General features: G+C 47.1%; 40 protein-coding genes, 1 other RNA gene and 8 pseudogenes (1 of these 49 running past the window's edge). 17 read left to right on the plus strand and 32 right to left on the minus strand.

All coding sequences use genetic code 11. From position 1 onward, the window contains the following. The first annotated feature begins 220 nt into the window (after positions 1 to 220). Positions 221 to 1,429 carry an IS256 family transposase gene (locus AYY17_RS15675; protein WP_032028744.1) on the plus strand — a complete coding sequence of 403 codons (1,209 nt, stop codon included), beginning with the start codon at positions 221 to 223 and terminating at the stop codon, positions 1,427 to 1,429. Positions 1,430 to 1,531: 102 nt separating this feature from the next. Here AYY17_RS15675 and AYY17_RS15680 read toward each other — a convergent pair whose 3' ends face one another. From AYY17_RS15680 to AYY17_RS15690, 3 genes and pseudogenes are all read right to left on the minus strand, one after another. Beyond that, entirely contained in the window at positions 1,532 to 2,728 is a 1,197-nt protein-coding gene (locus AYY17_RS15680) for a glycosyltransferase (protein WP_059387039.1), read from the minus strand. A gap of 107 nt (positions 2,729 to 2,835) precedes the next feature. Next, positions 2,836 to 5,877 (minus strand): autotransporter outer membrane beta-barrel domain-containing protein, encoded by a 3,042-nt coding sequence (locus AYY17_RS15685; protein WP_082981427.1) that lies wholly within the window; start codon positions 5,875 to 5,877, stop codon positions 2,836 to 2,838. Between the two features lie 133 nt (positions 5,878 to 6,010). Then, positions 6,011 to 6,238, minus strand: a pseudogene (locus AYY17_RS15690) (transposase domain-containing protein); the annotation flags it as partial. 211 nt (positions 6,239 to 6,449) lie between these two features. Here AYY17_RS15690 and AYY17_RS15695 point away from each other — a divergent pair. Both AYY17_RS15695 and AYY17_RS15700 read left to right on the plus strand, forming a co-directional pair. Then, on the plus strand, positions 6,450 to 7,154 hold the full coding sequence (locus AYY17_RS15695) for an IS6-like element IS26 family transposase (protein ID WP_036982846.1): 705 nt from the start codon (positions 6,450 to 6,452) through the stop codon (positions 7,152 to 7,154). Positions 7,155 to 7,206: 52 nt separating this feature from the next. After that, positions 7,207 to 8,157: pseudogene (locus AYY17_RS15700) on the plus strand (IS110-like element IS4321 family transposase); the annotation flags it as partial. Positions 8,158 to 8,906: 749 nt separating this feature from the next. Here AYY17_RS15700 and AYY17_RS15705 read toward each other — a convergent pair. From AYY17_RS15705 to AYY17_RS15715, 3 genes are all read right to left on the minus strand, one after another. Further along, entirely contained in the window at positions 8,907 to 9,887 is a 981-nt protein-coding gene (locus AYY17_RS15705) for an IS5-like element ISEc68 family transposase (RefSeq protein WP_000082736.1), read from the minus strand. A gap of 40 nt (positions 9,888 to 9,927) precedes the next feature. Continuing rightward, positions 9,928 to 10,269, minus strand: a complete 342-nt coding sequence (locus AYY17_RS15710; RefSeq protein WP_067425143.1) for a hypothetical protein — start codon at positions 10,267 to 10,269, stop codon at positions 9,928 to 9,930. A 76-nt stretch (positions 10,270 to 10,345) separates the two neighbouring features. Further along, the gene (locus tag AYY17_RS15715) at positions 10,346 to 10,927 is read right to left on the minus strand and encodes a recombinase family protein (protein ID WP_001196200.1); all 582 of its coding nucleotides are present in this window, start codon (positions 10,925 to 10,927) and stop codon (positions 10,346 to 10,348) included. 159 nt (positions 10,928 to 11,086) lie between these two features. On the opposite strand from AYY17_RS15715, the gene AYY17_RS15720 reads away from it, so the two are divergent. Beyond that, positions 11,087 to 14,095: a Tn3 family transposase gene (locus AYY17_RS15720; RefSeq protein ID WP_016240410.1), complete on the plus strand. Its 3,009-nt coding sequence runs from the start codon at positions 11,087 to 11,089 to the stop codon at positions 14,093 to 14,095. 9 nt (positions 14,096 to 14,104) lie between these two features. Here AYY17_RS15720 and AYY17_RS21635 read toward each other — a convergent pair whose 3' ends face one another. The 8 genes from AYY17_RS21635 to apt form a co-directional block, all read right to left on the minus strand. Next, positions 14,105 to 14,242 (minus strand): hypothetical protein, encoded by a 138-nt coding sequence (locus tag AYY17_RS21635; RefSeq protein ID WP_156656729.1) that lies wholly within the window; start codon positions 14,240 to 14,242, stop codon positions 14,105 to 14,107. A gap of 159 nt (positions 14,243 to 14,401) precedes the next feature. Beyond that, the gene (hemH, locus tag AYY17_RS15725) at positions 14,402 to 15,355 is read right to left on the minus strand and encodes a ferrochelatase (protein WP_067425146.1); all 954 of its coding nucleotides are present in this window, start codon (positions 15,353 to 15,355) and stop codon (positions 14,402 to 14,404) included. A gap of 339 nt (positions 15,356 to 15,694) precedes the next feature. After that, entirely contained in the window at positions 15,695 to 16,339 is a 645-nt protein-coding gene (gene adk, locus AYY17_RS15730) for an adenylate kinase (RefSeq protein WP_067398985.1), read from the minus strand. A 211-nt stretch (positions 16,340 to 16,550) separates the two neighbouring features. Next, on the minus strand, positions 16,551 to 18,428 hold the full coding sequence (gene htpG, locus AYY17_RS15735; RefSeq protein WP_067425150.1) for a molecular chaperone HtpG: 1,878 nt from the start codon (positions 18,426 to 18,428) through the stop codon (positions 16,551 to 16,553). Between the two features lie 162 nt (positions 18,429 to 18,590). Beyond that, positions 18,591 to 19,208 carry a recombination mediator RecR gene (recR, locus tag AYY17_RS15740; protein WP_067398989.1) on the minus strand — a complete coding sequence of 206 codons (618 nt, stop codon included), beginning with the start codon at positions 19,206 to 19,208 and terminating at the stop codon, positions 18,591 to 18,593. After that, a complete protein-coding gene (locus tag AYY17_RS15745; protein ID WP_067369754.1) occupies positions 19,208 to 19,537 on the minus strand; it encodes a YbaB/EbfC family nucleoid-associated protein in 330 nt (109 codons plus the stop codon). Before AYY17_RS15745 ends, recR begins: the two co-directional genes overlap by 1 nt. Positions 19,538 to 19,581: 44 nt before the next feature. After that, positions 19,582 to 21,525: a DNA polymerase III subunit gamma/tau gene (dnaX, locus tag AYY17_RS15750; RefSeq protein ID WP_067425153.1), complete on the minus strand. Its 1,944-nt coding sequence runs from the start codon at positions 21,523 to 21,525 to the stop codon at positions 19,582 to 19,584. Positions 21,526 to 21,618: 93 nt separating this feature from the next. After that, the gene (gene apt / locus AYY17_RS15755; RefSeq protein WP_067398994.1) at positions 21,619 to 22,170 is read right to left on the minus strand and encodes an adenine phosphoribosyltransferase; all 552 of its coding nucleotides are present in this window, start codon (positions 22,168 to 22,170) and stop codon (positions 21,619 to 21,621) included. A gap of 164 nt (positions 22,171 to 22,334) precedes the next feature. Between apt and priC the strand changes: the two are divergent. Together priC and rsmS are read left to right on the plus strand one after the other, a co-directional pair. After that, positions 22,335 to 22,879, plus strand: a pseudogene (gene priC, locus AYY17_RS15760) (primosomal replication protein PriC). 21 nt (positions 22,880 to 22,900) lie between these two features. After that, positions 22,901 to 23,065: a pleiotropic regulatory protein RsmS gene (rsmS, locus tag AYY17_RS15765; protein ID WP_067425156.1), complete on the plus strand. Its 165-nt coding sequence runs from the start codon at positions 22,901 to 22,903 to the stop codon at positions 23,063 to 23,065. Here the strand turns inward: rsmS and mscK are convergent. The 3 genes from mscK to acrR form a co-directional block, all read right to left on the minus strand. Further along, entirely contained in the window at positions 23,053 to 26,463 is a 3,411-nt protein-coding gene (gene mscK, locus AYY17_RS15770) for a mechanosensitive channel MscK (RefSeq protein ID WP_067425159.1), read from the minus strand. The genes rsmS and mscK overlap by 13 nt on opposite strands. A 125-nt stretch (positions 26,464 to 26,588) precedes the next feature. Continuing rightward, positions 26,589 to 26,942 carry a DsrE/DsrF/TusD sulfur relay family protein gene (locus AYY17_RS15775; RefSeq protein ID WP_067399002.1) on the minus strand — a complete coding sequence of 118 codons (354 nt, stop codon included), beginning with the start codon at positions 26,940 to 26,942 and terminating at the stop codon, positions 26,589 to 26,591. A gap of 39 nt (positions 26,943 to 26,981) precedes the next feature. Further along, complete coding sequence (acrR, locus tag AYY17_RS15780; RefSeq protein ID WP_067425163.1) at positions 26,982 to 27,629, minus strand: multidrug efflux transporter transcriptional repressor AcrR; 648 nt, start codon at positions 27,627 to 27,629, stop codon at positions 26,982 to 26,984. Positions 27,630 to 27,756: 127 nt separating this feature from the next. Between acrR and AYY17_RS15785 the strand changes: the two genes are divergently transcribed. The 4 genes and pseudogenes from AYY17_RS15785 to AYY17_RS21350 all read left to right on the plus strand — a co-directional run bounded on the left by AYY17_RS15785 (position 27,757) and on the right by AYY17_RS21350 (position 33,326). Then, positions 27,757 to 28,983 carry an efflux RND transporter periplasmic adaptor subunit gene (locus AYY17_RS15785; protein WP_156656730.1) on the plus strand — a complete coding sequence of 409 codons (1,227 nt, stop codon included), beginning with the start codon at positions 27,757 to 27,759 and terminating at the stop codon, positions 28,981 to 28,983. A gap of 37 nt (positions 28,984 to 29,020) precedes the next feature. After that, positions 29,021 to 32,139: pseudogene (locus tag AYY17_RS15790) on the plus strand (efflux RND transporter permease subunit). Positions 32,140 to 32,697: 558 nt separating this feature from the next. Further along, complete coding sequence (tomB, locus tag AYY17_RS15795; protein WP_067369782.1) at positions 32,698 to 33,057, plus strand: Hha toxicity modulator TomB; 360 nt, start codon at positions 32,698 to 32,700, stop codon at positions 33,055 to 33,057. Positions 33,058 to 33,121: 64 nt separating this feature from the next. After that, positions 33,122 to 33,326: pseudogene (locus AYY17_RS21350) on the plus strand (HHA domain-containing protein). Between the two features lie 588 nt (positions 33,327 to 33,914). Here AYY17_RS21350 and ffs read toward each other — a convergent pair. Continuing rightward, an RNA gene (gene ffs / locus AYY17_RS15800) (signal recognition particle sRNA small type) lies at positions 33,915 to 34,011 on the minus strand. Positions 34,012 to 34,248: 237 nt separating this feature from the next. Here ffs and tesB point away from each other — a divergent pair. Beyond that, positions 34,249 to 35,109, plus strand: coding sequence for an acyl-CoA thioesterase II (gene tesB / locus AYY17_RS15805; protein ID WP_067425166.1), 861 nt, complete (start codon positions 34,249 to 34,251; stop codon positions 35,107 to 35,109). Positions 35,110 to 35,177: 68 nt separating this feature from the next. On the opposite strand, the gene amtB is transcribed toward tesB, so the two are convergent. The 5 genes and pseudogenes from amtB to AYY17_RS15830 all read right to left on the minus strand — a co-directional run bounded on the left by amtB (position 35,178) and on the right by AYY17_RS15830 (position 41,054). Then, positions 35,178 to 36,464 (minus strand): ammonium transporter AmtB, encoded by a 1,287-nt coding sequence (amtB, locus tag AYY17_RS15810; RefSeq protein ID WP_067425669.1) that lies wholly within the window; start codon positions 36,462 to 36,464, stop codon positions 35,178 to 35,180. 26 nt (positions 36,465 to 36,490) lie between these two features. Continuing rightward, positions 36,491 to 36,829 carry a P-II family nitrogen regulator gene (locus tag AYY17_RS15815; protein ID WP_067425169.1) on the minus strand — a complete coding sequence of 113 codons (339 nt, stop codon included), beginning with the start codon at positions 36,827 to 36,829 and terminating at the stop codon, positions 36,491 to 36,493. Between the two features lie 194 nt (positions 36,830 to 37,023). Next, positions 37,024 to 38,814 (minus strand): SmdB family multidrug efflux ABC transporter permease/ATP-binding protein, encoded by a 1,791-nt coding sequence (locus AYY17_RS15820; protein WP_067425172.1) that lies wholly within the window; start codon positions 38,812 to 38,814, stop codon positions 37,024 to 37,026. Then, positions 38,807 to 40,547 (minus strand): annotated as a pseudogene (locus AYY17_RS15825) (SmdA family multidrug ABC transporter permease/ATP-binding protein). Before AYY17_RS15825 ends, AYY17_RS15820 begins: the two are co-directional and overlap by 8 nt. A gap of 30 nt (positions 40,548 to 40,577) precedes the next feature. Further along, complete coding sequence (locus AYY17_RS15830; RefSeq protein WP_067399232.1) at positions 40,578 to 41,054, minus strand: Lrp/AsnC family transcriptional regulator; 477 nt, start codon at positions 41,052 to 41,054, stop codon at positions 40,578 to 40,580. A 114-nt stretch (positions 41,055 to 41,168) separates the two neighbouring features. On the opposite strand from AYY17_RS15830, the pseudogene AYY17_RS15835 reads away from it, so the two are divergent. After that, positions 41,169 to 42,210 (plus strand): annotated as a pseudogene (locus tag AYY17_RS15835) (PLP-dependent cysteine synthase family protein). A gap of 108 nt (positions 42,211 to 42,318) precedes the next feature. Continuing rightward, a complete protein-coding gene (queC, locus tag AYY17_RS15840; protein WP_067425175.1) occupies positions 42,319 to 43,017 on the plus strand; it encodes a 7-cyano-7-deazaguanine synthase QueC in 699 nt (232 codons plus the stop codon). Positions 43,018 to 43,090: 73 nt separating this feature from the next. Here queC and AYY17_RS15845 read toward each other — a convergent pair whose 3' ends face one another. The 9 genes and pseudogenes from AYY17_RS15845 to bolA all read right to left on the minus strand — a co-directional run bounded on the left by AYY17_RS15845 (position 43,091) and on the right by bolA (position 53,378). Next, a complete protein-coding gene (locus tag AYY17_RS15845; protein WP_067399021.1) occupies positions 43,091 to 43,495 on the minus strand; it encodes an acyl-CoA thioesterase in 405 nt (134 codons plus the stop codon). Positions 43,496 to 43,629: 134 nt separating this feature from the next. Continuing rightward, complete coding sequence (locus AYY17_RS15850; RefSeq protein ID WP_067425178.1) at positions 43,630 to 43,965, minus strand: ComEA family DNA-binding protein; 336 nt, start codon at positions 43,963 to 43,965, stop codon at positions 43,630 to 43,632. A gap of 153 nt (positions 43,966 to 44,118) precedes the next feature. Beyond that, a complete protein-coding gene (gene ppiD, locus AYY17_RS15855; RefSeq protein WP_067425182.1) occupies positions 44,119 to 45,987 on the minus strand; it encodes a peptidylprolyl isomerase in 1,869 nt (622 codons plus the stop codon). 158 nt (positions 45,988 to 46,145) lie between these two features. Continuing rightward, positions 46,146 to 46,421, minus strand: coding sequence for a nucleoid-associated protein HU-beta (gene hupB / locus AYY17_RS15860; RefSeq protein WP_067369814.1), 276 nt, complete (start codon positions 46,419 to 46,421; stop codon positions 46,146 to 46,148). Between the two features lie 220 nt (positions 46,422 to 46,641). Continuing rightward, complete coding sequence (gene lon, locus AYY17_RS15865) at positions 46,642 to 48,999, minus strand: endopeptidase La (protein ID WP_067425185.1); 2,358 nt, start codon at positions 48,997 to 48,999, stop codon at positions 46,642 to 46,644. Between the two features lie 194 nt (positions 49,000 to 49,193). After that, positions 49,194 to 50,474 (minus strand): ATP-dependent protease ATP-binding subunit ClpX, encoded by a 1,281-nt coding sequence (gene clpX, locus AYY17_RS15870; protein ID WP_067399029.1) that lies wholly within the window; start codon positions 50,472 to 50,474, stop codon positions 49,194 to 49,196. A 109-nt stretch (positions 50,475 to 50,583) separates the two neighbouring features. Continuing rightward, entirely contained in the window at positions 50,584 to 51,204 is a 621-nt protein-coding gene (gene clpP / locus AYY17_RS15875; protein WP_067369821.1) for an ATP-dependent Clp endopeptidase proteolytic subunit ClpP, read from the minus strand. Between the two features lie 263 nt (positions 51,205 to 51,467). Further along, a pseudogene (gene tig / locus AYY17_RS15880) lies at positions 51,468 to 52,777 on the minus strand (trigger factor). 271 nt (positions 52,778 to 53,048) lie between these two features. After that, the gene (gene bolA, locus AYY17_RS15885; protein WP_067425188.1) at positions 53,049 to 53,378 is read right to left on the minus strand and encodes a transcriptional regulator BolA; all 330 of its coding nucleotides are present in this window, start codon (positions 53,376 to 53,378) and stop codon (positions 53,049 to 53,051) included. Between the two features lie 178 nt (positions 53,379 to 53,556). On the opposite strand from bolA, the gene AYY17_RS15890 reads away from it, so the two are divergent. The 4 genes from AYY17_RS15890 to cyoA all read left to right on the plus strand — a co-directional run. Continuing rightward, the gene (locus tag AYY17_RS15890; protein WP_067425191.1) at positions 53,557 to 54,138 is read left to right on the plus strand and encodes a YajG family lipoprotein; all 582 of its coding nucleotides are present in this window, start codon (positions 53,557 to 53,559) and stop codon (positions 54,136 to 54,138) included. 136 nt (positions 54,139 to 54,274) lie between these two features. Beyond that, positions 54,275 to 55,762 carry a muropeptide MFS transporter AmpG gene (gene ampG, locus AYY17_RS15895; protein WP_067425194.1) on the plus strand — a complete coding sequence of 496 codons (1,488 nt, stop codon included), beginning with the start codon at positions 54,275 to 54,277 and terminating at the stop codon, positions 55,760 to 55,762. A gap of 240 nt (positions 55,763 to 56,002) precedes the next feature. Beyond that, positions 56,003 to 56,761, plus strand: coding sequence for a nucleoside-specific channel-forming Tsx family protein (locus tag AYY17_RS15900; protein ID WP_067399036.1), 759 nt, complete (start codon positions 56,003 to 56,005; stop codon positions 56,759 to 56,761). A gap of 363 nt (positions 56,762 to 57,124) precedes the next feature. Further along, on the plus strand, positions 57,125 to 57,671 hold the 5' portion of the coding sequence (gene cyoA / locus AYY17_RS15905) for a cytochrome o ubiquinol oxidase subunit II (RefSeq protein WP_067425197.1). Its footprint extends 407 nt past the window's final position; the window shows 547 of its 954 coding nt (coding positions 1–547); its start codon is at positions 57,125 to 57,127; its stop codon lies off the right edge, out of view.

Below are 57,671 nucleotides of genomic sequence, written 5' to 3' on the forward strand. Positions count from 1 at the left end.
CCATCCCGAACGGTGGTCCGGAGATACCCGGAACTGGCAAAGAAAAGAGACCGTCACCCTGAATCCTGAGCGGGAAAAACAGGCTGCCTAAATTAACAAAGGGTGACAACTACCTTGACACTTACCGCTATTTCCCGCCTGTTTTTTAGAGACTGTAAATTAAATTGTGTAATTGCCTGAATTTGCTATGTTCATATTCACAACGGAGTCAGGCAACATGATGAACGAACAAAAACTAAAAGACCTTGCAGCAGAATTTGCTAAAGGAATCAAAACAGAAGACGATCTCAATCAATTCACCCGATTGTTGACTAAACTCACTGTTGAAACGGCTCTCAATGCCGAACTTACCGAACATCTCGGACATGAAAAGAATGCTCGTAAGAACGGTTCAAATGCTCGTAACGGTTATTCCAGTAAGACCGTGCTGAGCGATGATGGTGAGATTGAGATCACCACACCACGAGATCGTGATGGCACATTTGAGCCACAGCTAATTAAAAAGAATCAGACTCGTATCACGCAAATGGATAGCCAAATTCTATCCCTTTATGCCAAAGGCATGACTACCCGTGAAATCGTGGCTACTTTCAAAGAAATGTACGATGCTGATGTATCGCCAACGCTTATTTCCAAGGTGACTGATGCTGTTAAGGAGCAAGTCGCTGAATGGCAAAACCGTCCGCTGGATGCACTCTATCCCATCGTCTATATGGACTGTATTGTAGTTAAAGTCCGTCATAATGGCAGTGTTATCAACAAGGCTGTATTCCTTGCCTTAGGCATTAATCTTGATGGACAGAAAGAACTGCTCGGCATGTGGATGGCTGAGAATGAAGGTGCAAAGTTCTGGCTGAATGTCCTGACTGAGCTTAAAAACCGAGGGTTGCAGGATATTCTGATCGCCTGTGTGGATGGACTAAAAGGCTTTCCTGATGCCATTAACAGCGTATACCCGCAAACCCATATCCAGCTGTGCATTATCCATATGCTGCGTAACAGCTTGAAATACGTATCATGGAAAGATTACAAGGCGGTCACTCAGGATTTAAAAGCCGTTTATCAGTCACCTACTGAAGAGGCAGCCTTGATGGCCTTGGATCAATTCGCCCAAACATGGGATGACAAGTACCCACAGATCAGCAAAAGCTGGCGTACACACTGGGAGAATCTAAATACCTTCTTTGCTTATCCAGCCGAGATACGCAAAGCCATCTATACCACCAATGCGATCGAATCATTAAACAGCGTAATACGTCAGGCGATCAAAAAGCGTAAAGTCTTTCCAACGGATGATTCTGTACGTAAAGTGATTTACCTGGCCATTGATGCAGCATCTAAAAAGTGGAATATGCCGATTCGCGACTGGCGTTTAGCCATGAGCCGCTTTATTATTGAATTCGGTGACCGCTTAAGCAATCACCTTTAAATTGATGAAAAGCAATTACACAAAATTATTTACAGGCTCCAAAATATTTATGCAAAAAAGCCGTTTTTTAATGACTGCAATAATATTTAGAGGCTCTTAAAATCAAGATTTACTAAAATCTTTTAAAATATTTTCTAGTAAATATCTTTTGCCAATTTTATTTAAATTGACTGCTAAAATTTGTACATCATAAAAAGAGTCTTGCATAATAAGACAACGATACTCATTCATTTGATGCGTTAAACGATTTACAAGGTCTTCTGGACAGTGTTCGACTAATTTTTTAAAGGCTAGATAAGACTCTTCAAATTTTCCAAGTTTGTATGCATTTAAGCACCATTCATATAGTGACCAAAATTTATAAATATCTTTTTTTAAAAATAAACGATTACCTTCTGGCATTTTTATTTCACTAGCTTGTTTGGCAAAACAGTAAGCCAATTCAGGATGATGATCCCAACTATGTCGTCTAGCCGAATGATACCAACACTCTGCCCTTTGTGGGTCATAAGCTATCCCCATCTGCCAATACGATAGTGCGTCTTTATAATTTTTTTCACTTTCATAAAGTAAGCCTAATTGTTCAAAACTACAGTATTTCTCATCATACCAACCCGTATCTAATTCAGCCCGCTTTAGATACCATTCAATTGCTTTATTAATCTGTCCAGCATCTTTATATGATTGTGCACAATAGAATGCATAACGTGGCAATAAATCTGGATCATCACCAGCGATATAAGCTATTTCAAGGATTTTGGCATCTTTTAAGTATTTGTCTTTATCTAAACTCCGGTTACCCTTTCGACCTGAGATAACGACATAATCGCCTTGAACTTCCCCTACCTCTTGTTCATTTTTATTTTCTAAATATTCATGTAAAACACCACGCCAATGATACTGATCATTATTTTTAATAATGAGTTTTCTTAAATATTTTACAGAGAGATCTTCATTGGAAAGTTGAAAATAATAAGCATCTTTCTGTAAAGCCGGTAGACTTAACTCACCTATTAAAGAATCATCTGCATCAAAAATAAGAATGTAATCACTTTTTCCAAGACAAGCTTTTAAAGCAATATTACGGTTATAACTAAAATTTTGCCAAGCTTCATAAATTATCTCACCTTGAATATTTTTCGCTTTAAAAAAGTTTTCGATAATCTCTGGTGTACGATCACTAGATCCAGTATCTGAGATTACCCAGTAATCCAACTTAAAATGTTGACATATATTTTCTAATGTTTGTTCAATGATATGACTTTCATCTTTTACAATCATATTTAAGCAAAGTGTCATATTTTTTCTCTTTGATTCTATTTACATACTTCTATATGAAAGAAACCTTGCATTGCAAGGCTTCTTGAAGGATTTCTTTTAAGAATAAGAATACTTAAATACTAGAATTAGAAATTCACTTTCCAACCAATATTTCCAATGAAATCGCTATAGTTATTACTACCCATCTGATATGAAAGATTAAACAATGCATAACTGTTTTTGCTTGTTTGTCCTTCAACACCAAATTTAATTTCACCCAAATTTGAGTTACCAGAAATACCATAGTAACTATTATCTAACTTCACAAGTTTGTCTTCAGAATTATAAATCCAATTTAATGCGACGTATGGGCGATAGTTTGAGCTCGCTGCAATATCTGTAGGGACCACAAGAAAGGCTTTTGCACCAAGACGAGTTTGAATATTGCCCTTGCCTTTATCAATTAGCGTACCTGTAGATTTCTCTTTAAATGAATTTAATTGAACATCTTGGTAAATAAATTGACCTTGCGGTTGAATCCAATAACTAACGCCTTCACTTTGTCCAAATTTATAACTAGAACCAGCTTCTATTGAGGCAGTAATCCCTGAAGAGTCATATTTTTCTGTTCCAAAATCTTGTCCAGATACTTCATTTTTAAACTTACTCCACATTGCCCATGTATCTAGATATGCACCAGTTTTTTCAGTCGGATTTTCAAACCAGGTTCCATACAAACCAAAGCCATAACCATCTATTTTTGAAGATGATTTATAATTTGTAATAGATGATTTGGAATCACTCCGTGCATTACCATAAGCAGCCATTAATCCGACATTATATTCATCTTTTTCGCCAAATTTTGCCAAACCTAAACCTACATGTAAAAGATAATGATGACCATCGGTATCAATCTGTCCAGATTTATCTTCAAATTCATTATAGCTCCCTACAGCTCTTAACCAAAGTTGACCAACATCATCTTTATTCATATTGGTGTATTCACTTGCACCAATACGATCTTCTAAACGATGGACAAATAAGTTATTAGCAATATTGGCATTAAAAGTATAACTACCAACCTCTGGGCGAATGACTGGTTGATATGGACCTGTAGGACCTGTTGCACCCGTAGAACCAGTCGCTCCTGTAGGACCAGTCGCTCCTGTAGGACCTGTTGCGCCAGTATCACCCGTTTCACCTTTCATATTGAAACTTTCAAGATACCAGTCACCATCTGCATGTTTATTTAAAAGATATTCGTAACCACCTTTAACAACACGACGTTGTAAAAGAAATTCACCATTGGATGCTCCATCGATGTCATACATCAAAATGGATTCTTTTCCAGTTGGATCAACCAGATTTAAGTTATTGACCCAAACCCAATCAATACCTTTATCGATCACATTGCCCGTAATTTTGACATTATCTGTATATGATTTACCGTCTACACCTAAATCACCACTCTGTCCAAGACCCGTTAAATAAGAGTCCATTAGCCAAGTATTATTTCCAGTTGTATAGTCGCCAGTAATGGTTAATTTATCTCCAGCCACACCATTAGCCAGATCAATTTGAGAGTTGGATGCAACAACGTTTCCTTTTAAGTTAAAAGCAGATTGTGTATTTATAAGTAAATTACTGCGATTCACATCATGAGCAACTAGTTGTGAATTTATTAAATTTAGTGTTGTAAAGTTTGCTTGAGTACTATTTCCATTCGCTTCTAATTGCCATGTAGCATTATTTTTTAAATTAAGGTTTAAAGTAGAGCTGTCTGTTTTATTTACAAGTCCCTGCATATATCCGTTTTCAAAATTATAATTGACTTGGCTTGGCGTTGTACTTGCTCCTTGAACATCAATCAAATATGCATTATTTCCTGTATTAGAGATCAGTGAAGTGTTATCACCTCTAGCAGAGAAAATATAGTTTTTCTGGTTTGTTCCTACAGTAATTAAACTTGCCGTATTTGTGGCTGTTTTATTGATGACTAAATTATTAAATGTTGTTGTCGTCTGATCTGTGTCCTGACTTGAATTACCACTAATACTAATAGCCTCTTTGCCTGCTTTGATTTCGGTACTAGAAGTCTCCGAGTTAGCATCTAATAAAGCGCCCTGCCAAATAATATCAATTGCTGAATCATTAACTGCTTTTGTCGTATCAATTACCATTTTTCCTTTAGAATACAAACGACCCTCGCCTGTACCAACTGATGCTGTTTTCCCTAGACGAATGGCATTTGCACGAGTAGATGTGCTCTCAATACTGATATTACTGTTGTTTAAATGAACTTCTGGTACTACACCACCTTGCTCCGAACCCGAAATATAGATTCCAATGGCATCGTTTTTTTGATTTTTAATATCAATGTTTAAATCTTTATTCACCTCTACATAACCAGCACTACCATTACCAGAAGATTGTGGTGCTCCTTGAATTGCACGAATACCAACAACTAATGGATAGAAACCACCAAGCAATGAATGATTATTCGCACTCATTTTAATATTTAAATTGTCAAAGATAGCCTTTGATCTTATTCCGTTAAAAGGTGCAGTTTCTCCAGAGCTGACACTTGAACCAGCAACTACACCATAATGTTCAAATCGTTCACCAAATGTTGATCCCCTAGGTAGGTCTAACATAGTGAGATTCAACGTACCAATGGTTGATGTACCTCCATGCGATACTCCCAATCCTACTTTTGCAATACTATCTCCGTTCAGATTACTACTATTCGCATCTAAATTTGTAATCGTGAGATCGAGTTTTTTTCCAGCGGCATTAAAAGCAGATGTAAAATTAGGTGCAGTTCCATAGACTGAAATCCCCCCCGATCCCTTAAGTGTTGTGGTTAAATCATTGGTCAGCGTTATGCTTCTGTTGGCTTTTTGGCTATAAACTAAAAACCCAGTATTCCAAATACTTGTATTTCCTATTTCAGGTAAAATGCTGGATACTTCACAGTTAATATTTGCTCCAGTATTATTTGCATTATTCACTGTAACTGAGCCATTTGATCCTTGAGTACACTCTACGGCTAAACTCGAAGATGAAATCAGAACACCACCAATCAATAAAGCCGTTTTCGATGATGATTTCCCTTTTCGCCCAAGCTCTGAACATACAATCCATTGGCCCAATGAATTATTCCATATTAATTTAAAGATTTTATTCATACTAACCTCACTCTATTGTAAAAAAATAATACACAAGTCACAAAATTATATATTAAAAATGCAAAAATAGTACGATTAATGTACTACACATAACCCTAAAAGGTAAGCGTCCGCTGAACCCCATGCCTATTTTTTAATTCGGTTCAGGTTTCCAGCAGTGTGGCAGCAATTCTTCAATTTGGGTCACTTTGTGTGTCGGCAGCCTTTTCAGCACATCACTTAAATAGGCATACGGATCCAAGCCATTCAGCTTTGCTGACTGGATTAACGTCATGATGTTTGCCGCTCGCTGACCACTGCGCAGCGAACCTGCAAACAGCCAGTTCTTGCGCCCCAACGCCCAGGGACGCATCTGATTGTCGGGTAGTCAGACGCAGTTACGGGGTTCAAGGTCCAATGATGTAAAAAACCACGCTAAGAGGTTAATTCATTGTTTGTATTGAAATTTAATGGTCTTAACTCGCCCTTCAGAATATCTTCCGGTAACGAAAACGTATAATGCCCCAGCAGGCACTGTTGCAAATAGTCGGTGGTGATAAACTTATCATCCCCTTTTGCTGATGGAGCTGCACATGAACCCATTCAAAGGCCGGCATTTTCAGCGTGACATCATTCTGTGGGCCGTACGCTGGTACTGCAAATACGGCATCAGTTACCGTGAGCTGCAGGAGATGCTGGCTGAACGCGGAGTGAATGTCGATCACTCCACGATTTACCGCTGGGTTCAGCGTTATGCGCCTGAAATGGAAAAACGGCTGCGCTGGTACTGGCGTAACCCTTCCGATCTTTGCCCGTGGCACATGGATGAAACCTACGTGAAGGTCAATGGCCGCTGGGCGTATCTGTACCGGGCCGTCGACAGCCGGGGCCGCACTGTCGATTTTTATCTCTCCTCCCGTCGTAACAGCAAAGCTGCATACCGGTTTCTGGGTAAAATCCTCAACAACGTGAAGAAGTGGCAGATCCCGCGATTCATCAACACGGATAAAGCGCCCGCCTATGGTCGCGCGCTTGCTCTGCTCAAACGCGAAGGCCGGTGCCCGTCTGACGTTGAACACCGACAGATTAAGTACCGGAACAACGTGATTGAATGCGATCATGGCAAACTGAAACGGATAATCGGCGCCACGCTGGGATTTAAATCCATGAAGACGGCTTACGCCACCATCAAAGGTATTGAGGTGATGCGTGCACTACGCAAAGGCCAGGCCTCAGCATTTTATTATAGTGATCCCCTGGGCGAAATGCGCCTGGTAAGCAGAGTTTTTGAAATGTAAGGCCTTTGAATAAGACAAAAGGCTGCCTCATCGCTAACTTTGCAACAGTGCCCATTGCCAAGATCGTCGCGGCAAGGCTGTTTACCGTAAAAAATTTACACGGCCAAAGTTAATCGAATTTTTGGCGACATGCCCCGCTACAACCATCGCAATGGAAGCCTGTGGTGGCTCTCACTTTATGGCACGCAAGTTGGAAGAGTTGGGGCATTTTCCTAAGCTGATATCACCACAATTTGTCCGTCCATTCGTTAAAAGTAACAAAAACGACTTTGTCGACGCCGAAGCTATTTGTGAAGCTGCATCGCGTCCGTCTATGCGTTTTGTACAGCCCAGAACTGAATCTCAGCAGGCAATGCGTGCGCTGCATCGTGTCCGTGAATCCTTGGTTCAGGATAAGGTAAAAACAACCAATCAGATGCATGCTTTTCTGCTGGAATTTGGCATCAGCGTTCCACGAGGAGCTGCCGTTATTAGCCGACTGAGTACCCTTCTTGAGGACAATAGTTTGCCTCTATACCTCAGCCAGTTATTGCTGAAATTACAACAGCATTATCACTATCTTGTTGAGCAGATTAAAGATTTGGAATCCCAGTTGAAACGAAAGTTGGACGAAGATGAGATTGGACAGCGCTTGCTGAGCATTCCCTGCGTCGGAACACTGACAGCGAGTACTATTTCAACTGAGATTGGCGACGGGAAGCAGTACGCCAGCAGTCGTGACTTTGCGGCGGCAACAGGGCTAGTGCCTCGACAGTACAGCACGGGAGGTCGGACGACATTGCTGGGAATTAGTAAGCGAGGTAACAAAAAGATCCGAACTTTGTTGGTTCAATGTGCCAGGGTATTCATACAAAAACTGGAACACCAGTCTGGCAAATTGGCCGATTGGGTCAGGGATCTACTGTGTAGGAAAAGCAACTTTGTCGTCACTTGTGCTCTGGCAAACAAGCTGGCCAGAATAGCCTGGGCCCTAACGGCACGACAGCAAACTTATGTAGCATAACGGCAGAAATACACCGGTTTAAAGAATCACTGATCTGGTTTTGCGAATACTGATATTGATGATACTAACGGCCCACCGGCCTGTTGAGGAACCTGTAAAACGGAAAGGCTCATTGAAGCCGTATATTTTCTGGAGGTTCATCAGGCGCGGAACTCATCGAGGCGCGGGAATAAAATCCCATTCAGACGCCGGATAGATTCAAGCAAGCCAATTTATCGTCAAAATCGGTGTTGCAAAAACGGGAGTGACCATAGATTCCTTTTTCCAAGCGGACCCCGTTAAGCCGCTATCGGCACGATGTATGCAATCGCTCTGTTTCGCACACAGAAACGCCGCAGCCCCGCCATTCGGGAGTCAATCAGAAGCGCCTTGGTCAAAAAACAGTTTTAGCGTAGTTTATTCCGTTTTCCAAGCAGAAACCTTTTTAATCTGGATACTGGTCATCTAACTGTTTACTTCGAATATCTGATGATATTTTAGAACAAGCTTTTATTAATTCGTTTAATACTATGGATATTTTTGAAAAATCATAGCTCTCATATGCTTTGCTACCCGTATTTAGCTTCATGAATCTTTTAGTGTAATAGTCTTTATTTTCTAAGGAAGTTGCGATTAAGTGGTCCGCAGCTCCCGATATGACGCCCCAAACCGTCCTTTATCGACGTCCTGTGGCTCAATTTTCCAATTTTCAGCCCAAAATCGTCTCTTCGTGGCTGATTTTGGCCCTGTTTCAGGCCAATTTCCTCATTTCAGGTAGATCTCGCCTGTGCCCGTATCAATTGGTCAACTCGAACCAGGTTCGCCAGGGTGAATAACATCGCCAGTTGACTGTCATTTTTAGCCAGCCCCTTGTACCTGGCTTTGACGAAACCAAACTGACATTTTACTATCCGAAATGGATGCTCAACCTTCGCTCGGATACTCGCTTTCAGGTATTCGTAACGGATGGCCAGCTTGTTCTTGCGCGGGTGTTGCTTCAATGCATTCACTTTGCCGGGACGCTTGGCGATAAGCCAGTCTGCGCTGACATCGCTGAGCTCATCGCGCTTTTCGGCCCCCTGATAACCAGCATCGGCTGAGATAAATTCCTCATCGCCATGCAGTAACTTGCCAACCTGATTGAGGTCGTGCTCGTTAGCCGCCGTGGTCACCAGACTGTGGGTCAGGCCACTTTTGGCGTCCACGCCAATGTGCGCTTTCATGCCGAAGTACCACTGGTTACCTTTCTTGGTCTGGTGCATGTCTTCATCACGGCTGTTGTGTTTGTTTTTGGTAGAGCTGGGGGCTTGAATGATGGTGGCATCCACCAAGGTGCCCTGGGTCATTAGAACGCCACACTCTGCTAGCCAGTGATTAACGGTACTGAAGATTTTGCGGGCCAGTTCATGCTGCTCCAGCAAATGCCGGAAATTCATGATGGTAGTGCGGTCTGGAATGGCTTTATCCAGTGACAGGCGAGCAAATTGGCGCATGGAGGCGATTTCATAGAGGGCATCTTCCATGGCCTCATCGCTCAGGTTGTACCATTGCTGCATGCAGTGAATACGCAGCATGGTTTCCAGCGGATAGGGCCTGCGACCATTACCGGCCTTGGGATACACAGGCTCGATAACGCCAAGTAATTTGTCCCAGGGAAGCAAGTCATCCATTCTGCCAAGGAAAACTTCTTTGCGGGTCTGGCGGCGTTTACTGGAAAACTCACTGTCGGCAAAAGTCAGTTGCTGGCTCATCCGGTTACTCATTCTGGGTTCAGGTTACAACACGATGATCTCACATCTCGGACTTATTCGCACCTTCCTTAGCTACATAACTGTCTATTTCAGCCTTACAAACTTTGAGATCTTCAATCCATCCCATACCTTGAGGTTTGGTGCCGGTCGCTGACTCTTGAATAGCCGAACTAAGGCCAGCGCCAATAAGTATATTTAAGTGTTCAGACTGAAAAAGGGCAGTTAACCAAGGTTCTACTCTTGAACGCAAAAAGTCAGGAGTGATTTTATCTTCTGGTTTTGCCCATGCGCAGTGTCCAACGACTTTAAATGCACCAACTTCGCTGTGTGGGTCCAACTGAACCGGAGATTGGTCATCTCCAAGCTTTAAATATTGACTCAATTTGAATACATCCTTTTTTCGAGTTTAAACATTGCTAAATAGAAGCCGTTCAGGCATTTAAGAATGCTCATCTTTCTTATTTATTATTGGAAAGATGAATATTGTTAGTAACCGTTTTTCTTTTCAGCCTAAAATACGTCGCCCGTGATATACCCGTTTTTTCCATTACCTCTTTAACTTGTACGTCCTTATTGATCAATTCATTAGCTAATTCAGCCTTTTTATGAGGCTTTCTTCCAAATTTGACGCCCTTAATCATAGCTGCCTGCCGCCCATCGTTAGTTCGCTCCAAGATCCTTTCACGTTCCGCCTCGGCAACAGCTGCTAATATCTGGATAACCATTTTTCCCATAGTGCCTTCAGTACTAAGCCCGTTCTCAAGAAAGCGAATAGCGATGCCTTTTTTATAGCAAGTATCCACGATGCGAATCATATCTGCGGTATTACGTCCAAGGCGATCCATTTTAGTACAGAGAATAATGTCATCTTTCTCCGCTCTGGCAAGGAGTCGCTGTAGCCCTTCGCGCTCATCAGTTGCTCCCGACATCATGTCAGTAAACACTCGATCATCCCTCACTCCCGCTGTGTTGAGTTCAGTAATCTGGCTCGTCAGTTTCTGATGGCTGGTTGATACTCTTGCATACCCTAATAATGCCATTTTGGTCTCATAAATCGATATTGATACTGCGTAGTATCATAAGGCATAAATCACGATTTTTGATACTTATGTTTAGGGCCGTTTTCATTGGTCTCAAAAATTATAATATTTGAGACGGTTAAAAAATGAACAGAACTCCCGTTTACGAAAGGATGCGCAATGAGTGATGACTTTCTTACCAGCGAACAGACAGAAAACTACGGTCGCTATGTGGCAGAACCAAATGAGGTTCAGCTGGCTCGGTATTTTCATCTGGATGAGCGTGACCTTGCTTTTATTAATCAGCGACGGGGAAAACATAACCGGCTGGGGATTGCACTTCAGCTGACTACGGCGCGCTTTCTGGGAACGTTTCTTCCTGATCTCCTTCAAATTCCCTCATTCATCCGTTTTTACATTGCGGCACAGTTGAACATCAGCCGACCAGAGATCCTTTCCCGGTATGCTGAAAGAGACAATACCCGCTGGGAGCATCAGGGGCTTATCAAGCTCTATTATGATTATCATGATTTTGGTGATTTCCCCTGGTCATTCAGACTGAAGCGTTTGCTCTATACTCGCGCCTGGCTCAGCAATGAGCGTCCAGGTCTGCTGTTTGATTTTGCTACCGCATGGTTGCTGCAAAATAAGATCCTGCTACCCGCAGCCTCGACTCTGACAAGGCTGATTGGCGAAGTACGCGAACGGGCAAGTCGACGATTATGGCGAAGGCTGGCTTTGTTGCCTGACAGCTGGCAGAAAACACAACTGGACGGTTTACTTGAAATACCTGAAGGGCAGCGTATGTCGGTGCTGGAGGAGATGCGAAAAGGTCCTGTCACTATCAGTGGGCCGTCATTTACAGACGCCCTGGAGCGATATACCCGACTGCGTAGCATGGAGTTTTCCCGGCTGAATTTCTCCGGTCTGCCTGCCATCCAGCTGCGGAATTTGGCCCGTTATGCCGGAATGGCTTCGGTGAAATACATTTCAAGAATGCCTGACGAACGGCGACTGGCCGTGCTTACTGCGTTTGTGAAAGCACAGGAAATTTCGGCGCTTGACGAGGCCGTGGATGTGCTGGATATGCTTATTCTGGATATCACGCGTTCTGCAAAAAATATCGGGCAGAAAAAGCGGCTCAGGACCCTTAAAGATCTTGATCGTGCCGCGCTATTACTGGCACGGGCATGCACGTTATTACTTGATGAGAACACCGATGAAGCAGCTCTGCGGCAGGCTATTTTTCGCCGCATACCAAAGGACAAACTGGCTGAATCCGTCGGCAAGGTAAATGAGCTGGCGCGCCCGCAAGATACTCATTTTCAGGATGAAATGGTGGAACAATATGGACGGGTGAAGCGCTTCCTGTCCGCGATGTTGCGTGACTTACACTTTCAGGCCGCCCCGGCCGGGGAGCACACGTTGTCAGCAATCCATTATCTGGCCGAACTGAGTGGCTCAAAAAAGCGAATTCTCGACGATGCACCAGAGCAAATCATTTCCGGCCCCTGGAAACGTCTGGTCTACGACAGAGATGGTAGGATTCTACGAGCGGGTTACTCGCTGTGTCTTCTCGAGCGCCTTCAAGATTCTTTGCGCCGTCGTGATCTCTGGCTGGAGAACAGTGACCGGTGGGGGGACCCGCGTCAAAAATTGCTTCAGGGAGCTGAATGGCAGGCACAACGCATCCCGGTATGTCGGGCGCTGGGTCATCCATCAGACGGAACTAAAGCAGCAGAACAACTGGCTACGCGGCTTGATGACACATGGAAATCAGTGGCTTCACGTTTTGCCTGCAACGCAGCGGTCAGCATAAGCAATGAAGGTAAGCATCCCTCACTGACGATTAGCAGTCTGGATAAACTGGATGAGCCACCGGCACTGATACAATTGAATCGTCGGGTAAGAGAACTGATCCCTCCGGTTGATCTGACTGAGCTGTTGCTTGAAATAGATGCCCGAACCGGTTTTACCCGCGAATTCAGCCACGTCAGTGAATCAGGTGCTCGGGCGCAGGATCTCCAGGTCAGTCTGTGCGCAACACTGCTGGCAGAAGCCTGCAATATAGGGCATGAACCCCTGATAAAGCATAATATTCCCGCGCTTACTCGCCATCGTCTGAGCTGGGTTAAACAAAATTATCTCAGGGCAGAAACGCTGGTCAGCGCTAATGCACGGCTGGTTGATTTTCAGTCCACGCTGCCGCTCGCGGGGTACTGGGGAGGTGGTGAGGTTGCCTCCGCAGATGGTATGCGTTTTGTCACACCGGTTAAAACGGTTAATTCCGGACCAAATCGTAAATACTTTGGTTCAGGACGCGGTATCACCTGGTACAACTTCGTCTCCGATCAGTACTCCGGTTTCCATGGCATTGTCGTTCCCGGTACGCTTCGTGATTCCATCTTTGTACTGGAAGGGCTTCTGGAGCAGCAGACCGGGCTGAATCCGGTAGAAATTATGACGGACACGGCAGGATCCAGCGATATCATTTTTGGCCTGTTCTGGTTACTGGGCTACCAGTTTTCCCCTCGTCTGGCCGATGCAGGCGGGGCGATATTCTGGCGGGCAGATAAAACGGCACATTATGGTGCCCTGAATGAGCTGGCCCGGGGATGTGTTGAACTGTCAAAAATAGAATCCCAATGGGATGAAATGATGCGAATGGCGGGCTCACTGAAGCTTGGGACCATCCATGCATCAGAGCTTATTCGTTCACTGTTGAGAAGTAGCCGACCATCTGGTCTGGCTCAGGCGATTATGGAAGTGGGCCGGGTCAACAAGACGTTGTATCTTCTCAACTATATCGATGATGAGGATTACCGGCGTCGGATCCTCACTCAGCTCAACCGGGGAGAAGGACGCCATGCAGTGGCTCGAGCCATTTGCTACGGACAACGTGGTGAAATTAGAAAACGCTACCGTGAAGGGCAGGAAGATCAACTCGGTGCTCTGGGTCTGGTGACCAATGCGGTTGTGCTGTGGAACACACTTTACATGCAGGAGGCGTTGTCACATCTTCGCAAATCGGGGGAAACACCTGAAGAGGAGCATCTGGCAAGATTATCGCCGCTGATACATGGCCATATAAATATGCTGGGGCATTATACGTTTTCGTTACCGGAAGATATTCTGAAGGGCGAGTTAAGACCATTAAATTTCAATACAAACAATGAATTAACCTCTTAGCGTGGTTTTTTACATCATTGGACCTTGAACCCCAATAATAAATACTTTATAGCGATAAAGCAGTTTAATGAGATCGATAATATCAATCTCATCATCATTCAAATTCACTGGTTCCTTTGTACTCATCATATCTGCGCCACCTGTCATTTCCGCTATGAAATACGCAATTCCACTAAAAATGAACAAAAGTATCTGTCATTTTAAGATACATTAATTGTTACAACGTTAATGTTAACATTAATTCCTTAAAATTCTACGCATCACAGACGTATATATCAGACGAATCCTTATAACAGTGAGAAAAAACTAACCAACAAGAGCACTTAATAGTTTTATGTGGATATCTTTGTCATTAAGAGACTCAATGTAATGATATTCATCACCCCCCGCGGTTAAAAAGAAAATTTTATTCTGTTCCTTTATCTCTTCTAACGTTTCAAGGCAGTCAGCTGAAAATCCCGGACACATCACCTGAACCGATTTAATCCCCTCTCCGGGCAATGATTGCATTGTTTTATCAGTATAAGGTGCCAGCCACGGCTCTCTGCCAAAGCGGGACTGATAAGTGTGCATAATGTGTTCTGCGGGGAAATTCAGACGCTCACGCAGTAATGCCGTTGTCGCTTCACATTCAGCAGGATAGATATCCCCTGTTGTTGCATAACGCACGGGAATACCATGATAAGACAGGATCAGTCTGTCCGGCTCACCGTGTTCGGCAAAAGCCGCTTCAGCAGATTGTGCCAGTGCCTCAATATAGAGCGGATGTGTTGCATAGCTGCGGATAAAATTCAGTGACGGTAATGTTCTGCGGCGCTTAAAGATACCCGCCAATCCGTCAAATACAGCACCTGTCGTTGAGCAGGAATACTGCGGGTACAGCGGCAGCACATCAAAATGCGTAACACCCTGTGCAAGTAATGCTTCAACCGCAGATTCAAGAGAAGGAGAACCGTAACTCATGCCCAGCGCCACCGGTGTATCCGGCAACGCTTTTGCCAGCGCCGCCTGCTGCCGGCGGCTGTAAACCAGTAACGGTGAACCTTCATCCATCCACACTGACTGATAAAGCTTTGCCACACGCGGTGAGCGGAACGGCAGCACAACACCCCGCAAAATACATTGCCAAAGCAGAGGAGACATATCCACCACACGCGGATCACTAAGAAACTGCTTAAGATAACGTTTAACCGCCGCCGTATCCGGTGCATCCGGTGTGCCCAGATTGACCAGCAAAACACCACGTTTATGTTGATTCATTGTCAGAAAATCCTGTCAGCAACTGATTGTCATTAAGGTTATCAGGGTAGTGTAATCATACAAATGATTCTTATTCTTTTCTGCCATATTCTTCATCCTTCAGCCTGCAGGGGCGTTGGCTGCGCTCTTTCACCCCCGGTCACATACTGGTGTATGCTCCCGGGGGATTCTCTCGCTTGCCGCCTGCCTGCAAACTGAATGATTTTGAATACCATCCTTCATATTTCAACCCGCAGGGGCGTTGGCTGCGCTCTTTCACCCCCGGTCACATACTGGTGTATGAGCTCACGGAATAAAAAAAGGCAGCCATACGGCTGCCTGACAGAAATACGGGACGTATTAACCTAAAATACGCGCTAATTCCTGACTGACTTCATTTACCGGACGGGTGCCGTCAATGCAGGTATATTTTACATCGCCTGCCTGTGCATCCTTCTGGTAATACGCAATTAATGGCGCGGTCAGCTGATGGTATTCCACCAGACGTTTGCGTACGGTTTCTTCCTGATCATCTTTACGGATAGTCAGTTCATCGCCGGTCACATCATCTTTATTTTCCACTTTCGGCGGATTGTATCTGATGTGATAAACACGGCCTGAACCGGAATGCACACGGCGACCGATAATGCGATCAACAATAATTTCATCCGGTACAGCAAATTCCAGAACGAAATCAACTGAAATACCGGCATCTTTCATTGCATCAGCCTGCGGAATAGTACGCGGGAACCCATCCAACAAAAAGCCATTGCGGCAATCATCTTGTTTGATACGCTCTTTGACCAGTGCGATAACTAATGCATCAGTCACTAACTTACCATTGTCCATCAATTCTTTTGCCTGAAGACCCAATTCACTGCCGGATTTCACTGCTGCACGCAGCATGTCACCCGTCGAGATCTGAGGGATCCCGTATTTTTCCATGATAAATTGAGCCTGCGTTCCTTTACCGGCGCCCGGTGCGCCGAGCAGAATAATACGCATTGCGTAAACCCCTTGCTGGTTGCTTTTTTATAATTCGGATGAAAACAAGCTACCATACCATTTGTCAGGGCATGGACTCAAGAAAACCGGGGTAACTCCCCTGCCTGTTTTTATTTACATAAAAGAAAAAACCACATGATTATCATGAAATCATGTGGTTTTTAAGTAGGTTATGCGTGATTACACGCACAAACCCTGAGTGAACCTCATTTTAACCTAATAACAGGCTATTCATCCTGGAAACAAATTCGTTCGGATCTTCCAGAGTACCGCGCTCAACAAACAGCGCCTGATCCATCAGCAAATTGATCCAATCGGCAAAACGGCTTTCGTCCTGCTGTTCTGCGGCACGTTTCACCAGAGGGTGGTCCGGATTCAGCTCAAAGTTATATTTCACTTCCGGCGCTTCCTGACCCGCAGCGGCAAATAATTTCGCCATCTGCGTACTCATATCGCTGGAATCAGTTGTCACGATAGCCGGTGTTGAGGTCAGACGATGAGTGAGTTTCACCTCTTTCACACGCTCACCCAGCAGAGTTTTCACGCGCTCAATAAACGGTGCCAGCTCTTTATCGGTCTCTTCTTTAGCCGCAGTATCTTTATCATCTGCCAGTTTATCCAGAGATTCATCGGCTTTACTGACTGACTGGAATGATTTACCGTCAAATTCATTCAGGTAGTTCATCATCCACTCATCGATGCGATCAGAGAGCAGCAATACCTCGATACCTTTCTTGCGGAACAATTCCAGGTGCGGGCTGTTTTTCGCCGCCGCGTAACTGTCTGCCGTAATGTAGTAAATCTTGTCCTGACCTTCCGTCATGCGGGAAACATAGTCTGCCAGCGAAACAGTTTGCGCGGAACTGTCTTCTTTTGTGGTCGCAAAACGCAGAAGTTTGGCGATAAGCTCCGCATTGCTGCTGTCTTCGCCCGGACCTTCTTTAAGCACCAGACCAAACTGCTGCCAGAATGTCTGATATTTTTCCGCATCATTTGCCGCGATTTTTTCAAGCATCTGCAGAACACGTTTAGTCAGCGCGGTACGCAGGTTACGGGTCACCGCACTGTCTTGTAAGATTTCGCGGGACACATTCAGCGGCAGGTCGTTCGAGTCCACCAGTCCGCGGACAAAGCGCAGATAATTCGGCATAAACTGTTCGGCATCATCCATGATAAAGACGCGCTGAACATACAGGCTTAACCCGCGACGCTGATCACGCTGCCACAGATCAAAAGGGGCAACAGACGGAATGTAAAGCAGGCTGGTATATTCCTGCTTACCTTCCACACGGTTATGCGCCCACGTCAGCGGGTCAGCAAAGTCATGGGACAGATGCTTATAAAACTCATTATATTCTTCATCACTGATGTCGTTTTTATTGCGCGTCCACAGTGCCTGAGCTTTATTGATTTTTTCCCATATAACGGTGCCGTCTTCTTCATTTTTACTTTCAATTTCAACCGGCAGTGCAATATGGTCAGAATATTTGCCGATAACCGAGCGCAGACGCCAGTCATCAAGATACTCATCTTCGCCTTCGCGGAAATGCAGAGTGATCGCGGTTCCGCGGGTATCTTTATGCGTTTTGGCAATGGAGTAATCCCCTTCGCCTTCAGATTCCCAGAAAACAGCCTGATCACTTGGCACACCGGCGGCGCGGGTAACAACCGTTACTTTATCCGCAACAATAAATGCCGAATAGAAACCAACCCCGAACTGACCAATCAGCTGGCTGTCTTTTGCCGCATCAGAACCAAGGGATTCGAGGAATGATTTGGTACCGGATTTAGCGATAGTCCCGAGATTATCAATAACTTCGTCGCGGGTCATCCCGATGCCGTTGTCGCTGATAGTCAGGGTGCGCTTTTCTTTGTCTACGGAAAGACGCACATGTAAATCACCGTCATTTCCATACAGCGTGTTATCGGATAATGCACGAAAACGCAGTTTATCCGCCGCATCAGATGCGTTTGAGATAAGCTCGCGCAGGAAGATTTCTTTATTGGAATAGAGGGAGTGGATCATTAATTGCAGAAGCTGTTTTACTTCTGACTGAAAACCACGGGTTTCTTGTTCTTGCAGACTCATTAATAACCTCACACTGACATCATAAACGAAAAAATAGTATAGAGATCAGGTGGGGCCGGTCATGCCATTTTCAAGGTGAAAGCGGTATTTTTTATGAGAAATCTGAGAAAATATGACAGACGGCACACGCCGTCTGTCCGGATAGCGGAAAAATGCGACGAATCAATAATCGCTGCTGTAACGAATTTTCTGACGCCCGGCGAGAGAGTGGGATAAGGTTGTGCCATCCACCATTTCCAGCTCACCACCAACCGGTACGCCGTGAGCGATACGACTGGCTGAGATGCCAAATTGTTCACACATTTCAGCAATATAGTTGGCAGTCGCCTCACCTTCCACTGTCGGGTTTGTCGCCAGGATCACTTCATTCAGTGTTTCCCGCGACAACCGCGCTTCCAGCAGATCCAGCCCGATATCTGCCGGTCCGATACCGTCCAGCGGAGACAGGTGCCCCATCAGCACAAAGTAGCGCCCGGAGAACTGTCCGGTTTGCTCAATGGCGTGAATATCCGCAGGGCTTTCCACCACACAGATAAGACCGGTCTGCTGACGGCGCGGATTGGCGCATATTGTGCACTGCTCCTGCTCGGTGAATGTCCGGCAGTCCTGACAATGACCAATTTCCGACATCGCACGGGTCAGTGCCTGCGCCAGGCGCATCCCGCCGCTGCGGTCACGCTGTAACATCTGAAATGCCATACGCTGCGCAGACTTCGGTCCGACACCCGGCAAACAGCGCAGAGCATCCATCAGAGACTCAAGAAGCGGGCTGGTTTGCATCAGAACGGCATCTTAAAGCCCGGCGGCAGTTGCATGCCGCTGGATACTGATGCCATTTTTTCTTTCTGTGTTTCATCGATACGACGCGCTGCATCATTAAATGCCGCTGCAATCAGATCTTCCAGCATCTCTTTATCGTCTTCCATCAGGCTTGGATCGATTTCAACACGGCGGCAGTTGTGAGCGCCGTTTATGGTGACTTTAACCATACCTGCACCGGATTCACCGGTGACTTCAATAGTGGCAATCTCTTCCTGCATTTGCTGCATTTTATCCTGCATTTGCTGGGCTTGCTTCATGAGATTGCCCAAACCGCCTTTACCAAACATAGTTTTCTCTCTTTGATTAAATTGTGCCTTCCGGCACAAGGTGGTTAAACAGGCCGGATACTCTCTTCATCCAGATCCGCATCAAAAAAGGTCAGCAGCGTCTGAATCGTTTTATCCGTCACAATGGACTGACGCGCCTGCGCCAGCATCTCTTCATAGATGGCCTGCCGCCATTCGAGCGGCGTTTTTATGCTTAAATCATCATCTTCACAGATAGTGAGATTAATAATTTTACCATAAAGTTCACTCAGTGCATCACTCAACACACTGTGTGCTGATTTTGAATTCAGGTGGCGCTGCGAGGAACGCAGATGCAGGCAAACTGTATTCTCATCTGTCTGCTCTTTAAAGGCATTCAGCGCCAGTTGCTGCACCAGTTTCGGCAACTGCATTTTATCTGTATCCGCAGCCCAGGCATCCCGCTCACGGGACATAACGGCTAACTTTTCCGCCACTTCCGGTGTTTTTTCATGCTCAAGCGCTTTTTTGATATCTTTCGGGCGCGCAACCGGTGTTTTTTCTTCAATCACATCCTGTGTTTGCGCACGCCACTGATAAGCCTGTGGTTTATCCGGTGTTTTTGATTTCGGTGCGGACACAGCCCGCGCCGGACGATTTTCAGCGACAGCCGCAAGTCGCGCCAGTGCTGAGTTCGCCGGTTTAACCTTATCAGTTAAGGCAACCGGCTCAGACTTTTTTGACGGCGGAGGCTCCTGCCGGTTCAGAACATCCCGCGCTTTCAGTAGCTGGGCTGTCGGGCTGTTCTCCATCTGTGCAGAGAACGTTTCATTCTGTGATGCAACACTCTGTGAAGCAACAGGCGTGACCGGCTGCGATGCACGCGCCTGACCCGGCAAAGACACAGGTGCCACTGACGGCGCACTAATCACTTCATCAATTATATTACGCGGATGGAATGCGAGTGCACGCAGCAGCGCCATCTCCACGCCCATCCGCCGATCCGGTGCGTACGCCAGCTCTTTGCGTCCGACCAGCAGCGTCTGATAATAAAGTTGCAGATCCGCAGGTGCGACTGCCCGCGCCAGAATGCGCAGGCGCTCCTGCGTAACATCTGCGGTATTTTCCTGCACCGGCAGCAATTGCAGCATCGCCGTTTTATGCAGTGCCGCCAGCATCTCCACCAGCAGGTTTTCCCAGTCTGCCCCGCGTGAGGCGGCATCATTCACGCCATCCATCACCTGCACACCGTCCCCTTTCACCAGGGCTTCCAGAATTGTCAGGGGTTGTTCATCATCAAGCGTACCCAGCATCTGACTGACAATATCCGCCGTTACCTTTCCGGCACCCAGTGCAATCGCCTGGTCTGCCAGACTGAGCGCATCGCGCATGCTGCCGTCAGCGGCACGTGCCAGCAACAGCCGCGCGCGGGCATCATTTTCAATATGCTCGGCGGTCAGAATAGTATCAAGCTGCTGGCTGATTTGATCCACATCCAATGCTTTCAGATGAAACTGTAAGCAGCGGGAAAGGATGGTGACCGGGAGTTTCTGCGGGTCGGTCGTTGCCAGCAGAAATTTCACGTGCTCCGGCGGCTCTTCCAGCGTTTTTAATAACGCATTGAAGCTGTGACGGGAAAGCATGTGAACTTCATCGATAAGATAGACTTTAAAACGCCCGCGAGCCGGAGCGTACTGGACGTTATCCAGTAATTCGCGGGTATCTTCCACTTTTGTGCGCGACGCGGCATCAATCTCAATCAGATCAACAAACCGCCCCTGTTCAATTTCCAGGCAATTCTGGCATTTTCCGCACGGCGTTGCCGTAATACCCTGCTCACAGTTGAGCCCTTTGGCAAACAGACGCGCAAGAGTCGTCTTCCCGATACCCCGGGTACCGGAAAAAAGATAGGCATGGTGAAGCCGCTGATGTTCCAGCCCGTTTGCGAGCGCTGTCAGAACATGCTGCTGACCAATAACCTGTGAAAATATTTGTGGTCGCCACTTACGGGCAAGGACTTGATAGCTCATGGATTCCGCAGAGAGTGAACATGATTTTGCATCATGCTACCACAGCCTCACCATTATGGGCGAGGCTGAGTTTGCGTTTAATGCAGGAGAGACTCAGTCGCCGGCATATTCCAGCAGGCAGAAACTGTGGACACCTTCGGCTTCAAGGCGCGCAGCACCACCGAGATCCGGCAGGCCGATAATAAATGCGGCTTCATGGACAGAGCCACCCAGACGGCGGATCAGACGGATAGTTGCGTTAACAGTACCGCCGGTAGCCAGCAGATCGTCCACAACTAACACATGATCACCTTCTTTGATGCTGTCTTTATGCATCTCCAGGGTATCTGTACCGTATTCCAGATCGTACGTTTCACTGAGAGTTTCGCAGGGTAATTTCCCTTTTTTACGCACAGGGACAAAGCCGACACCCAAACGTAACGCAACCGGTGCGCCGAATAAGAATCCACGGGCTTCGGTGCCCACGACTTTAGTGATCCCTTTATTCTCGAAATGTTCCACTAACAAATCGATAGTCATCCGGTACGCTTGCGGATTATCCAGTAATGTCGTGATGTCGCGGAACAAAACCCCTTCCTTAGGATAGTCAGGGATAGCCCGGATACTTTCTTTAATAAATTGCAGTTGTTCAGCAGTTGCGCTCATAATAGGTGCCAGTATAGAGAACACGAAACATCAGAATCTATGCAAATCAGGGGAAAATTGCAACCGTATCCCGTGACTTTGACGATTATTTGTTGTTTTATGTCAAACAGAACTAAAAATGTGGCTGTAACTATGATCCCGGGCACATTTCACTGAGGCGGAAAATGAACACCAGACAGCTTTTACTGGCCTTGCAGGAGAAAATAGCCGCACTGGAAACACAGATTGCGCCGATTGCTGAACAGGAACTCGCTCAGCGCCGGTTCGATGATAATTTATTTTCTGCCCGCAACAAAACACTGCGTCACAATATGGATGAGCTTCAGCGCCATGTTAACCAACTGACACAATGTGTGGATGAAAACCGTGCGGATCAGGTGCGTTTTCTGGCTGAAAAAATTGTTGCCCAGATAGCGGCACTGAACCGCGAAGCCGCCACACAATCGTTGCGTAAGAAAGAGCAGCACTATACACAGCGCGACAGTCAGGTCGATTTATATCAGCGCCTGGCGCAGCATCAGGATTACGAGCGACGCCTGGCACAAATGACAAATGACCGCGAACTGGCGCTCGGGAGCGCACCGTCATTTGCCGAACAGCAAAAAATACAGAAAGAACTGGCTGCCCTTTCCGGCCGCTGGTACGCTGCCGCCAGGCATTACAGCGAATCGAAAAACAGATTGAGCGCCGCGACGGGCTTGAATTTTAATCCTGAGATGGCAGAGAACCTATGAGTCTTGACAACGCACCCGATGAAGTAAAACTGGCTGTTGATCTCATCTGTTTACTGGAAAACCACCAGATACCGCCGGAAACGGTTCTGGCGGCATTAGAGATTGTCCGGCAGGATTATGAAAAAAAACAGCGCAATGCGCCCGGTTTTCAGGCCGGCTGAACGCCGTTACCGGGTCCCTGCACCTGCACTTCTTTTCCGCTGTTCTGATCATGGAGATACACTTCCAGCTGATTGAACGCGATATTAATATCATTTTCACGGCACATTTGATCAATCGCCCGGTTCACTTCATCCTTAGTCGCCCCGCGATCGCCGATAGTGCGGACATAAAACCGTAATTCGTGATCAAGGCTGCTTGCACCAAATGTCATGAAGTAGGCTCCCGGCGCCGGGTCGGTCATCACTTTCGGGTTATCTGTCGCCGCTTTCAGTAACACCTCCCTGACTTTATCCAGATCAGATCCGTACGCTACGCCCACACTGATAACAATACGGGTGACGGTGTCTGAGAGTGACCAGTTGGTCAGGCGCTCGGTCATAAAGGCTTTGTTCGGAATAATCACTTCTTTGCGGTCAAAATCAATCACCGTGGTTGCACGAATGCGGATTTTATTCACCGTCCCGGAGAATGTGCCGATAGTCACGGTATCCCCGATACGGATCGGGCGCTCAAACAGAATAATTATCCCCGATACAAAGTTGGCGAAAATTTCCTGTAACCCGAAGCTGAGACCAAAGGTTAAGGCTGCTGCCAGCCACTGTAATTTACCCCACGACACCCCGAGCATACCAAAGGCTGCAATAGTCCCTATCCCGACAATCAGATATGTCATAATGGTGGTTATCGCATACGATGTTCCCTGGCGCAAAGAGAGCCGCGAAAGCACCAGAACTTCCAACAGTCCCGGCAGGTTGCGCATCATTATCCAGGACACCACCACAATCAGTACCGACAGAATAAGATCCCCGAGCGTGACGGCTTCCACCACATTTCCCAGCGCGGTATCAACATTTGAATGCCAGAGAGTAAAACTGTCAAAGAAAGAAAAAATCGTAATAAAATCAGACCATATTCCGTAAAATGCGGCAGCAAACACAATAAACAGCACCATGGATGTCATACGCAGAGACTGCTGATTGATGAGCTCCATTGACATCGGCGGCTCCTCCACCATCATTTCCGGGATCTCATCTCCCTCATGTTGCTCTTTGTGTTGTGACTGCTGTTTTTGACGGCGGGCCAGGGCGCGCTGATAGGTCAGCCGACGTGCAGCCAGTGCCAGCCCGCGCAGACTGGTGTGATAAACGATATACCAGACCAGCATCAGATACAGACTGTCAATCCAGCGGCTGCTCAGACGCAGTGCTGTGTAGTAATAACCCAGCCCCACCAGTACCACCAGCACCAGCGGGGAAAATGTCAGCAGCGTCAGCAGAAAGGCGCGCACCAGATGTGAGCCTTTCTCCCGCCAGATTTCAATACAGAACGGCAATGTGAATGCAAACACAAAGACCAGCGCAACCGGCACCACCAGCTGACCTATCACGTCATCCACCAGACGCAGCGGATATTCCATTCCGTATGCCGCCCATAACATAATCGGCAACAATGGCAGCGCAAGACGAATCAGACGCCTGCGCCCGGTGCGGCAGATTTCCGCATCAATGCCAAAATGGGTGACAGCAATACCGTCCGGCTTCATTATCCGGTAACTCCACTCAAACAATACCCAGAAAAACGCAAGCTGGCGGGAGATTGTCCACATCAGAGCTGAATCCGCACTGCCGGTTTTCAGGCAGAAATAGCCGAACGCAATAACAAACAATGAGGATGGTAGTGTTTTAATCAGCACCAGCCCGAGCGCCATGGGGGTATAAATCTGTCTGTCTTTTTTCAGCCGTCCGACATTGGCGTTGATTTCACTAAGCCGGGTATCGATATTCTTTGAGCCGAAACGCAGCAGCAGCGCAATAATCATCAGCGGTATTGTAATGTAGAGGGAATTGATAAACCCGCTACCGAGACTTTGCAGTGACCAGTTCAGATCCAGCGAGGTCAGCTCTTGTTTCGCCGCCCCCGGAAAAGACTGGAACCACGCAAGATTCACCGGTTTGTTACTGTTCACCCAGAAAATTTGTTGCGCGAGGGTTTTTTCCAGCGAGGCAACCACCGTCACCAACTGAGTCTGATCCAGTTGCAGATTAATCGCCTGTGAGATTTGATTACCCATCTGAGTGTTGAGCTGATCAAGCAGATCCTGACGGACTGACACCACCTGCACCAGGGCATGTTTTTGCGCCCGCTGCTCCGCTTCAGATGCCGGCATATCATGGGTTTTTCCATACTCTGCAATCAATGCATCGGCAAAGCTGTCCGGCTGATAGAGCTTGTCGCGCTGCTGATTAATTTCAAACTGCTCCAGACGCAGGTCTGCTATCCGGTCAGGTAAATCCTTAATCAGCAAATCCTGCGGCAGGTCGATTTGTTCTTTAAATAAAATGCGGGAGAGCAACAAACTGCCGCGCAAAACGGTAATCTGCTCTTTCAGGTTCCGTTCTGATTGCAGTGCGCGGTCAAGAATACTTTTGACCTTAATGGTCCGTTGCACAAGCTGGTTATTATTGCGGGTTGCAGCAACTAATTTTTCACTTAAATCATGGTTTAGTGCAATTTCACGCAAGACCAGCGGATCATCCTGAATATTGCGCTGGCTGTCATCCGAGCTTTGCGCTTCTTTAGCGGCTTCTTCCGAATAATCCAGGCGCTTGCCGCTGACTGTTTCCTGAATGACATCAATATAGCCTTCCAGCTGCTTAATGCGCTCCACCACATAATCGCGCTGGAGTTGTAATACATTCTGTAACTGGGTATTCGACTGCAGCGCCCGTTTCTGGTAATCAATCTGTTGCTGTAAATAGTATTGCTCTATCTGGAGGGCTTCAATTTCAGTCGGGCGCAGCACCTTTTGTGCCGCCAGTGAATCATTAAGCAAAGCGCGGATTTGCTGAAGACGCTGCACATTGGCATACATAATATTTTGCGCGCGTTCCGGCTGGGTCTGAAGTGCTATCAGGTCACTGTTATAAGAAGAGAGATTATTTTGTGCCGTCTGTAACGCTTCAAGTGTGCTGTTCAGCTTCTGTTCAAGCTGAGCCAGGGGCAGGTTCGTAATACTGATTTTGTACTCAGCCAGCCCTTCATCCGTTAATGATTTTATCTGCGTTAATTTTTGTGAGACTTGTTCGGACAAACGCGGGGCATCATCTGTCTGTTTTTTCAGTTGCTGTGATTTGTCTTTCAGCGAATCGAGATTGTCATAAAAAACCAGTGCCCGTTCCAGATCCTGAACTGAAAGCTTGTCATTTGCAGTCTGATCTTTGCGGTTATTCAGTGCGCTCAGTTCAGTCTGAATAGTACTGCGCTCAGGTATATCCTGTGCCGCTGCGAGTGCTGCACTCTGCCACAGGACTGACAGCATCAGTAAACAACAGGTAAATATACGGAAAGAAAACATCCGGGATAAACCGGACGCCGGGATGCGACTGACTCGCTTCATAGTAATATTCACCTGTGCCGGGCCCGGCGTTCTGTTTCGTTTTATATACTCTTATTCATTCAGGTTGCAGATTCGTTGGCTGCATCCTGAATGATGCCGGACATATAATAATTAAAATATAATAATTAAAATGTAATGATTTTTTCAGCATCCAGTGACCACTGTGCCAGTTCACCGAGTGTACCAATCTGCACACCATCAACCAGAGGAAGGTCTGTCATTCCGCGGGCATCGGTACAGGTTTTGCACAGTTTAATCTCCACCTGCTGCGCCAGCAATATCTCCAGCATCTGTTTCAGATTATATCCCTCTTTCGGCTGCTGCCCGCGCAACCCTGCGACAACGGCATCAGACATCAGAAAGACATTCATCGGCACCTTACTGTCTTGCTCTTTAATCGCAATGGCAAGACGTAGTGCATTAAACAGAGATTCACTGCCATACGCAGCACCATTGGCAATAATTAATACAGGCTTCATACATGAGATCCTTGAGTCAGATTATTCGAAAAACAGGTATCAGGCGTCTGCCGGCGGTAGTTGCATATTATTACTGAGCATCAGCATATCCAGATAACCGTCAACCAAATATTCAGCCTGTCCGACAATATTAAAACTCTCATTGGAAAAGAGCCAGTTTTCTAACAGCCCGGTTATCATTCCCCGCAACATAATGGCGGCACGCCGCAGGTCAAGCGTCGCGGGTAAGAACCCCTGCGCGACACTTTCAATCAAAAATACTTCAATTCTGGAATATTCTGTTGCGTATAAATTCTGACGAATGGCAATAAGCTCACTCATTTCACCTGTGAATTCACATTTGTGAAAGGAAATACTCATTATGGCCCGCATTTTCGGATCCAATGCAGCTGATTTTAAAATGTAAATTAATATTTTCTTAAACACTAAAAGTGGATTATCCGGGTGTTTTGCCCGATACTCTTGTTCAATCAATCCAATTTTTGTATCAGTTATTGCACAGACTTCAGTAAAGAGATCCACTTTATTTTTGAAGTGCCAATAAATCGCGCCACGGGTGACACCCGCTTGTTTTGCAATATCCACTAATGACGTCGACGAAACGCCTTGCTCACTGAAGGCGATTAATGCGGCATCAATAATCTGCTGGCGGGTTTCCCGGGCCTGTTGTTTAGTTTTTCGTGCCATGTACGGTCAGTGTCACCTGAAGTTAATTTACATACATTCGTGTATGTTTGTATTATAGCACGCTGAATTAAGAGTGAAGCAACCCTATTTCACTGGTTGAAATATCGACATTTTATAGAGGTTTACTATGCGAAAAAACAGAGGCGTTCTACCTCTGGCGCTGTTTGTCCTGTCCGGAAGTATCCTGCTGTCCGGCTGTGGTGAAGAGCAACAAAAAGGGGGCGAAATGCCACCGCCGGACGTTAAAGTCGTCACACTGAAAGCCGGGCCACTCACCGTGAGTACCGAGCTTCCGGGCCGAACTTCAGCTTACCGCGTTGCCGAGGTCCGCCCGCAGGTCGGCGGCATTATTTTAAAACGCAATTATAAAGAAGGAAGTGACGTCAAAGAGGGCGAATCGCTCTATCAGATCGATCCGGCACCTTTCAGGGCAACACTCAGCAGCGCTCAGGCTGAACTGGCCAAAGCCAAAGCCAATGCAGAGCTGGCCCGCCTGACAGTGAACCGCTATAAACCGTTGCTGGGAACTAACTATATCAGCCGCCAGGACTATGATACGGCAGTATCAACTCTCGCGCAGGCTCAGGCTGCTGTTCAGGCAGGACAGGCCTCTGTTCAGACTGCTCAGATAAACCTGAACTACACCAAAGTCACATCGCCGATTGCCGGGCTTTCCGGTAAATCGACTGTGACTGAAGGCGCATTAGTGTCCTCAGGACAGGCTCAGGCACTGACACTGGTTCAGCAAATCGACCCGATTTATGTCGATGTGACCCAGTCCAGTGATGATTACCTGCGCCTGAAGCAGGAAATCGCCAGCGGTGTTGTCAACAAAGAACAAGGCAAAGTCGCGGTCAGTCTTGTGACTGCTGAGAACAAAGATTATACCCATAAAGGGTATCTGGAATTCTCCGATGTAACTGTTGATGAAACCACCGGTTCAATCACTATGCGGGCGGTGTTCCCTAATCCGTCTGAATCTCTGCTGCCGGGTATGTTTGTCCGTGCCCGCGTGGATGAAGGTGTGCGTCCTGATGCCATCCTTATTCCGCAGGAAGGGGTTATCCGTACAGCGAAAGGCGGTGCCGTTGTTAACGTCGTCAATGCCAAAAATGAAGTTGAAGTCCGCCCTGTCACTGTTGGTCAGGCATACGGTAACAACTGGCTGGTTACGTCTGGTGTAAGTAACGGTGAGCGTGTTGTGACCGAAGGCTTCCAGAAAATCAAGCCCGGCACTGTCGTTAAGGCAACTGAAGCAGGTTCGGATGCACAGCCGGCGCTGCGCCAAAAAATACTGAATCTGCTCAGAAGTCCCAATAAGGAGTCAGTGATTCATGCCAAAGTTTTTTATTGAAAGACCGATATTTGCATGGGTAATAGCGATTATTACCATGCTTGCAGGTCTGTTGGCGATCATGAAACTGCCGGTGGCACAGTACCCTTCTGTTGCACCACCGACAATTTCAATTTCTGCTACCTATCCGGGTGCAGATGCCGAGACAGTTCAGAATACGGTAACCCAGGTTATCGAGCAGAACATGAACGGTATCGACAAGATGGTGTACATGTCTTCAACAAGTGACTCTGCGGGTAACATGAATATCTCGCTGACCTTTGACGCTGACGCCAACCCGGATATCGCACAGGTTCAGGTGCAGAACAAACTGCAACTGGCCATGCCGTTACTGCCGCAGGAAGTGCAGCAGCAAGGTATTACCGTTGAAAAATCAACCAGTTCATTCTTATTGGTTGCCGGTTTTGTTTCTGAAAACGGCGATATGACGCAGGACGATATTGCAGACTACGTCGGTCAAATATAAAAGACCCGATAAGCCGTGTTACCGGGGTGGGTGAAACCCAGTTGTTCGGTACACAGTATGCAATGCGTGTGTGGCTTGACCCGGACAAACTGATCAAATACAACCTGAGCACGCTGGATGTCATCAATGCCATTAAAGTCCAGAATAACCAGGTTGCCGCCGGTCAGTTAGGGGGAACGCCGCCGGTTGCAAACCAGCGTCTGAATACCTCAATTATCGCGCAGACCCGTCTGAATACACCTGAGCAGTTTCAGGAAATCATGATGCGGGTCAATACCGATGGTTCCGTCGTCCGCCTGAAAGATGTGGCTTATGTGGAACTGGGTGCGGAAAACTACGGTATTATCGCCCGCTATAACGGAAAACCGGCATCAGGTATCGGTATCAAACTGGCAACCGGTGCTAACGCCCTGGATACCGCCAAAGCCGTACGTGATTCCCTGACTGAAATGTCCGAGTTTTTCCCGGATGGTCTGGAACTGGTTTATCCTTACGATACAACACCTTTCGTTAAGATCTCTATCTTTGAAGTGGTAAAAACACTGGTTGAAGCTATTATGCTGGTGTTCGTGGTGATGTACCTGTTCTTACAGAATTTCCGCGCCACATTGATCCCGACGATTGCCGTACCGGTTGTTCTTTTGGGGACATTCGCCGTCCTTGCCGCGTTCGGGTATTCAATAAATACCCTGACGATGTTTGCGATGGTGCTGGCCATCGGTCTTCTTGTGGATGACGCCATCGTTGTGGTTGAAAACGTTGAGCGTGTAATGCAGGAAACCGGGCTTCCGCCCAAAGAAGCCACAAAAGTATCAATGGTGCAGATTCAGAGTGCTCTGGTCGGTATCGCGATGGTGTTATCTGCGGTATTTATCCCGATGGCCTTCTTCGGCGGGTCAACAGGGGCTATTTATCGTCAGTTCTCCATCACGATTGTAGCGGCAATGGTTCTCTCCGTTTTCGTTGCGATGATTCTGACACCGGCACTGTGTGCCACCATGCTAAAACCTGTCGCCAAAGGCAGCCACGGTTCACAAACCGGGTTCTTCGGCTGGTTTAACCGCATATTTGAGAAACAGACTAACCATTACACTGACAGCGTAGGTCGTATGCTGCGTGGTACAGGTCGTTATCTGGTTATCTATGTACTGCTGGTAGCGGCCATGATCGTCATGTTCACCCGCCTGCCGACCTCCTTCCTGCCGGAAGAAGATCAGGGGGTTCTGCTCTCGATGGTTCAGTTACCACCTGGTTCAACCCAGGAGCAGACACAGACAGTGCTCAATAGCGTCAGTAAATACTATCTGGAAACAGAGAAAAAAGTGGTGGGATCTGTCTTTACCGTTAACGGCTTCGGCTTCGCGGGTCAGGGACAGAATATGGGTCTGGCATTCGTCGTTCTGAAAAACTGGGATGAACGTAAAGCCAAAGAAGATAAAGTGGAAGCGATTGTTGATCGTGCTAACCAGCACTTCTACGGCCAGTCCTCCGCCATGATTTTCGCCGTTAATATTCCGCCGATTGTGGAACTGGGTTCATCCAGTGGTTTTGACCTCGAACTGATGGATAACGCAAACCAGGGTCACGTCGCACTGACCGCTGCCCGTAACCAACTGCTGAAAATGGCAGGTGAGCATCCGGATATGCTGGTTCAGGTGCGTCCGAACGGGATGGAAGATACGTCACAGTACCGTATCCATATCGATCAGCAGAAAGCGGAAGCACTGGGTGTTGATATCAGTACTATCAATGCTGCACTGAGCACCATGTTCGGTGGTACTTATGTCAACGACTTCATCGACCGTGGTCGTGTGAAGAAAGTCTTTGTTCAGGCCGATGCACCGTTCCGTATGCAGCCGAAAAATATTGCTGAGCAGTATGTCCGCAATAATGTCGGGCAAATGGTACCGTTCTCCGCCTTTATCGATACAAAGAAAGATCCGTGGACATTTGGTTCACCGCGCTTAGAACGGTATAACGGCTTACCTGCGATGCAAATCCAGGGGAGTGCGGCACCGGGTAAAAGTAGTGGTGATGCAATGGCGCTGATGGAAAGCATGGCGAAAGAGTTACCACAGGGCTTTGGTGTTGAGTGGACGGGGATGTCTTACCAGGAGAAACTTTCCGGTAACCAGGCTCCTGCACTTTACACTATCTCACTCATCGTGGTCTTCCTCTGTCTGGCAGCCCTGTATGAAAGCTGGTCTGTGCCGTTCTCTGTTATGTTGGTTGTTCCGCTCGGGGTAATCGGAGCGCTGTTACTGACTCACATGCGCGGACTGGATAACGACGTTTACTTTAAGGTCGGCTTACTGACAACCATCGGGCTATCGGCGAAAAACGCCATACTGATTGTTGAATTTGCCAAAGATCTGATGGAAAAAGAAGGCAAAGGGCTTATCGAAGCCACGCTGGAAGCTGTCAAAATGCGTCTGCGTCCGATTCTGATGACATCGCTGGCCTTTATGCTCGGGGTTATTCCGTTAGTCCTGAGTAACGGTGCCGGTTCCGGTGCGCAGAACGCCGTAGGTACAGGGGTATTCGGTGGTATGATTGCCGCAACCTCACTGGCTATCTTCTTTGTTCCGGTCTTCTATGTAGTTATTCGCCGCCGCTTTGGCAGCAAAAATGAAGATATTGAGCATGCTCATGCAGTGACTCAGAAGAGTAATAGTCCCGACGGATTTTAATCCTGCTTAAACGCAAAAAGGTCACATTAGTGACCTTTTTTTTATTTCGTTATCATTATGAATATTTTCAAATTTACGTCATTAACACTTAAATAAACAATTGATAAATGTAAACTATAACATTACAGATAATGTAATGTTTTGTCATTCCAAATTATATTCAGCATCAGTCACCAACAAAAAAATCAGTAAATTTAAGTACCTGTGTAATTACAACTTACGTATTAGTGCATTTATTCTGCATTTACCTTTGCATTTTTTTATTTTTAGCTAGTGACATCAGCATAAATAGTGTTATATTAGAGGCAAGGCTATTTCAGATCTCTTTATCCACCTATTTCCGGAACACCGGGTTCATTAACTGAAATGGATTTAACACTGAGTCTGAAACCTGATTGCTTCAAATAGCATCAAACCTTACATTACCTTTATTTATAAATAAAGGCTGACTATATTTAAATATACCGACGACGATAACGTAATAACTTACTCACATGTTAATTATAATTTAACGTTTTTCAGCGCCTTGTCATTCTCGGTTACATCCAGGAGGTGATTATGGACGAGTATACACCACGAAATTACGATATTGCGGTACTGAAGTATTTGTGTGATGAACTCTGCCACGATGGCATACACACACTCATCAGAAGCAATAGTTATTGGGTTAATGATTTAACCTCTGATTCAAACTTAAAACTAAATGAATTATTAGGCTACATTGCTGACGTAGTCTGGAGTTTTAAGATAAAACATACTCAAAATAAGGACCTCATTTCATTTATCGATGAATATATCGATGAAACTTATGCGCTTTTCGGCTGTATGGAAGTTTCATTTAATGATATTGAGGAATGGAAGAAGATGGCATCACTTGTAAGCTGTATGCTCACCAGTGAGGGGCACCTTGTCCATTAAGGGAATATACACTTAGATATCAATACATTGCGCAACAATAAACCAGCAAGAAGATAATATTATGATGACTAAAACAGACTATCTGATGCGCTTACGCAAGTGCACTTCTATCGAAACACTGGAACGTGTTATAGAAAAAAAACAAGTATGAACTGACTGATGATGAGCTGGAGCTTTTCTATTCAGCAGCTGACCATCGTCTGGCAGAATTAACCATGAATAAATTGTACGATAAAATTCCGCCCTCAGTCTGGAAATTTGTACGTTAATTTGGCCTTGTCGCCAGCGACCTATAAAGTAATAGTCTTATTTTAGTGATCCAGAGCCAAAGACACTACTGACTTTGGCTTCGATCATGCCCGCGCGTTTATCTCATATTTCTGCGTTGTTCACTTTCTATATTACGATAAAAATACACTTTATAAGTAAAATGTATATTTCCTGACTTATTCTTTCTGAAAATAATTAAATATAACACTGTGCTTATATAATCACAGAAAGTGTATCTATTCCTTTTACTCACTCAGTGAGTCAAATCAAGTATAATAAATTGAGCTTATCATGCTATTTTCTGGTGAGAGACGCATCATCCATTTCGGGAAAAATATCCTGTTTCACTTTAATTGCGGCAGAACACGGATAGATGTTCTCTCCGGTTTGTATCTGTTTTGCGCCAGACAGGGATAACGTCAGATTATGAATAAACCGGTAATATGTGCCCGTATAAATATATACCCAACGTCATTCAGGATGCAGGAAGGTGTATATAACGTGCCAATACCTGCCGACAGGCCGGTTGTCACAGAATAAAAAGGGAGATTACGGAGATAACGACTGATACCGGAAATGGGTGGGGGCCTTGCCAGCGACATCCCGGCACACAATTCCCCTGCTATGGCTGCTTCCTTCCGGATCTGACCTGGTTAACAAGTTCATGTTGCGGGAGAACCAACAAAGCCCCCATAGGAACCCTCAATAATGAGGCGGGGTCATTATCAGGGATCAGCGATAAAATAGCAAGGCGCCCGGTGCTGACCGCCGTATTTTTACCCACTCCGGTGCCGTGTGGTTGCAGGCTGAGCAATTTTGACTGTTCTGAAAGCGCACACAATGGTGGTTTATTATTTTTCAATTATACATTCAACGATTAGAATGACAGATTCCTGTTGAAAATACTTAATAAGGGTAACTATGAGCCTGGCATTAGAAAACCTGATAAACCTGATGGCCCTCGAAAAACTGGAAGACGGGCTATTCCGGGGACAAAGTGAAGATCTCGGTCTGCCGCAGGTCTTTGGCGGACAGGTTGCCGGTCAGGCACTGTACGCTGCGGGACAAACCGTTCCTGCAGAGCGCTGTGTCCACTCATTCCACAGTTATTTTTTACGTCCGGGTGACAGTCACAAACCCATTATCTATGATGTGGAAAACCTGCGTGACGGTAAAAGCTTCAGCGCACGCCGGGTGCGTGCGATCCAGAACGGCGAGCCTATTTTCTATATGACCGCGTCTTTCCAGGGGGAAGAGAGCAGCTTCGCGCATCAGAACACGATGCCGGAGGTTCCGGGTCCGGAAGGATTACCTTCTGAGTCAGACATTGCCAAAAAAATCGCAGCCAGCCTGCCACCGAAAATGCAGGCCCTGTTTCTGCGCGAGCAGGCCATCGAATGGCGTCCGATTCGCTTTTACAGTCCGTTTAATAACCCGGAAAGTCCGCCTGAGCGTTATACCTGGCTTAAAACAAATGGTGCGATGCCTGCAGATCCGGCTGTCCACCAGTATCTGCTCGGCTACGCCTCAGATTACAATTTTCTGCCGACCGCTTTGCAACCACATGGTTATGGCTTTATGCAACCTGAAATTCAGATTGCCACCCTGGATCACTCTATGTGGTATCACCGCCCGTTCCGGCTCGATGAATGGCTGCTGTATGCCGTAGAAAGTCCGACAGCTTCCGGCGGGCGTGGATTTGTCCGCGGGCATTTTTATAATCAGGCTGGTGAGCTGGTCGCATCCACCGTTCAGGAAGGCGTTCTGCGGTTGCGAAGCTGACAGACCGTCATTCTGCACTGCAAAAAGCCCCCGTATCACATCATGAACGGGGGCTTGTTTTTTATACCTTACGACCGCGTGTAAGCCCGCTCTCCGTGAGAGCTGATATCCAGCCCGCTGATTTCATCATCAGCAGTACAACGAAGCCCGGTTGTCAGTGCTGCCAGTTTAAATGCGATGTAAGCAATCACTCCGCTCCAGATAACCGTCACAATGATACTTTCAGTCTGCACCCAAAGCTGTCTGAGCATTGTCACCCCTTCTGCATAACCGGTGCCGCCCAGCGTCTCTGCGGTAAAAACCCCGGTCAACAGACAGCCGGCTATCCCGCAGACACCATGAATACCGAACACATCACAGATATCATCCACTTTCAGCCATCGCTTCAGGGTTGTCACTCCCCAATACCCGGCAACACCGCTGGCAAGCCCGATAATTATCGCTCCGCATACCCCGACAGTGCCTGCGGCAGGCGTGATCCCGACCAACCCGCCGATACAACCGGAGCAGGCACCGAGAAGTGAGGGCTTACCCCGTATACTCCATTCGGCCACAACCCAGGCAAGCACGCCGCCGGCAACGGCAAGAACAGTATTGATAAACGCCAGCGCCGCCGTACCATCCGCTTTACCGGCAGATCCTGCATTAAACCCGAACCAGCCGACATACAAAATCGCGGTGCCGGTAAAGACCATCGGCAGACTATGTGGTTTTGCCGCCAATTTTCCCCGTGCCAGGCGTGGTCCTAATAAGTAAGCACCGACTAACCCCGCAACAGCCGCATTAATGTGAACAACCGTCCCGCCGGCAAAATCCAGTGCCCCTTTTTCTGCCAGCCAGCCGCCCCCCCAGACCATATGCGCCATCGGAACATAAGCCAGCGAAAACCATATAATCACAAAAAATAAAAATGCGCTGAACCGGATCCGCTCAGCCAGTGCTCCGGTAATAAGTGCAACCGTGATCGCCGCAAATGACCCCTGAAAAAGTACATGCGTCAGTTGGCTTATGCTGCCGCTGGTACTCTCTGTGGTTATCCCGCTGAGAAATGCGTATGAAAGATAACCGGTAAAACCATTTCCTTCAGAAAATGCCATGCTGTAACCATAGAAAACCCACAACAGTAAAACCAGCGAAAAACTGACAATAACCTGAGTCATCACTGAAAGAACATTTTCACGGCGCACCAGCCCGCCATAAAATAACGCGATCCCGGGAAGGGTCATAAAATAAACCAGTGCAGCTGAAATCAGCATAAAGCCATTATCCGCACGATCTGCGCCTGCGGTTTCACTGTAACCGGAGACTGGCAGAATGGCAGATATTGCACCAATGAGTATTGTTCTTTGTTTCATTGTCATCTGTATCACCTCTGCGCGGTTTAAAGGGCTTCATCATTTTGTTCACCGGTACGGATCCGTACCGCCTGTGATATTTCAGAAATAAATATCTTTCCGTCTCCGATACTTCCGGTGTATGCCGTCCGGCAAATCACATCAATAATGCGCTCCAGATCCTTATCCGGTACAACAAGCATAATCTGCACTTTCGGCAGAAAATCCACGCTGTATTCCGCCCCGCGATATAACTCTGTATGCCCCTTCTGCCTTCCCGCACCTCTGACTTCCTGTACTGTCAGCCCCTGAATACCTTCTGTATTGAGGGCGTCTCTTACATCATCCAGCTTAAAAGGTTTTATAATTGCAGTTATCTGTTTCATTACATTCTCCGTTTCAGCTGGTGTTTATCTCTCACAGAAAATTGCAAAAATGATGCCAGTACGAAAAATAAAAAATAAAAATAATAAAATCAGTTGATTACAATAAAAAAAGGCGTCTGAGTATTCAGACGCCTTTCCGGCAGGAAGAAAATTGCACCAATTTGTGGCAAAACACGCTGTTTACGTAGTAGTCCTCACAATGATAGTGCAGTGATATTATCCTCTTCAGGCATATTCAGCGATTCACCGACCTGCTGTAACTGATACATCTGATAATACCGGCCTTTTTCAGCCAGCAATGCCTGATGGGTACCTGATTCCGCCATTTCACCACGGTTGAGCACATAGATAGTATCGGCATCCACAATAGTGGAGAGCCGGTGTGCAATAACCACTAATGTGGTTTCCCGGCGGATCTGCTGCAGGGCTTTCTGAATAGCCTGCTCAGTGCCGGAATCAATATTTGCCGTTGCTTCATCAAGGATGAGTATTTTCGGTGTCTGCACCAGTACGCGTGCCATAGCGAGTAACTGTTTCTGACCATCTGATAATGTTTTACCCTGCTCGCCCAGTACCGTATCCAGCCCGTTTTCAAGCCGCGAAACATGCTCACCAAGCTGTACTGTCTCCAGCACCTGCCGGATACGGGCATCATCAATATCCCGCCCGAGGGTAACATTGTCACGAAATGATGCCGCGAGAATAACTGGGTCCTGCTGCACCATCGCAATCCCCTGACGGATAACACTGTGAGATAACTGTTCAAGCGGACGTCCGTCCAGGCTTATCCCGCCTGCCTGCCACGGATAATATCCCATCAACAGGTTTGCCAGCGTACTTTTTCCGCTGCCGGTATGCCCGACAAATGCTACAAAACTGTGCTCTGCTACCTGCATACTGATGTCACGCAACACCGGTTTACCCGGCTGATACGCAAAGGTCAGGTGCGAAATATCAATGCGCCCGGTCGCCAGAGGTTCATTATCCGTACCGTATTTCTGTTGCGGGCTGTCCATCAGCTCAAAAACGCGCTCACCGGAAATAACCGCCTGCTGCAACACCGATTGCTGGGATGTCAGGGTGATCAGCGGCTCATTCAGCCGCCCCAGATAGGTAATAAAGGCATACAGCACCCCTACGCCGATAACACCGGTTCCCTCAACACCAAACAGCAGCATCATCCCGCAGAGAATAACAGCAGAAACCAGGCTGAGTAACGGGCGCAGCAAAATACCGTCAAGGCGCAGTGCTGCCATTCTCATGTCATAGTGGCGGCGGTTTGCGGCAAACATCCGCTCCCCGAAACGTGCCTGCTGGCGGAATTGCTGAATTACCGTCATACCACTGATAATTTCATGAAACCCGTCATTAATATCAGCCAGATAACTGCGGATCCGGCGGATAATCGGCGTACTCAGGCGCTGATAAATCCACATAACCAGCAGCACGACCGGAAACATCGCGGTTGCCACCAGCGCCATCCGCCACTCCAGGGAATACATGGCAATCAGCATAACGATAATCAGTGCCACACTGCGGAACAATGTCGGCAACACATTGACGAATAAGTCTTTAATCATCTCGGTGTCATTTGTCACACGCGAGATAAGTTGTCCGACCGGCTGGGTATCAAACGCACTCAGCGGCTGGCGCAGAGCAGCATTCATAACATCAGTGCGTAATGTCTGCACCACGCCGACAGCGGCCTGATTAAAATAGATAAGCTGAAAATAGTGAAGCAGCGATGCCGCAACCTGAAGTGCGATAAACCCGGCTACCAGCATCAGTGTCACTGAGAGCACTATCTGATCCTTCGCCACCATATTATCAATAAAGTAACTGACCAGTACGGGTGCCGTGACTTCAGCGATCGCCGTCAGCCACAACATCAGGATAGCGGTCAGCATCGGACGGCGGTAATTGCGTCCGTACCCGAGCAGACGTTTCAGTGACGGCCACAGGTTTTTCGGTGTCTGATCATTCATCGAGCGCGGCCTCTAACTGCTGATAATGATACATTTCGCTATACCATCCGTTCTGGTTAATCAGCACCTGATGACGCCCTTGTGCGGTAATGCTGCCTTGTTGTAAAACCAGAATATTGTCTGCCTCTGTCAGCGCAGAGAGCCGGTGTGCACTGATAATCACTGTCCGTCCTTCGCCCCACTGACGTAAATTTTGCAGGATAAGAAACTCGGTCTGCCCGTCAACGGCAGAAAGTGCATCATCCAGGATAAGAATCTCGGTATCCAGTAATAAGGCACGGGCAATTGAAATTCGTTGTTTTTGTCCGCCGGACAGCATAACGCCCCGCTCACCCACCTCAGTTTCATAGCCCTGCGGCAGGCGTTCAATATCATCATGCACATTTGCCAGACGCGCTACGTGTTCGATCTCCTCCCGGGTTGCCTGCGGGCGTCCCAGGGCAATATTATTCGCAATTGTATCGGAGAACAGAAACGGTGTTTGATTCACCACAGCAAGCCGGCTGTGCCAGTCTGAAAAAATCAGTGAATTAAGTGGTTTACCCTGAAAACAGATATTGCCCTGCGTCACATCATAATGGCGCTGAATCAGTGCCAGCAACGTGGATTTCCCGCAGCCCGTCGGTCCGCACAACCCCAGCAACTGACCGGGTTTCAACGTAAAACGGATATCATTCAGTACCGGTCGCGTGGTATCCGGGTAACAAAATTCCGTAATTGCAACGGCCAGTTCACTGCGCTCCGGTTTCAGCGCCTCTGTTCCGTCAGCCAGTACAGGCGGGGTTTCCAGCAGAACCTGGATCCGGCTGTATGCCGCACTGCCGCGCTCAACAATATTAAACATCCATGCCAGAGCCAGCATCGGCCAAATCATCAGCCCGAGATACATGATAAAGCTGGTCAGTTCCCCGAGAGTCAGCGTGCCCTGCATCACCATATAGCTGCCGCCGGCAACCGCCAGCAGGTTTGACATCCCGATGGCCATAATAATGGTGGGATCAAACCGTGCATCAACCTCCGCCACATGCATGTTCTTTCGTCCCGCCTCGGCAGCAACAGATTCAAACTGAGCTGACTGATGCGCTTCAAGACCAAATGCTTTGATCATGCGGATACTGCTGAGGCTTTCCTGCGTCTGGTTATTGAGAGAGGAAAAGGCACCCTGTGCAGTTTTAAAACGATGATGAAGTTGCTGTCCGTAGCGTTTTATCGCCAGTGCCATCAGCGGCATCGGCAACAAAGACAACAGCGTAAGCTGCCAGCTGATTTCAATACTCATCACCAGCAGAACCACACAACCCATAACCAGGGAATCCACCAGAGTCAGAACACCTTCGCCTGCGGCAAACACGACTTTATCAACGTCATTGGTACTGCGGGCGATCAGGTCACCCGTCCGGTAGTGATGATAAAAGGCCGGAGACTGGCGGCTGAACTGCTGATAAAAATCCTGCCGCAAGCGCACCGCCAGTTTATACGATGCACCAAACAACCAGACGCGCCAGATATAGCGCAGGACATAAATAACCAGCGCGATAAGCAGCATAATGCCTATCCAGCCCCACAACGTCTGCATCGTCAGTGTTTCTTTCGTTACGCCATCAACAATAATGCCGACAAAACGCGGCGGTAAAACCTGTAAAACCGCGATAAGGATCAGAAAAAAAAACAGCCCCCGTATAGCGCCGCCATTCACTGAGGAAATACCATTTTAGTTGAGCAAATAATCTCACGGGATCCCGTATACCATCTGAAGTTAATCGTTAATCCGCGGCACCTTTCTCAGGGATAGGCAACGCGGTGGTGTACTTTATGCGCTCCATCGCAAAATTGGAAGTCACATCAATTAAACCGGGTACACCGGTGACCAGTTTTTTATAAAAATGATCAAAGCGTTTCATGTCCACCACTTCGACCTGCAACATATAATCAAATTCCCCCGCCATGCGGTAAAATTCCACCACTTCGGGCATTTGCTGAACAAATTCAACAAATTCAGTATACCACTCGCTACTGTGGCACTGAGTTTTTATCATCACAATCACGGTCAGTCCCAGCCCGAGTTTCTCCGGGTCCAGCAACGCTACCCGCTTGCGGATATAGCCATCATCTTCCAGTCTTTTCAGCCGCTTCCAGCACGGTGTAGAAGTCAGATTAACTGCCTCTGCCAGCGTATTCAGTGATAATGAGGCATCTTCCTGCAAAAGTTGCAGCAACTTACGGTCTATTTTATCTATCATTTACTCACCCGGGAGAATATATTTCTCCATATCATGCATGATAAAGAAAATAGAAAAAGCCTTTTCTCTCACAGAATTGCTAAGATTAAGCAACTGACAGTGAGGAGATAATGTATGACAACCCAATGGACGACATTCGCCATTAATGCTATTCAGGCCGATTATCAACGCAGCGCGGATACCCACCTGATCCCGGTGGAATTACCCGTCTTCCCGGGGGTTTCATTATACCTCAAGGATGAAAGTACACACCCGACCGGCAGTCTGAAGCACCGCCTGGCGCGGTCACTTTTTTTTATACGGGCTGTGCAATGGCTGGATACGCGAAGGAACCCCGGTTATCGAGGCCTCATCCGGCAGCACTGCCGTATCTGAAGCCTATTTTGCCCGCCTGCTCGGCCTGCCGTTTATCGCCGTGATGCCGCGCTGCACGGCCCGGCGCAAAGTAGAACAAATTGAGTTCTACGGCGGACAATGTCATTTTGTCGATAACAGCGCACAAATTTATGCCGAATCCGAGCGCCTTGCCCGTGAAACCGGCGGTCATTATATGGATCAATTTACCTACGCCGAACGGGCAACTGACTGGCGCGGCAACAACAATATTGCTGAAAGTATTTTCCGTCAGATGTCGCGGGAAGCGCACCCTGTGCCGCAGTATCTGGTGATGAGCGCAGGCACCGGCGGTACCTCTGCCACACTGGGTCGATTTATCCGCTATCAGGGACACAATACAAAACTCATTGTCGTTGACCCTGAAAATTCGGTATTCCATGACTGTTATCACCAGAAATGCAGCCACCTGCGCTGTGAAACCGGCAGTAAAATAGAGGGGATCGGCCGCCCGCGTGCTGAGCCTTCATTTATTCCCGGCGTCATTGATGATGTGATGAAAGTCAGCGACAAATGCAGTATCGCCACACTTTACTGGCTGGAAAAATTACTCGGACGCAGAGTCGGCGCATCAACCGGCACCAATGTATGGGGTGCGCTGCAACTGGCGGCACAAATGCATGCAGAGCAGCAGAGCGGCTCCATCGTTACCCTGATTTGTGACAGCGGCGAGCGCTATCCGGACACCTATTACAACCCGCAGTGGGTGGCTGACAATATCGGAGATCTGACCGACGCACTTGCAACACTACCCAAATGGTGATGCAGCCGTTACCATAGACCCTTATTTATTCAAACTGCAGGTGAGTTGGCTTCACACCGCCCGCCTGCATCCTGAGTGACGTTGGGTATAATATTGTAAGGGTTACAGATGAAACGTGCGGTTGTCGTATTCAGTGGCGGTCAGGATTCCACTACCTGCCTGATTCAGGCACTCCGGAATTATGACGAAGTGCATTGTGTGACGTTTGACTACGGTCAGCGTCACCGTCAGGAAATAGAGGTTGCCCGCCAACTGAGCCTGAAACTGGGCGCGGCAGCGCACAAGGTTCTGGATGTCACCTTATTAAGTGAACTCGCCGTCAGCAGCCTGACCCGTGATAATATTCCGGTTCCCGGGTTCAGTGAAAGTGAAAAAAGTGATATTCCGAATACCTTTGTTCCGGGCCGTAATATCCTGTTTCTCACCCTGACGGCAATTTATGCCTACCAGGTCGGCGCAGAAGCCATTATCACCGGTGTTTGTGAAACCGATTTTTCCGGTTATCCTGACTGCCGCGATGAATTTGTCAAAGCACTGAACCATGCGGTAAACCTGGGTATTGCCCGTGAAATCCGTTTTGAAACACCACTGATGTGGCTTGATAAAGCCCAAACCTGGGCGCTGGCGGAATATTACGGGCAACTGGATACGGTCCGCAGGGAAACACTGACCTGCTATAACGGCATTCAGGGCGATGGCTGCGGTGAGTGTGCCGCCTGTCATCTGCGGCAAAACGGATTAGAACATTATCTTGCAAACCGCGATGCCGTTATGTCCTCGATGAAAAAACTCACCGGGCTCTCCTGACAGAGCCGGTTCTTCGCTTATCTGCCCGGTCATCATGACCGGGCAGATTATCTGTCTCATTTTTCTGAGCACGCTACTCCGGCGCGGTCAGCAGTTCAAATTTATCGCGGATTTCACCTTCAATCGGAAGGGCTTTACCTGTTTTTAAATTAATAAAGACAAAGGTCACTTCAGCATCCGCCACAACCTGTTTATCTTCCTGCCGGGTCACTATCTGTTTGAGAACACCGCTCTTCTGTCCTGAGTGTTGCAGGTAACTGTCAATAATCAGGCGCTCGCCCAGATGTACCGGGAGCCGGTAATTAATATTGATATTAACCACAACAACCGCGATATCCATCTGCTTAAACCAGCGGTAAGCATCATAGCTTTCCAGCCAGTCCCAGCGTGCGGCTTCCAGAAACTCCAGATAGCGCGCATTGTTAACATGTCCGAAAGCATCAATATGGTAGCCAAGCACTTTAATGGTGGTGCTCATAATATCTCTCCCTTTAATACATTTCCGGTTTAAGTCATTTCCGGTTTGAAAAACAGACCAACCGGCTGAGCCGGTTTTTCTTTCCCTCCCCCGCAACCGACGGGGGAGGGAAAAAGAGTAAACATCTGCAGATGTTATAACTCTATCTTATCGCTATTTACACTAAAAATACGTTCACCGATCCCTTTAACTTCCATCAGTTGTTCAGTGGAAGTAAAGGGTCCGTGATCAGTACGATACTCGATAATACTCTGTGCTTTTTTCGGCCCGATCCCACTGAGGTTCTGCGCCAGTTCTTCCGCAGATGCGGTATTGATACTGATCCGGCTGCTGTCAGTATCCTGAATCACAACCTGCTGAGCCTGAGAGTTATCTGTTTGCGCTGACTGCGCGAGTGCGGATGTACTGAAAATACCGCCGGTTAAAAGAGCGGATGTTAAGAGTAATGCTGAGGTCCATTTCGTTTTCATGCTGATATCTCCTTTTGGTGTTTAGCACAAAACGGAGTGTCGCAAAAATTTTTAGCGCCGGGGAATTTTTGGGGGAGAAATGCGAAAGGCTACGAACGTAGCCTTTCAGGGAATGTAAATGACATTCAGTTTTTCGATCTGTGCCGAAAAAATTTAGTCCATATTCTTCACATCAATATCTGCATTCAAACGCAGGTTGATAAGTAATGATTCAAGCTCTGTTGATGCCATCTGCTGACGTAATACACCGCGCAGCTCAGTTTTTTCCTGATCCGTTGCATTACCGGCAATGACTTTATCCAGCTGCACCAGCACAATATTGCCCTGTGCATCAATTGTACGGCTGTATGTCGGCTTACCGTCAACAGGATGAGCCTGAGTGAACGCTGCGTTAATTACAGGATCTGTCGGGTTAAGGCGCTGAATGGTCTGTGCTTCACCAAATTTAACACCGGCTGCGGCTAATGCAGCATCACCTTTGCCTTCTTTCAGTGCGGCAATTAAGGTATCCGCCTGCGCATTCAGCGCGGCTTCTGCCTTGCTGCGTTTAACCAGAGCCTCAATCTCCCCTTTGACCTTCTCAAAAGGTTCAACAGCTTCCGGGCGATACGCATCAACACGGATAACAAAGGCACGGTCACCGGATACGGTAATGATGTCAGAGTTAGCGCCGGATGACCCTTTTTCATCAAACAGCAGGTTATCAGATAAGGCTTTCAGCAATTCCGGATAATTAACCGCGTCAGGCAGTTTGCTCAGTGCGAACCAATCTGTCTGTACCGCTTTAACACCTGTGGCCTGCTCAACGCCGACCAGAGATTCATTATCATTTGCTGCCGCTTCACTGGCTTTCTGCTGTAAATCAAAGAAGGCTTTACTTGCCGCTTCACCTTTTACCAGCGCAGTGACTTCGTCTTTCACCTCTGCCAGTGGTTTGAGTGTTTCCGGCTCATAGGCATCCAGACGGAAAATAGCGTAGCCATTATCCAGCTTCACAATCTCTGAAACCTGTCCGGCACTTTTCAGATTCGCCGATTTAATTTCAGGCACTAATGCGGCATCTTCCATCCAGCCGATAACGCCGCCGTTACGGGCAGTCAGTTTATCGGTTGATTTTTCCTTAGCCAGTGCGCTGAATTCAGCACCGCTTTTCAGTGCATCCAGAATGGCGTTGGCATCATCTTGTGTTGCAACCGTAATCTGACTGTATTCACCTTTGCCGGGCGCTGTAAAGCGTGGTGTGTTTTTATCGTAATAATCCTGAATTTGCTGCTCATTCACCCCGGTATTATCCTGGATATTGGCAGCATCCAACTCAACAAAACTGATTTTTATCGCCTGAGGAGCGATAAAATTATTTTTATTTTTCGCGTAGTAAGCCTGTAACTCTTCATCAGTGGTGCTCTGTTTTGCCTGAGCATCTGAGAGAGTCAGTGTTGCCTGACGGATAGTACGTGACTGCAGCAAAATGGCTGCGGCATTAGTGACTTCGTTATCAAGAACAAAAGAGTCACGGACAAAAGGCTTCACCAACTGCTCCTGGATCATCTGTTTGCGCAGATAATTCGCATAGCTTTCACCGGTGATACTGTTACGGGCAAGGAAAGAATCATATGCCTGCTGGCTGAACTGCCCGTCAACTGCGAATCCGGGTTCTTCACGGATTGCATTAATAATTTGGTTATCACTGACAGTGATACCTAATTTCATCGCATACTGCTCAAGCAAAATAGTATCAATTAACTGATTCAATGCCTGGGTGCGGATTTGTTTCACGCCCTGCTCAGTACTGACTAATTGCGAGAACATGTCACCCAGCTGAGCCTGCTGGCGATTACGCTCTTCCTGGAAGGCGCGTTCTAATTGCTGTGACGATATTTCAGTATCATTCACTTTGGCAGCATAATTAGAACCGCTGACGAGGTAACCACCGACACCTGTCAGAATAAATGACAGGATAATGATGGCGAAGATAATTTTTATCACAGGGTTATTCGCCGCTGTGCGTAGATTTTCCATCATAAGAAATCCAAACTCCGCTTTTGGTAAAATAAAAATCAGGTCAGGGTAAATTATGCCCTAAAACAAAAAAAAGCGCATCACTCTGATGCGCTTCCTGCTTACCTTTGCACGGTTTTTAAGCCGCCCGGACTAAATTATCCCGGAGCCTGAGTCAGTGCTCAGCTATTTACTGCGTCTTTCAGACCTTTACCTGCACGGAAAGCAGGTACTTTTGCCGCAGCAATTTTGATCTCTTTACCGGTCTGCGGGTTACGGCCTGTGCGCGCTGCGCGCTCACGGACAGTGAAAGTACCGAAACCAACCAGTGCAACATCATCACCCACTTTAAGGGTATCAGTTACAGAACTAATAATTGCATCTAACGCGCGTCCGGCCGCAGCTTTTGAAATATCAGCATCCGCAGCAATTTTATCGACCAATTGTGACTTATTCACTATTATCATCCCCTTTCAGAATTTTCTGCCCGGATCAACGAAGTATGTTCCTGACAGCCACAGCCGTTATATCAAGCCTTACTCGTCTTGGCAAGATTGTAAACTGCGCAAGTTTCGTAAGAATGTTCGCTAAATTAGCGGGATAAAAAAAGGCTGACAAGTCCGAAAGTATCTGTCAGCCCTCAATTTATCTTTATTTCTTGATGCAGGTCACTATTTGTTACGCATTCTTACTTACAACTTCCATACCTGAAACAGGATTTAACAATGCAAGTGAAAGAACTTCATCTATTGTTTTAACCGGATGAATATCCAGATCCGCTTTTACATTATCCGGAATCTCTTCCAGGTCACGGCGGTTTTCTTCCGGTATGAGGACTGTTTTAATTCCGCCGCGATGTGCTGCCAGCAATTTCTCTTTCAGCCCGCCGATAGGTAACACCAGACCACGCAGAGTGATTTCCCCTGTCATCGCCACATCCGCACGGACAGGATTGCCCGTCAGCGCAGAGACCAGCGCGGTACACATGGCAACACCGGCACTCGGCCCGTCTTTCGGGGTTGCCCCTTCAGGAACGTGGACGTGAATATCACGTTTTTCATAGAAATCGTTGTTGATCCCTAATTTATCAGCGCGGGCGCGGACAACGGTTAATGCCGCCTGGATAGACTCCTGCATGACTTCACCCAGTGAACCGGTATAAGAGAGCTTCCCTTTACCCGGAACCGCTGCGGTTTCGATAGTCAGCAGATCCCCGCCGACTTCTGTCCACGCAAGACCGGTAACCTGACCCACACGGTTTTCAGTATCAGCACGTCCGTAGTCCACTTTCTGCACACCCAGGTACTCTTTCAGGTTGTCCTGGTTAATTTCGATGTGCTTGAGTGTTTTATCCATTAACAGCTGTTTCACGGCTTTACGGCACAGTTTGGAGATTTCACGCTCCAGTCCGCGCACGCCCGCTTCACGGGTGTAATAACGGATGATACCTAAGATCGCACTGTCATCGATAGTCAGTTCTGTTTTCTTCAGCGCGTTGCGTTCTGTCTGTTTAGGCAGAAGATGTTGAATCGCGATATTGAGCTTTTCATCTTCCGTATAACCGGACAAACGGATAACTTCCATACGATCCAGTAACGGCGCAGGAATGTTCATCGAGTTCGATGTTGCCACAAACATAACATCAGACAGATCGTAATCCACTTCCAGGTAGTGATCGTTAAACGCGATATTTTGTTCCGGATCCAACACCTCAAGCAGTGCTGACGCAGGATCACCGCGCATGTCAGATGACATTTTATCGATCTCATCCAGCAGGAACAGCGGGTTTTTTACGCCTACTTTTGCCATTTTCTGGATTAATTTACCCGGCATAGAGCCGATATAAGTACGGCGGTGACCACGAATTTCCGCTTCATCACGCACGCCGCCCAGCGCCATACGGACATATTTACGTCCGGTTGCGCGGGCAATAGATTGCCCCAGAGAGGTTTTACCCACCCCCGGCGGCCCGACCAGACACAGGATCGGCCCTTTAATTTTACTGACACGGCTTTGGACCGCGAGGTATTCAAGGATGCGCTCTTTAACCCGATCCAGACCATAATGGTCGCTATCGAGAATTTCCTGCGCTTTGCGCAGATCTTTTTTAACTTTGCTGCGCTTAACCCACGGAACCTGAATCATCCAGTCAATATAACTGCGGACAACGGTTGCTTCCGCAGACATCGGGGACATCATTTTCAGTTTTTGCAGCTCGGCTTCGGCTTTTTCTTTTGCCTCTTTCGGCATCTGCGCTTCTTCAATCTTACGTTTCAGCGCTTCAGCTTCATCCGGTGCGTCGTCCATCTCACCCAGCTCTTTCTGGATAGCTTTCATCTGCTCGTTGAGATAGTACTCGCGCTGGCTTTTTTCCATCTGTTTTTTGACGCGGTTACGGATACGTTTTTCCACCTGTAACAGGTCGATTTCCGATTCCATCATCGCCATCAGATACTCGAGGCGCTCAACCACATCAGGCATTTCTAATACAGATTGTTTATCCTGTAATTTCAATGTCATGTGGGAGGCAATAGTGTCTGCCAGTTTGGCGACATCCTCGATACTGTGTAAAGAAGTCAGGACTTCCGGCGGAATTTTTTTATTCAGTTTGATGTAACCTTCAAACTGATTGGTCGCTGTGCGTAACAGGACTTCCTGTTCACGCTCGTCCACAACCGGCGATTCCATCAGCTCAGCCTGGGCTGAGAAGAAATCACCGTTGTCGCTTAATGTTTTGATATGCGCACGTTGCAGACCTTCCACCAGCACTTTCACAGTGCCGTCCGGCAGTTTCAGCATCTGTAATACCGATGCGACTGTCCCGACTGAGAATAAATCATTGACGCCCGGTTCGTCCGTTGACGCTTCTTTCTGGGCGACTAACAGCACTTTCTTATCCATATCCATGGCTGTTTCCAGACAGTGGATGGATTTTTCGCGCCCGACAAATAAAGGAATAACCATGTGGGGATAAACCACCACATCGCGTAAAGGCAGTACCGGGATTTCAATGCGTTCAGCACGCTCAGGATTCATAGAGCACTCTCTTCGTTTAGCTTACGCCTTGTTAGGAACGTCGTGAAACACGTTTTTTACAGGTTCCACTCCATAGAATGATCAATATATGGGGATGCATTTCTTACATTCAATACTTTATTTAGTAAGAAAAGCGAAATGAGGGAAAATTCCCTCATTTTTATAATATTGATAACAAATTCACTAACTTTTCGTTACTCGCCGGAAACCTGTGCTTCAGGTTTACGGTAAATCAGCAAAGGTTCAGTTTGATTCGTGATCACATTTTCATCGATAACGACTTTTTCAACGTTTTCCATTGAAGGCAGATCGTACATCGTATTCAGTAATGCCGCTTCAACGATAGAGCGCAGACCACGGGCACCTGTTTTACGTTTCATCGCTTTTTCTGCGATAGCAACCAGGGCTTCACGGCGGAACTCCAGTTCGACATTTTCAATATTAAAAAGTGCCTGATACTGTTTCGTTAACGCGTTTTTTGGTTCCTGTAAAATCTGGATCAATGCGTCTTCATTCAGCTCACCGAGTGTAGCCACTACCGGCAGACGACCAATGAATTCAGGGATCAGACCAAATTTAATCAGGTCACCCGGCTCCACTTGTGCCAGTAATTCACCTTCCGTTGCTTTATCTTTATCGCCACGCACTTCGGCACCGAAACCGATACCTGAACGGGTATTCAGACGCTGTCCCACCACTTTATCAAGACCGGCAAATGCCCCGCCACAGATAAACAGAATTTTTGAGGTATCAACCTGCAAAAATTCCTGCTGAGGATGCTTACGTCCACCCTGCGGCGGCACTGCGGCGATAGTCCCTTCGACCAGTTTCAGCAACGCCTGCTGAACACCTTCGCCGGATACATCACGGGTAATTGACGGATTATCAGATTTACGTGAAATCTTATCAATTTCATCAATATACACGATACCGCGCTGAGCTTTCTCTACATCATAGTCGCATTTCTGTAAAAGCTTCTGAATGATATTTTCAACATCTTCGCCCACATAACCGGCTTCGGTCAGTGTGGTGGCGTCCGCCATGGTAAACGGAACATCCAGATAACGCGCCAGGGTTTCTGCCAGTAATGTTTTACCGCTGCCGGTTGGTCCGATAAGCAGAATATTACTTTTGCCCAGTTCTACGCCTTCCGCTGTTTTATCGCCGTTGCGTAAACGTTTGTAGTGATTGTATACCGCAACCGCCAGTACTTTTTTCGCCAGTTCCTGACCAATAACATAGTCATCAAGGTGCTGACGAATTTCATGAGGTGTCGGCAGTTCATTGCGATCACTGCGCTGTGCCGGGATCAGGTCTTTAATTTCTTCACGAATAATGTCATTGCATAAATCAACGCATTCGTCACAGATATACACTGACGGGCCGGCAATCAGTTTCTTAACCTCATGCTGACTTTTCCCGCAGAAAGAGCAGTACAGCAGCTTTCCTGAACCGTCTTTGCGTTTGTCTGTCATCAGTAAACCTCACTTAATCAGTACAGCTCATCATCATGAGCCGCAAAAAATGTCACGACACCGCAGTACCCTGCCTGTGGCAGGATACGGGCAACGCCTGTGTTACTTGTTACCGGCGTGTGTAAATATGGTCAACCAGGCCGTATTCCTGTGCTTCTTTAGCAGACAGGAAGCGATCACGCTCGGTATCACGCTGAATTTCCTCAACGGATTTACCGGTGTGATGAGCCAATAATTCATTCATGCGCGCTTTCACTTTCAGAATTTCCTGAGCATGAATTTCAATATCCGTTGCCTGTCCCTGATAGCCACCCAGCGGCTGGTGGATCATGACCCGAGAGTTAGGCAGGCAATAACGTTTGCCGGGCTCACCCGCCGTCAGTAAGAAAGAGCCCATGGAGCAGGCCTGGCCCACACAAATTGTGCTGACCTGTGGTTTGATAAACTGCATGGTGTCATAAATTGACATCCCGGCGGTAATAACCCCACCCGGTGAGTTAATGTAAAGACTGATGTCTTTTTCCGGGTTTTCAGCTTCCAGGAAGAGTAATTGTGCCACGACCAGGTTTGCCATATGATCTTCAACCTGACCGGTTAAAAAGATAATACGGTCTTTTAATAAGCGTGAATAGATATCATAGGAGCGTTCACCGCGTGCTGTCTGCTCGATAACCATTGGCACCAGCGCCATGTTGGGTGCGAAAGTATCCTGATTGTCGTGATATGACATGTCCATCTCCTGATTGAATTTTATTGGTGCCTGCCGAATGGGACTATTTTACTTGAGATCCGGTAAGATGACCATGTGCTATCGGTGATTCGGCCATATAATCAGCATATCCCGCCCGGCAATTACCTGATATGGCAAATATGGGGGATAACCCCGGCTTTTTTCAAGGAAAATTGTCATATATAACGAAAAAACCGCAGACAATGCATATTGTCTGCGGTTTTGATCAGATAAACAGCAAAGAGCTGTTCACAGAGAGAGGATTAACCTGCTGCCTGAACCTGGTTCATCAGTTCAGTAAAGCCGGTTTCTTTATCAGTCACTTTCGCTTTCGCCAGAACAGTTTCAATTGCCTGCTCTTCCAGTGCCAGATTGCGGATACCTTCCATCATCTGATTGTTTTTGTTGTAGTATTCTACAACTTCTGACGGATCTTCATACGCAGAAGCCATTTCTTCAATCAGCATGTTAACGCGATCGTCTTCGGCTTTCAGTTCGTTAGAGAGATGACTTCGCCTAACAGCAGGCCAACTTTCACGCGGCGTTTAGCCTGTTCTTCGAACAGTTCACGCGGCAGTTCCATCGCCTGTTGCTCTGAACCACCGAAACGCTGTGCTGCCTGCTTACGCAGCTCTTCGATTTCAGTATCAACAGCTGCTTTCGGTACATCGATTTCGTTTGCTTTCAGCAGACCGTCGATAACCTGAGTTTTAACACGGTTGCGCACAGCATTTTTCAGCTCGCGTTCCATGTTTTTACGGATTTCTGCTTTCAGACCATCCAGAGAACCGTCGCCGATACCGAAGCGTTTAATAAACTCTTCAGTCATTTCCGGCAGTTCGCGCTCTTCCACTTTTTTCAGTGTGATAGCGAACTTCGCTGCTTTCCCTTTCAGGTTTTCAGCGTGGTAATCTTCAGGGAAAGTCACATCGATTTCGAATTCTTCACCGGCTTTATGACCGACAACACCGTCTTCAAAGCCCGGAATCATACGGTTCTGACCCATGACCAGAACGAAATCAGAGGATTTACCACCGTCGAACGCTTCGCCGTCAACAGTACCTGCGAAATCGATAGTGATGCGATCGTCAGCTTTCGCTGCATCTTCAATCACTTTCCATTCAGCCTGCTGCTTGCGCAGAGTTTCAACCATGCCATCGATGTCAGCATCTTTGACGGTAACAACCGGTTTTTCAACTTCGATTGTTTCCAGACCTGTCAGCTCAACTTCAGGGAACACTTCAAATTCAACAGTATATTTGAAGTCCTGACCATCCTGATACGGCTCGTCTACTTTGTAGTCCGGTGCGCCGACAGGATTGATTTTGTTCTCGATGATAGCGCTGACGAAATTACGTGACATAATCTCGCTGAGTGCATCCTGAACAGCCATCGCGCCATAACGCTGCTTGATGATGTTCTGTGGCACTTTACCTTTACGGAAGCCGTCAATACGTGCTTTCTTGGCGATTTCAGCTAATTCTTTATTTACTGCTTTGTCAATTTCGGCGGCAGGAACGGTGATTAATACACGACGCCCAAGGCCTTCAGTCGTTTCAACAGAAACTTGCATCTTATTACCTCAAAAAAGTCTATTGCTCGGTCAACTCCAGATCCCACGCACGGCACTTTGCCCGCGTGAAACGATAATGAACCGGGGTGGTCGCATTTAAAAACCGAGTTCCCTTATATTCAGAAGCGTCCCGAAACCATACGGAATTTCAGACGCGACATTATAGCGATGCTGACACTCCGCGTCGAGGAGCGCAGGCAAAAGAGCCTTAAATTCATTCTTTTTATATCAAAATTTGTGCGATGAGCCGGTTTTTTGCACAATCCGCGACTCACTGACCGCCGCCATGACAACGCGGCGATGCCTCCACACTTCCCTGAGCCCGGTTCCACTCATCCGGCGTGTAAGTATGAAGTGCCAGGGCGTGAACCCCGCCTGAAAGCTCATCGGCCAACAGTGTATAGATATGGCGGTGACGCCCGACCAGGCGCATACCATCAAAAATATCACTGACCACCACCACTTTAAAGTGAGTTTCAGATCCGGCAGGGACATTATGCTGACCGCTTTCATTCATCACATCTATATGATGAGGCGTCAGTGCCAAATTCAGTTTTTCAGTGATACGTTGCTGCATCACAGCAGGGAATGATGCCGACATAACTATCCTCAGGTCAATGTATGCTTGCGGGGAATGCCCAGTGTAGTGAGTTTTTTATCAAAATCCATACCAATCCGCGATAAAGCCGATTATCATCATGCGTTAATCTGAACACGCACACCGCCGACGACAATCCGGTGCTGTGACTGACTTCAACAACTTATAACGGATTCATATTATGTTGAAAAAATACCTCTTTCCGCTGTTCGCGCTGATATTATTAGCTGGTTGTCAGGCACCGTCGAACACCTTATCCATCGAGCCCGTGATGAAATTACCACCGGCGGATCCAACACTCGGCGCGATAACTATTTCCATTACCGGTGTCGATAACCGTTCATCTCAGACACTGGCTGAATTCAGCCGTAACGGGCAGCTGGCACAGTTACGTCCGTCACGCGACCTGCGTTTCCTTATGCAGGAAGCTCTGGAAAAACAAATGGTTGCACGTGGGTTCATGATTGGCACTCCGGCGGCGGCAAATGTTCAGATAGCGATAAATACCTTTAAAGCGAATGTTCAGGAAGGCAGTGTCCGCCATAACATTACCGCTAACATTGAGGTTACCGTACTCGCCACCGCGCAAAATAACAGTACAAAAAGCAGAACATTCCGCACCAGCTATAATGTGCAGGGACCGTTCAGCGCCAGCAATGAAAAAGTGACGGATGCCTTTAACCGCGCACTCAGTGATATTGTTGCCGACATGGCTCAGGACACACAAATCAGCCAGTTCATCAAACAAAACGCCCGCTATTAATTTGTCCGGACAGCCCTGCACTTTCAGGTACAGGGCTGCCCGGTTGTTTTTCTGCCTATCGTGTTTTTCTTTTGATACATATCGCTTTTCTTTTAATAACAAAGAGTGTCACCGCCGGTGATACGTAAGGATAATAATGTTCCGGAGTATTTGGGCGACTTACAGTCAGCGGAATGCCCGTATTCTTTTACTGCTCGGGTTTGCTTCCGGGTTGCCGCTGGCACTGACCGGCGGAACACTCCAGGCCTGGATAACAGTGGAAAATGTCGATATTAAAACCATCGGTTTTTTTTCGCTGGTCAGCCAGGCGTATGTCTTTAAATTTTTGTGGGCGCCCTTTATGGATCGCTACCAGCTGCCGTTTCTCGGACGTCGCCGCGGCTGGATGCTGACCACACAAATCCTGTTGATCATCAGCATTATTGCAATGAGCATGATGAAGCCATCGGAGCACCTCTGGTGGCTGGCTGCCGCTGCCGCTGTTGTCGCGTTTTGTTCTGCATCGCAGGACATTATTTTTGATGCCTATAAAACGGATCTGCTTTCTGCAAAAGAGCGTGGTACCGGGGCTGCGATATCAACATTAGGTTACCGGCTGGCGATGCTGGTTTCCGGCGGGCTTGCGCTGCTGATAGCACACCGCTATACCGGCTGGCAGAATATGTATCTGCTGATGGCTGCAATCATGCTTGTCGGTGTATTTGCCACCCTGATGGCAAAAGAGCCCGTAACAGATGCGCCGCCGCCACGGACACTGCGGGAAGCCGTCCGTGATCCTCTGGCTGAGTTTTTTGGCCGTAATAATACCTGGCTGCTGTTACTGCTGATCGTCCTCTATAAAATGGGAGATGCATTTGCATTAACACTCAGTACACCATTTTTGATCCGTGGTGCCGGGTTCGGTCCTGACGAAGTCGGGCTTATCAATAAAACCCTGGGGCTGGCAGCAACGATTATCGGCGCACTGTACGGCGGTTATCTGATGCAGCGCTGGAGTCTGTTTAAATCACTGATGTTCTTCGGAATAATTCAGGGATTCTCGAATCTCGGCTATTGGGTACTGACTGTTACACCACAAAATATTTATATGATGGGTGGCGTTGTATTCATCGAAAACATTTGTGGCGGGATGGGAACGGCAGCCTTTGTCGCACTGCTGATGACGCTGTGTAACCGGTCATTCTCAGCAACACAGTTTGCGCTGTTATCTGCGCTCTCAGCCGTCGGGCGCGTGTATACCGGGCCATTCGCCGGATGGATGGTTGAGTTCTACGGCTGGAGCTGGTTCTATATGTTTACCGTTGTTGCCGCCGTTCCGGGATTGCTGTTACTGCTGCTATGCAGGCAGACGCTGCGCTATACCCAGGAAACAGAACAATTTCTGCCCCGGCGCCATTTCCGGGCCGGTTACCGTCTGGCGCTCTCATTACTCGGGATCACCGCCGCCCTGTTTACAGCAAGCCTGATCCTGCTGCTTACCGGCGCGTTCGGTCTCACCCCTGAATTCATTCCCGACACACTGAAAGGTGACATTTTCATTTACGGACTGAATATCGGGATTGCCGGTTTATTCCTGGGCGGGCTGCTTGATTATTGCGCACTTCGCCGGGATAAGCTGACCTGACGCTGTTACCAGTACCGGAAAAAATTCAATCAAAAGTTTATAAAGCCAGTTTAAACTGGCTTTTTTATTGTTATCTTTTAGATGCTGATCACATTTAATATAATTTATTTCTTAAAATTACATTCAAAACCACAAATACATCACGTTCCATATTTTCCTTTTCCTTCCTTCACCCTATATTCGCCATTGTTATTTCTGGCCTCTTAACTCTTTAACTACAAAATAAATAGCTGACAAATTATGAAAAAAACGACTATTGCAGCCATCATCGCTGCAACAACCGCGTTTTCTGCGCAGGGTGAGTATCAATGGGGATTTGCAAACGTCAGTATGAACTATCTGGACTGGACTGAGCACACAACGCATAAAAGCGGAAACAGTTCACATAAAGACGACTTTGCTTACCTGGAACTTGAAGGCGGTGCCGGCTACTCCTGGGGTGAGCTTTACGGTTTCTTCGATCTGGAAAATGCGTTTAACAGCAAAACAGATTCTGACGCCGGTGATAATCAACGCTACACCTTCAAAACCACGGGTCGCTTCTACCTGGGTGACAGCGGTTTTAACGCCTACGGACACGTTTACGGCACCTATTCCCTGCCGGGAAACGGCGGTAACTTCCATGAAGTAAATACCCTGTACGGGATCGGGTACAACACCGATTTCCACGGTTTATGGCTCAAGCCATTCGCGGCACTCCACTATGTTGATCAAACGTTTTACAGCGGTAACAACGGCTATGTGCTTGGCTGGGTTGCCGGATATGATTTCAATCTGTGGAATGAAAAATTCAGTGTCACCAACTGGCATGAGATGGAATTTAACCGTAATGAACGTTACGGCAATGGCGGACGAAATGGTATCAATGGAGCGCTCGCCTTATGGTGGACACCTGTTCCGTCTGTCACAACCGGTATCCAGTACCGCTATGCTGATAATAAATTAGGTGAAGATTTCTATCAGCAGGCAATAGTTTATAGTATTAAATATAACTTCTAGATCACATTTTCAGACCACAGGGGGCAAAAGCCCCCGTATTCTTACTAATAACTTGTTTCTGAATAGAAAATTTTCACTAATCTGTCATATAAAGTGTAATAATTAGTGTTATCTCCTTTCGGTATTACATTCCCTAATCTAAGCTTAAACATCAACTTGTCGCTTGTTTGTTAAAAGTAAGGTTTTTATTTTACTTTTACACAAAGAATTACCCACTTGTGATCCTTTTAACATAAAGAGCCAACAATTGGTGTAATTCTATTACATATATTTACACTAATCCTACCTTGCCGTAATATGTGCGGACTGATGAAACGACAATAGTACTGAGCACCTTTATTTTTGGGGTCGTTGGATGAGCTTATGAACTACAAAAAGAGTATCGGGATAGTCATGCTGCTCGCAGCCACGCTTTTATCAGGCGGGTGCGATATGGTGTTGATGGATCCAAAAGGCACTATCGGAGCACAGCAGAAAACGCTGATTTTAACTGCAATTGGTCTGATGCTTATTGTGGTCATTCCGGTCATTATCATGACAATCGTTTTTGCCATGCGCTACCGGGAAGCAAAAAAAGCAACTTACCGTCCTAACTGGGCGCATTCAAACAAAATTGAACTTGTCGTCTGGACTGTTCCAATCATTATCATTCTGATTCTGGGAACAATTACATGGAAAACCACCCACGAACTGGATCCTTACAAACCGCTGGTCAGTGATCAGGAACCTGTCACTATTCAGGTTATTTCTATGGATTGGAAATGGTTGTTTATCTATCCGGATCAAGGCATTGCCACTGTGAATGAGATTGCATTCCCGGTCAGTGTTCCCGTTAATTTCAAAATCACTTCTGACTCTGTAATGAATTCATTTTTCATTCCGCAGTTAGGCGGTCAGATTTACGCAATGG

The sequence above is a fragment of the Morganella psychrotolerans genome, assembly GCF_001676055.1.
Lineage (GTDB): Bacteria > Pseudomonadota > Gammaproteobacteria > Enterobacterales > Enterobacteriaceae > Morganella > Morganella psychrotolerans_B.

What these genes read in the sequence shown, in the direction of transcription:
- AYY17_RS15675 (WP_032028744.1), top strand. Translation starts at nt 221, where the DNA reads ATGAACGAACAAAAACTAAAAGACCTTGCAGCAGAATTTGCTAAAGGA.
- AYY17_RS15680 (WP_059387039.1), bottom strand. Translation starts at nt 2,728, where the DNA reads ATGACACTTTGCTTAAATATGATTGTAAAAGATGAAAGTCATATCATT.
- AYY17_RS15685 (WP_082981427.1), bottom strand. Translation starts at nt 5,877, where the DNA reads ATGAATAAAATCTTTAAATTAATATGGAATAATTCATTGGGCCAATGG.
- AYY17_RS15695 (WP_036982846.1), top strand. Translation starts at nt 6,450, where the DNA reads ATGAACCCATTCAAAGGCCGGCATTTTCAGCGTGACATCATTCTGTGG.
- AYY17_RS15705 (WP_000082736.1), bottom strand. Translation starts at nt 9,887, where the DNA reads ATGAGCCAGCAACTGACTTTTGCCGACAGTGAGTTTTCCAGTAAACGC.
- AYY17_RS15715 (WP_001196200.1), bottom strand. Translation starts at nt 10,927, where the DNA reads ATGGCATTATTAGGGTATGCAAGAGTATCAACCAGCCATCAGAAACTG.
- AYY17_RS15720 (WP_016240410.1), top strand. Translation starts at nt 11,087, where the DNA reads ATGAGTGATGACTTTCTTACCAGCGAACAGACAGAAAACTACGGTCGC.
- AYY17_RS21635 (WP_156656729.1), bottom strand. Translation starts at nt 14,242, where the DNA reads ATGACAGGTGGCGCAGATATGATGAGTACAAAGGAACCAGTGAATTTG.
- hemH (WP_067425146.1), bottom strand. Translation starts at nt 15,355, where the DNA reads ATGAATCAACATAAACGTGGTGTTTTGCTGGTCAATCTGGGCACACCG.
- adk (WP_067398985.1), bottom strand. Translation starts at nt 16,339, where the DNA reads ATGCGTATTATTCTGCTCGGCGCACCGGGCGCCGGTAAAGGAACGCAG.
- htpG (WP_067425150.1), bottom strand. Translation starts at nt 18,428, where the DNA reads ATGAGTCTGCAAGAACAAGAAACCCGTGGTTTTCAGTCAGAAGTAAAA.
- recR (WP_067398989.1), bottom strand. Translation starts at nt 19,208, where the DNA reads ATGCAAACCAGCCCGCTTCTTGAGTCTCTGATGGATGCTCTGCGCTGT.
- AYY17_RS15745 (WP_067369754.1), bottom strand. Translation starts at nt 19,537, where the DNA reads ATGTTTGGTAAAGGCGGTTTGGGCAATCTCATGAAGCAAGCCCAGCAA.
- dnaX (WP_067425153.1), bottom strand. Translation starts at nt 21,525, where the DNA reads ATGAGCTATCAAGTCCTTGCCCGTAAGTGGCGACCACAAATATTTTCA.
- apt (WP_067398994.1), bottom strand. Translation starts at nt 22,170, where the DNA reads ATGAGCGCAACTGCTGAACAACTGCAATTTATTAAAGAAAGTATCCGG.
- rsmS (WP_067425156.1), top strand. Translation starts at nt 22,901, where the DNA reads ATGAGTCTTGACAACGCACCCGATGAAGTAAAACTGGCTGTTGATCTC.
- mscK (WP_067425159.1), bottom strand. Translation starts at nt 26,463, where the DNA reads ATGAAGCGAGTCAGTCGCATCCCGGCGTCCGGTTTATCCCGGATGTTT.
- AYY17_RS15775 (WP_067399002.1), bottom strand. Translation starts at nt 26,942, where the DNA reads ATGAAGCCTGTATTAATTATTGCCAATGGTGCTGCGTATGGCAGTGAA.
- acrR (WP_067425163.1), bottom strand. Translation starts at nt 27,629, where the DNA reads ATGGCACGAAAAACTAAACAACAGGCCCGGGAAACCCGCCAGCAGATT.
- AYY17_RS15785 (WP_156656730.1), top strand. Translation starts at nt 27,757, where the DNA reads ATGCGAAAAAACAGAGGCGTTCTACCTCTGGCGCTGTTTGTCCTGTCC.
- tomB (WP_067369782.1), top strand. Translation starts at nt 32,698, where the DNA reads ATGGACGAGTATACACCACGAAATTACGATATTGCGGTACTGAAGTAT.
- tesB (WP_067425166.1), top strand. Translation starts at nt 34,249, where the DNA reads ATGAGCCTGGCATTAGAAAACCTGATAAACCTGATGGCCCTCGAAAAA.
- amtB (WP_067425669.1), bottom strand. Translation starts at nt 36,464, where the DNA reads ATGAAACAAAGAACAATACTCATTGGTGCAATATCTGCCATTCTGCCA.
- AYY17_RS15815 (WP_067425169.1), bottom strand. Translation starts at nt 36,829, where the DNA reads ATGAAACAGATAACTGCAATTATAAAACCTTTTAAGCTGGATGATGTA.
- AYY17_RS15820 (WP_067425172.1), bottom strand. Translation starts at nt 38,814, where the DNA reads ATGAATGATCAGACACCGAAAAACCTGTGGCCGTCACTGAAACGTCTG.
- AYY17_RS15830 (WP_067399232.1), bottom strand. Translation starts at nt 41,054, where the DNA reads ATGATAGATAAAATAGACCGTAAGTTGCTGCAACTTTTGCAGGAAGAT.
- queC (WP_067425175.1), top strand. Translation starts at nt 42,319, where the DNA reads ATGAAACGTGCGGTTGTCGTATTCAGTGGCGGTCAGGATTCCACTACC.
- AYY17_RS15845 (WP_067399021.1), bottom strand. Translation starts at nt 43,495, where the DNA reads ATGAGCACCACCATTAAAGTGCTTGGCTACCATATTGATGCTTTCGGA.
- AYY17_RS15850 (WP_067425178.1), bottom strand. Translation starts at nt 43,965, where the DNA reads ATGAAAACGAAATGGACCTCAGCATTACTCTTAACATCCGCTCTTTTA.
- ppiD (WP_067425182.1), bottom strand. Translation starts at nt 45,987, where the DNA reads ATGATGGAAAATCTACGCACAGCGGCGAATAACCCTGTGATAAAAATT.
- lon (WP_067425185.1), bottom strand. Translation starts at nt 48,999, where the DNA reads ATGAATCCTGAGCGTGCTGAACGCATTGAAATCCCGGTACTGCCTTTA.
- clpX (WP_067399029.1), bottom strand. Translation starts at nt 50,474, where the DNA reads ATGACAGACAAACGCAAAGACGGTTCAGGAAAGCTGCTGTACTGCTCT.
- clpP (WP_067369821.1), bottom strand. Translation starts at nt 51,204, where the DNA reads ATGTCATATCACGACAATCAGGATACTTTCGCACCCAACATGGCGCTG.
- bolA (WP_067425188.1), bottom strand. Translation starts at nt 53,378, where the DNA reads ATGTCGGCATCATTCCCTGCTGTGATGCAGCAACGTATCACTGAAAAA.
- AYY17_RS15890 (WP_067425191.1), top strand. Translation starts at nt 53,557, where the DNA reads ATGTTGAAAAAATACCTCTTTCCGCTGTTCGCGCTGATATTATTAGCT.
- ampG (WP_067425194.1), top strand. Translation starts at nt 54,275, where the DNA reads ATGTTCCGGAGTATTTGGGCGACTTACAGTCAGCGGAATGCCCGTATT.
- AYY17_RS15900 (WP_067399036.1), top strand. Translation starts at nt 56,003, where the DNA reads ATGAAAAAAACGACTATTGCAGCCATCATCGCTGCAACAACCGCGTTT.